Below are 56,125 nucleotides of genomic sequence, written 5' to 3' on the forward strand. Positions count from 1 at the left end.
CGTCCGCCACTAAATCCGAAGATTTCGTTCGACTTGCATGTGTTAAGCATACCGCCAGCGTTCATCCTGAGCCAGGATCAAACTCTCCGTTTTGTTGTATTTCGAGTTTGTGGCTCCGAAAAAAAATATTTCCCGGAATCCTACTTATAACTTCGATTATCTTTCTGGGAAATCCCAAAAGTAAAATCTTTTGACGAGGATTGGTTTTTTCTTAAGCTTTCAAAGTATTATATTTTTTAGGTTCAGCGGTGGTTGGCGTCTGTCGCCTTTCCACTTAACTAGAGTAACTAGTCATCCCCTAGTTTGTCAAGGGGTAAATTTATTTTTTTTCTAAATGGGCAAATCGCTTGACTGGCATTACTTTCAGGTGAATGGGTTAAGCAACGGGAGGGAGGCGAGAACGAAGTGGCTAAACCTAGCTGTGTGAATAATGGACGTTGCTTTTCTCTAAATGGGATCTGAATCCAAGTTGAGTGATTACAGCAATGATTATCGAAAAAGGCAGGAGGTAGTTTTGCTGTAGGGATTTATCCTGAATCTTTATGCCTGAACTAACTATATATATGAGCATAATTGTTGGGGAGCTTGCGATTTAAGACTCCCATCGTACAGGTGACGCTGATATCGGCATTTATACGATCGCCACCGCTACGTTCGCGGAGCGTTGGGAAGAGAAGATAGGCGTTACAGTGAGTCTAGCGCTGTAGAGGGGCTTCAAAATTTATAATGAATTTTTGAGAAAAAGCTAAAAACTAGACTAGGCAATAAATACAGATGATCCGACCGCGTAAGGTCTTTGCTCAACATTGGCTCAAAAGTGAAAAGGCGCTCAACGCAATTATTCAAGCAGCAGAGTGTACAGAAAGCGAACGCGTCTTGGAAATTGGGCCTGGAACTGGCATTCTGACTCGTCGTTTATTACCCTTAGTGCAATCTCTGGTTGCAGTTGAAATAGACCGCGATTTATGCCAACTGTTGTCAAAGCAGCTTGGTAAGACTGAAAAATTTTTACTGCTGCAAGGCGATTTTCTCACTCTCGATTTACCATCTTATCTGGGAGCCTTTCCCAATTTCCAAAAGCCAAATAAGGTAGTAGCCAATATTCCCTACAACATTACAGGGCCAATCATTGAGAAACTACTGGGTACGATCGCTAACCCCAACCCCGAACCATTTGACTCAATAGTGTTGCTGGTACAAAAAGAAGTAGCAGAAAGGTTATATGCTAAATCAGGCTCAAAAGCTTTTGGGGCGTTGAGTGTGCGCGTACAGTATTTGGCTGAGTGTGAGTTAATCTGCACAGTTCCAGCGGCTGCATTCCATCCACCGCCAAAAGTCGATTCAGCAGTGGTGCGATTGCGCCCCCGAAAAATAGAGATACCAGCACTTAATCCCCGACAGTTAGAGAATTTCTTAAAGTTGGGGTTTGGTGCCAAGCGCAAAATGTTACGAAATAATTTGCAATCAGTTATAGAACGCGATCGCTTGAGCCACTTACTGGAACAATTAAAAATAAATCCCCAAGCCAGAGCCGAAGACCTCAGCGTTCAGCAATGGGTAATTCTAGCAAATGAACTGGGAGTAGGGAGTAGGGAGTGAACAAGGGAATAGGTACAGGTTACAGGGTACAGATTATTCCCCATTCCCATTCCCCATTGCCCCTAATCCCCAGAGGGGGCCCCGAGTTCCCCATTCTCCATTCCCCATTCTCAGAAAATGCATTCCTACAGCCTAATTGCCCCTGCTAAAATCAACTTGTATCTGGAAATCATTGGTAACCGCCCTGACGGCTATCATGAGTTAGCCATGATACTTCAAAGTATCGGACTTGCAGACCAAATTGATGTGCGTTCCATCAGCACTGACAGCATCCGTGTTCACTGCAACCACCCACAAGTACCGACAGATAAAAGTAATCTGGCATACCGCGCGGCAGAATTAATGGTAAGGCTATTTCCCGAAGCCTTTGCTAAATATGGAGGCGTGGAGATTACCATCAACAAGCAGATTCCTGTCGCTGCTGGGTTAGCTGGGGGTTCGACGAATGCAGCAGCTGTTTTGATCGGGATAGATTTACTGTGGAAGTTGGGGCTAACTCAGTCAGAATTAGAGGAGTTGGGAAGCACACTCGGTTCTGATGTACCATTTTGTGTGGCGGGTGGAACTGCGATCGCAACAGGTAGAGGTGAACAACTTTCTCCACTGCCAAGTTTGGATAGTGTACATATAGTGTTGGGAAAATATCGCAGCCTGGAAGTTTCCACAGCTTGGGCATACAAAACCTATCGACAGCAGTTTGGTCATTCTTATATTAGAGATAGCGACAACTTGGTAGCGCGTGCTAATGCAGTTCATTCGGGAGCAATAGTCAAAGCTATCCTGGATAAAGATACGGGAGAAATTGCCCAAAAACTGCACAATGATTTAGAGCGGGTAGTATTGCCAGCCTATCCGCAAGTTTTGCAACTGCGAGAAGTGTTTGCAAATCAGGAAGGCGTTTTAGGAACAATGATGTCCGGTTCTGGCCCAACAGTATTTGCTCTTTTTGAGTCTCAACAACAGGCCGAACAAGTTAAGCTGCAAGTCAGGGAAGCAATTGTTGATGAAGACTTAGAATTGTTTGTGACTCGGACAATTACACATGGGATTCAGGTGGCATCTTCAGTTTAAATAAATGTTTATTGTTAATCGAGTATGGGGAGTAAGGTGATGAGTTTTAAGTTGGATAGTTCAAATCGTTAGAAAAACGCAAAAATGCAATTTGAATGACGATTAGCAGAGGACAAGAATCATTCCTAATACTCCAATCCCAAATCTAAAATCGTTCGACTGAGCGCTCACAACGAAGTCTAAAATCTAAAATATGATGAATGACCAAAATCTAACGCCGCAAACAGATGCTAAACAACAGGTTACAGCAAATCCGTTACGCTGTTTTAGTGGGGCGGTGATTTCGGGAGGAATGGGATTTGCAGTGTATTCGCTGATGATTGCGATCGCGACAAATTTTGCTGCTAAACCGATCCATTCAATTAATCCATTGGTAGTGAAGATTTCTTCTGCTGTCCGCACTCTGATTGTTGGTGTATTTGCTTTAGGTAGCGGGATTTTTGGTATAGTGACAATTGGTTTGTTGGCTTTGGGAGTGCAATTATTAGTGCAGCAATTGAGCAAGCAAAAAAGTAGTGAAAACTAGTAATTTGCTTTAAATCAGTAACCTAAAAGCACCACGATTTGGATTACCATAGATAGGGAGCGACTTGTTATCAGACATCGCTCCTTGAATAGCAGATGTTGTAATTTCGGTGTATAGTATAGCCCTCGACTTTAACAGATTTCGGGTTGACACTTTATAAACTGGCTCAATATTCACAAATTTATGCGGAATTGATACCAGCAACACTGAAATTAATAGCAGCAACATCATTTATAAGCAAAATTTATGAACACAACCAAGAGATATTTTTTACCCCTTCTTTTTGTGACAATGGTTGTCAGCCTCGGCAGTTGTAGTTCTAACCCCAGCACCAGTAATATTGACAGCGGAACGCCATCCCCTATCACAGCACCGACGAATAGGGTATCGTCTCAGACTCCCAGCCCAATTCCTAGCGTAGCTCAGTTGAGAGAAAAATCTCCTAATCAAGAATCTTCTAAGGAAAATACGCCTTCCTCATCAACTTCTAAAGCTGCCACTAGCAAAACTACTAACGTCACACTATACACAAGTGATACTCAATGTCAAAAACTAATTCCCGAAAAGGTTTCAGTCCCAGCTGAGGAACCAGTGACAAATGTAGTGAGTAAAATCTTAGAAAAACGAGATACAAGCGACTTTAGCTTGTCTGGATATCGTGTCAACATCAAAAATGGCATTGCTACAGTTGATTTACGAATATCTCCTGAGTCAAAGCGGCAAATAGGTTCTCTTTCTAGTTGTGAACAGTTTGCTCTATTTGGCAGTCTCCGCAAAACCCTAACAAGTAATGCTCAATGGAATATTAAAGAGGTTCGCTTCACCGAGCGAGGTGAGGACATTGTTCTTTAGTTAAATATAGTAATAAGTGCCGTCAGCAGCTAGCTAAAAAGATTTCCCAATCTGAACAGCCACAGGACTCATGCATCAGCAGTTGCCAAAATAGTGTATGTTCTAGCCAATTGAAAACAGCTGCAAATAGTGGTATATTTTATTTTAGTACTAAGTTTATGCAGCAATTCGCGGGTGTAATTCAGTGGTAGAATGTCACCTTCCCATGGTGAACGTCGTGGGTTCGAGTCCCATCTCCCGCTTTAAAATCTGTAATTTTTCACTATTAAGGGGAATATCACCCAATTGTTGGGCGACTGCTTGGGCTTGTTGTGAAGTCATTTTCTAAAATCTGTAATCTTTACCCAGTAGTGCGATCGCTATTTTCCTTAAATAGCAAAAACCCTGACAAAATCCTTACTATGTCAGAGTTTTAGGTATTTGAAATGCTGTGACAATATTTTGTTAAATTGACAAATAATTAGTTAACATACAATTCATCCTTTATACTTCACAGAGGATTCTACTTACCCGCCTAAAGTCCGCGTATAAATTACCCGACTTTGAGAATCATAAAGGGAAAGGGACAGATTGGCATTGTCACCAATTACGGCTAGGGCTTCGCGTAAGATTTGCAAGTGATTGGTAATGTCAACAGCAGTATCCGAGTTCTCAGAATAAGGATTAGCCAAGTTTTTTTGCCTTATTTGGTCATACTCAGGGGTTAGTCGGACAATAATTCCTGCATTGTCTATGCTAAAGGTACAAATCCGAATTCCATTAGTACAAGTCTTATCCAAGTCAGTGCGGGTTTGTTGCAAACTACTAACAACTTGTAGTTTTTCTTGTGCTTGTTTGAGCGCACCTGAATAGGGTTCGATGAGAGACTGAGCCTGAGTGTAGTACAAGCTATCTTGGGGAACTTTTTTAGCAGTTTGCAAAGCCTGATCCCAATATATCGCCGCTGCTTGCCATTGGTTTTGTTGTTCATAAACTTTGGCTTGCTTGGCAGTGCTAAGGGCCTGTTGGTAGGTTTTAACAGCTAATTGTTCTTTAGTAGCGCGATCGCGTACTACTACTAACTTAGGTTTATAATCTACCAACAGCTTTTGGGCTTCTTGGTATCCAACGCTATTCCGGGGAATCGTATTCAAGGCATTAATTACCACCAACCAAGTAGACTGCACCTTTTGCCACTCATTCAAGGATTTAGCAGTAGCTTCCTGCTTCTCGGCTGCAACGGCTACAGCTTTTGCCAGTGTTAGTTTTTTCAGCCATTTTTCCTCAATAAATATCTGTTGATTTACAGCGTGCAAACGGACACGATAATTCAGTAATTTACCTTGGGCCAGCCCATAGAGTTCATTACTGGAACTTATAGTTTCTAATGGCGCTATAGCCTGTCGCCATAAGTGTTGTCTAGTTTGTAATTCCTCTAGACTAGATGCAGGAGTTTGAACTTTTTGTGTCGCCAAAGATGCCGTTTGCAAAGCCTTGACCACCTGGTTGATTTTTTCTGACCGCCCAGACAAACTTGCTTTTAGTTCTTCTGACACCTGGTAACGAGGCGACCAACTAGGAATTACATTCAGGGCTGCACTGGCTGCTGCAAGTTGCTGTTGTACAGCTACTAATTCTTTTTCAGACTTGGCGTGGCGCATCAGTTGCGGGGATTTTGTTTTTAATTGCTCGGCGTTTTGTATTTCTTTACACTCAGACATCACACAAGGGCGAGTCAATAAGTAAGCACCACCGCCTAAAATTACAATTCCCACCAACGCCGCACCCAGTAAGATAGGTTTGACTTGGAATCCTGACTTTGAAGCCGACAAATTCGGCACATCTGCAAACGGGTCAAACAGTTCTTCTTCTTCTTCTATTTCATTGATTGATGGAGAATATGTCAGAGATGATGAGGATGAGTAGGATATTGCTTCCTCATCTCCTCCTGCTTCCTCATCCCCCCCTGCTACCCATCCCCCCGTCTGCTTCAACGCCAAGAAACATTTGGTATAAGGGAGTTGTTCACCAAAAACTCTGAGGAAACATTGCACCCGCTGTTCTTTGTGGGGTGCTAGAGACTGAAGTACTTCCTCAATGACTGCAAAAATTAGTTGAGCGTCAACTATTACATCTGACGCGTGTTGCGTTAAAATCATTAGCTCGCCTTTATTGACGACGCACTTAACCTCGAAGACTTCAGCCGTTGAGACTTCTACAAGTAATTGTTCCTGCAAAGTTTTGGCTAAAAGCTGTAAATCTTCCTGCTGGACTGCTACTTTCATAGAGCTTTCCCGCTGAACTTCTATATTGTTTTGATTATCTTTAAGGGGATGAAATGAACTTTTTAGGTTTTTTGAATGCAAATGCACAGTTTAACCAACCACAGCCTGAGAATCGGAACGACCAACTTTCTAACACAAATTCTGACTTTTCACCAAAACTTAAAAAAGTAGTTATTGTTCGCAGCGCTACATTTTTACAGCCCTAGATGCAAAATTAAATAATCTGTCTTCAGATATAAATTACCAATAAAAAATGGGAATAATAGAGGATTTGAGTATTTTAACTGGATTATTTCGCGACAATTAAATTCACAATAGCTACTGCGCTGCAAAATTTTAGTTGCAGAGCAATTGTTACCAAATTATCTAGAGGTTAAGAAAACGATGCTATGTCAGAGGTTTTTGACATAAACACTAGTTATCTTCTATGCTGGGAAACTTGCTGAGGAAATTAATTACGTGTTGTGGCTCTGGCACAAACAGGTTAGGTATCGAAATTAATATGCTTGATTTGCTGAATTCGATAAAATTGATCCGTGAAAAATAAGTTTTTATAGCTGCCAAAAGGTTAATTCTGCAATAAAGGTGCTGCAAAATATTAAGACAGGACTAACCAAAAGCTGGGAAAGTGTCAATACAAGGTGTATCAATGGATTTATTAGAGTACCAAGTTAAAGAATGGTTTGCGAAGATAGGCATTCCGGTATTGCCTTCCCAACGAATTGACCATCCTACAGATTTGAAACGGTTAAAAATTCGCTTTCCAATTGTACTGAAATCTCAAGTACACGGAGCGGAACGGGCAAAAGCTGGTGGAGTCAGGTTTGCCCAAACGACTATCGATGCGATAGCAGCTGCTCAAAATATCTTTAGTTTACCAATATGGGGCGAATTGCCGGAAGTTGTGCTGGCAGAATCCCAATACGACGCCAACCAGGAATTTTATCTAGCGGTGGTTTTAGATACTGCTGTCTGCCGACCGGTACTTTTAGGTTGCAAAGAAGCAGACATCGATTGGGAATCCGCTGGGGAAAGAATGCACTACGTTGTCGTAGAACAAGAATTCTCGCCATTTTATGCCCGACGCTTGGCTTTGAAAATGGGTTTGCAAGGGACGCTGATGCAGTCGGTAAGCAGCGTTGTGGAGAAGATGTACCAGTTATTTGTCCAAAAAGACCTGGATTTAGTCGAAATTAATCCCTTGGCAGTCAGTACTACTAGTCAAGTTATGGCTCTTAATGGTAAAGTCAGGGTCAACGAACGAGCGATCAAGCGTCATCCCGATCTGTCCGAGATGGCAGCAAAAATTATCAGTCGTCATACCAGTACTGAAATCAACGGTATTTTAGGCGACTGGGATGGTGTGGAAATGCATGGAAAAATCGGTATTTTAGGTAATGGTACTGGTTCAGTGATGGCAACTTTGGATTTAGTTGCTAATGCTGGTGGCAATCCAGGTGTTTGTTTGAATCTACGTCATGCTTTCCTTACAGATACTACACCAACTACCTTCCGCGATCGCCTAGAAACAGGTTTGAAAATGCTGGAGGCTGATAAAAGCATTCAAGTAATACTAATTAACTTCCTGGGTAGCATTCCGCAAATTGAGGAAGTAGCTGAAGTTATCGCCAGAGTTGTGCAGCCAGACAACAGCGAACTTCAATCACAGGTTGTACGTTCTAATGGTAGTAAAGTTCGGCGAGAGCTTAATTTTCCATCCTTAGTTGTCCGCCTTGCTGGTTCTGAATTTAATGCTGCGAGAAAATATTTGGTAACACTAAAAACCCACAGTGATGCGCTCGTCGTGGTAGAAAATTTAGATGAGGCAGTGGCGGCAGCAGTTCTTCTTGCTAAACCAACGGTTAATAAGAAGCAGTAAAAATTGAATCAATACGACACGGTGAACTTGTCGTTTTTATGCTCAGTAGTTCAAGGAACTGGGTTGCCAAACTTACGGTAATTTTTTATGAACCTAACGCCAGAAAGTAAAGTCTTAATTCAAGGCTTTTGTGAATTTATATCAGGCACTCATGTTGCTCAAATGAAAGCTTATGGCACGAATTTAGTAGCTGGTGTCAATCCTGGATGTGGCGGACAGGAACTCTATGGACTGCCAGTATTTGACTTAGTAGAAGAGGTAATAGAAGAATTTGGGGCAATTGACACGACAATTATTTGTGTAGATCCTTATGACGTGTTAGATGCGGCATTAGAAGCGATCGCATCTCATATTAGCCAGATCATTATTATCACTGCTGGTGTGCCGCCTTTGGATATGGTGCAATTACTCCGCAAAGCCGAAGCCTGTGAAACTTTGGTAATTGGGCCAAATAGTCCGGGGATAATTGTACCAGGAAAAATTCTCTTAGGGACTCAACCCAGCGAATTTTATACACCTGGAACAGTGGGGATCGTTAGTCGTAGCAGCACCCTCACCTACGAAATCGCCTACGAATTAACAAAAGCAGGTTTAGGGCAGTCGATTAGTGTCAGTATTGGTAGTGATGCGATCGTCGGTTCCTCGTTTCTGCAATGGCTGCAAATTCTCGATGAGGATGAAACCACACAGGCGATCGTTTTAGTCGGTCAACCTGGTGGTGGTAGTGAAGAAGCAGCAGCTAGGTACATTGCTGAGGCAATTGATAAACCAGTAATTGCCTACATTGCAGGTAGACTTGCACCACCAGGAAAAACTTGGCGTCAAACCGGGACTTTAGCAACGGTTATCGGACGCGATCCTAATTTTGGCACAGCCCAAAGTAAATTAGCTGCTTTAAAAGAAGCGCAAGTTACAGTAGCTGAACGCCCTTCTCAAATTCCAGAATTATTGAGAAAAGAGATTAACTAATTACTAATTTGTAATTCGTAGTTAATAATTCAATTACGAATTACCAATTATTTTAATTACGAATTACCTTAGCGAGTATTCGTACCCATACGGGGAAGCAAGCTAGCAAGAGCGTCTGTCTGCGACACGCTGTTCGTGTTCGTAGAGAGCGTCATTACGAATTACGAATTACGAATTATTTTAATTGGTCAGTCTTGGGAACGATTTTGAGGGAACAGGTAGGCGATCGCAGCATAACCCAAAAGACTGAGTAAACTAACCAAAAAAGCAGCCAGAACAAAAGTAGACATAATGTTATACTCTATGTGTTTCCAAAATCTTGCCATCCATCAACAAACCAAGATTTGGGATACTTTCAAATTAGCAATTGGGTATGACACAGCCATGACTACCTTGTGTCAATCCCTCGGATCTCAAGGTAGTCATGGCTCAACTCAAGCTAAAGGCAGAAAAAACCGAAACGTACTGCCAATTCCCAATTCGCTTTCTATCTCAATTTGACCGCCTTGTAGTTCAATCAAACGGCGGGAAATAGTTAAACCAATACCAGTACCTCCCGAATGGCGATCGCGCGATTGGTCGGCTCGCCAGAAGCGCTCAAACACATGAGGCAAATTTTCTAGAGCGATACCAATGCCTGTATCGATAACCGCAATCCAGAGTTGAGATGCTTCAGTCCCAGCACGAATCGTAATTGAACCTTCGTTAGTATAATGTACAGCATTACCTAGCAGATTAACCAATACCTGTTCCGTGCGGTCAATATCTGCCAATACAGGAGGTAGCACAGATGGACATTGTAAGAGCAGAACTGGCCCATCTTCCAATAATTGGTCGGTAAATTTCTCCACTAATGACTCTAACAACGGACGCAAATTTACGCGTTGGATATTTATTGGTAAATAACCAGCTTCAGCCTTAGATAGTTCTTGTAAATCGTTCACCAACCGCTCTAAGCGCCTAGTTTCTTTCGCTAAACGCCGATAGATTTCAGGAGACGCTTCAATTTGCCCATCAGCCAGTTCTTCCAAATAACCGCGCACCACAGTTAATGGTGTTCGGAGTTCATGGGTCATATCTCCAATCACTTCTCGCCGCCGCGCTTCTACCCCTTCTAAACTGGCTGCCATTCGGTTGAAACTAGTACTCAATCCACTGAGTTCTGGAATGTCAGACACAGGTAGTCGTGCATCCATCTGACCAGCAGCAAATTTTTGGGTGATTTGTTCCATCTCGGTCAACCGCTGCATAATCCGTCTGGACACCCAGTAACTCAATCCTCCGGCGGCGGTGGTGCCGACTAATACTGACCAAATAGTGCTTCGCTGCCAAGCAAGTTCAAACCCTGTAACCAATTCAGCACGGACATCGATTAAGTCGAACCCCTGATTTTCTAATCGTTCTAAATGTAAGACAAACAAGCGCGGGGAAGAGATTTTGCTGATGCTCACCAGACTGGCTACCCCCACGAGCATTACTACTAAATGGGAGAAAAATAGCCGCCCTCTCAGCCCCATCTTCATAAAATTTACGCTACCAGAGGATCTTCAAATTTATAGCCGACGCCAACAACAGTTCTAATAAAAGTAGGATTTGCCGGATCGGGTTCAATCTTTTTTCGCAACCGAGCTACATGAGTATCCACGACTCGTTCATCGCCAAAAAAATTATCTCCCCAAAGTTTATCAATTAGTTGGGTGCGGTTCCAAACTCGACCAGGATTGCTGACAAAGGTGGTTAGCAAGTTAAATTCTAGGGTAGTTAAGTCCAAAATTTCAACTTCTTGAGAATTCATCTGGCGACTGGCAGTGCGCTGGTCTACATCGACAATAAAGTGTTGGGTACGATTGATTTGATGTTGTCCCCCTTGGCGGAGACTACGCCGTAATAGTGCCCGTACTCTAGCTACCAACTCTCTGGGGCTAAAGGGTTTGACCATATAATCATCAGCACCAGTAGATAGACCAATGACGCGATCTATTTCCTCACCCTTAGCCGTGAGCATCAAAATGTAAGGATCTTTTGCACCTGGTTTCTGGCGAATTCGGGCACAAACTTCCAACCCATCCAAACCAGGAATCATTAAATCTAGAATGATTAAATCCGGTGGTTGCTCCTGAAACATCCGCAAAGCATTCATACCATCGCGGCTAGTGCGACAAAAAAATCCTTCTTTTTCTAAAGAGAGTTCGATTAAATGAGCAATTTCTGGTTCATCTTCAACTATTAAAATATCCATCTGAATATAGGGTCGAGCAAAATGGGCAGAGCGGGGTCAGGGAGACACGGGTAAATGGAGATACGGAGATATTTTTCACCGCATCCCCGTGTCTCCTATGCTCCGTATCTTCTTAATTAGAGGTTTAAATTTGATGACGTGCGATAACTATAGCCAAGATGAGAATCTTTTTGAATGTGTGCTTTAATACTATCGAGGTCAATGAAGCAGTCAGCAACATCAATCAAACTTTCACTAGTCGTTGTTTGCAGACTGACTACTTCCACCCGAACCCCCATTCTGCTGACAGCGTTGACAGCATAAGCTAAATCTCCATCGCCACTGACTAAAACCGCTGTATCATAGTAAGGAGCTAAAGTTATCATGTCTACAGCAATTTCTACGTTCAGATTTGATTTTTTGAAATTCTCTGCTGACACAACGAGATCCTTTGCCACTACACGATAGCCATTACGACGCATCCACAATAGAAAACCCTGTTGCTTTTCATTACTGATATCAACCCCAGTATAGAAGAAAGCACGCAACAGTCTGGAACCGCTAGTTAAATGACAAAGCAATTTAACGTAGTCAATTTCTATGCCGAGTTGTAAAGCTGTATGGAACAGACTTAAGCCATCAATAAAAATAGCAACTCGACCACGATTTAAGTTATTGAAAATCAAACTATCAGGTACAGGATCTCGCATCTTGGTATCTTTACCTTTGACAGGAGTATCGCTCAAATTTTGGCCTTGCCAATGTGGTTTAGCTTTGAGTACTTTAGACTCCTTAAATTCATTTCTTTGTTTGCTAAAATTAGTTATAATCATTGATACCTCTGATTTTAAAGCTGAGAAAGTTTTGGGTAAATTGTCTATAGTATAGTCTGTGCTGATTTATAACCTAGCAGGTAATGGCTTAAGTCACTATATGCAGATAAAGTTAACTGGTGCTAAACAACAGTCAAAGTAAACAGCCCCAGGGTTTTCACTGTTGTTAGGGTTGGTTTAAGGAGATATTGCCTCTGTCCACAGATATGTTAATCTTTACTCACCGAGACAGCAAGAGTTTGGAGAAAATAAATCTTTTTGTAAGGGTAGGGACTGTTTTTTTAAGTCTGTATTGCACTCAACCCAGAAGCGCTATATCTATAATTCGGTAGGTATGAACTATAAAACCTGTAATAGGGGCAACCCAACAGAAGCAAGTTCCGCAGAAGAATCCCACGGCTTTTAGGGTGAATGAGCATAGCAATAATTACACAGCCGTGGGAGTGTCAAGGAGTTAGAAGCACTAATAATGTAATAATGCGATCCGATCGCCTCAAAAGGTAAGTTGTATTAATTTATGTAAGAGCCAAATGAGAAGGACAGAGAGATTCGTTGCTCTCTTGTCCCTCTGTCTCCTTAACGCACCCCAGCAGTTTCTAAAGACAAATCTTGAAACATCGCTGTGCTGAGGTAACGTTCGCCAAAGGAAGGCTGAATCATCACAATTAAACGTCCGGCATTTTCTGGACGTTTACCTACTTGAATTGCAGCACACAAAGCTGCACCAGAGGATATCCCAGACAATAAGCCTTCTTCTTTTGCCAAACGTCGCCCATAAGCGATCGCTTGTTCATCACTGACTCTAATTACTTCATCAACCAATTCTAGGCGAAGAACATCTGGGATAAATCCAGCCCCAATACCTTGAATTTTATGTGGCCCGGCTTCACCGCCAGAGAGGACTGGGCTGTTGCTGGGTTCAACTGCGATCGCCTTAAAAGTCGGCTTGCGCTGTTTAAGTACTTCTGCAATCCCAGTAATCGTTCCACCAGTACCTACTCCAGCAATGACGATATCTACTTCTTGGTCTGTATCTGCCCAAATTTCTTCTGCGGTGGTTTCTTGGTGAACTTTAGGATTGGCAGGGTTGCGGAACTGTTGCAGCATAAAAGCATTAGGAGTATTAGCCACAATTTCTTCGGCTTTGCGAATTGCTCCCCGCATACCCTCAGCGCCTGGTGTCAACTCCAAAGCTGCACCATAAGCTCTAAGCATAGCCCGTCGTTCTTGGCTCATTGTCTCTGGCATGGTCAAAATCAAACGGTAGCCACGCGCGGCTGCTACCATCGCTAGAGCAATTCCCGTATTACCTGAAGTAGGCTCAACTAAAATGGTCTTTCCAGGAAAAATTGAGCCGGCGGCTTCTGCCGAGAGTACCATACTTAAACCAATGCGGTCTTTTACCGAAGCCGCTGGGTTCATCCCTTCTAATTTGACAACTATCCTTGCTACTACTCCCTCAGCTTGAGGAATCTTGTTCAGTTGAACTAAAGGAGTTCGTCCAATTAGTTCTGTTATGTCTTGAGCAATCCGCATTATTTAACTCCTAAAATCCTAAATCTCAGTACCGAGTATTTACTTATAACAATAAGCTTTGATGTATTGATTTTGCAGTTTAATTTCAATGAGTGCATATATTATGTATTCTAACTAAACCACAAAATATGAAAGCTTAGGAAGAACTTTTATTAGATGTTCCCATTGATTTTTACTTCAGCAAAAGGCTAGCTTCCCATCCTTTTATTTTAGCATTTGGAATTGCTGACTATTGTCTGTTCGGTTAAGATTCCATTTATATAATTCTGTATATCTGAATATTTTTTACCATTATTTTCTGTTTTTTACGAAAATATAATTTACTTTCAAAACATTTAATTGCTTTTCGTAATTTGTTAGTCTATCTTTATCAAGAGACATTGATATTGTCTTTTGAGTGCAGAATTTTTCCGCCCAAAATCGCATGAAAAACAATCTAGAAGCATTGCCTAGACTGCTTTTAGATTGAGTGCAAAAACACCAGAACCCCATCTCAAAAATACTAGAACCCCATCTGAAAAACACTAGCACCCATACCCCAATGAATTTTTACAAGACTTATCAGGTGTGGATTACAGGCTTTGAGTACTATTCTAATGAATTTAATAATCTTAACAGGGCTGGGGTAAACTGTTTTGTGGAGAGCGGCTGATATAAATCGTATAGGATTTACGCAGAGATTCCCCTCTACCCCCCAACATTCCTGAGCGAAAGCTTAGTGAACTAGGGGGGACTTCTTAATCTCTCTTTTGAGAGTAGGATGAAACCATGTTCTTGGAATCTGAGTGCGTTGTTTCTGACTGAATAATCCTATGTTTTGTGAAAAGGTTGGTAACTTTTCAGTAGTCAGTAGTCAGTGGTGATTAGAAAAGTAACTGACAACTAACGATTGTGAAAATTACCGATTACACATATTTTAATATCAAAACTGTTTGAGAGGTAGAAATAGATTACTACTTTAGATAAACAGCAAAAGATATTTTCTTACTGGGTACATACTACCTAGCAAGGGAGAGCCAAGATGAAAGCCAAACTTTTAAATGTTCTCACAGTTTGCGTAGTTACTTTAGCAGTGCTTTCTCCAGAACTAGTAGTATTTGGCATCGTTTGGGAGCGACATCTGGAGTTAGTAAAATCTCAGAATTTAGCTTGCGAAGTTAACAACACGACTACAGATGCTCCCGCCTTGGCTCCCCAGACAGAGGGTACACATTCCCCTCAGACTAGCATTCAATCCTCTGATCGTAATGTGGTTCATCAAATGCTGACTGTTGCTGAACAATATAAATTTGCTACTATCCTGCAATGGTTCTTCTTGTTAACCCCGATTTGTGTTGGGTTAGGGATTCTCTTTTACGACAGATATCTTGTTCATCGCGCCGCTGTTTTAAAAGAACAAGTTGAAATGTTGGAAAGACTGTGGCAGCAAAGTATCGAACAGTAACTTATTCACAATTTACTCACTCCAATCAACAAAATTACCATGACAGAACAACGCGAACAACTGTATTTTAATCTGATTGATGAGTTACTCAAATGTCCTAATGGTCAAGAACCAGAAATTTTGGAATCTAAGCCCGAATTGATTGATTCTGGTTTAGTACAAACAATGTTACAAGTAGCAACTATGTTTGCTCATGAAGGCAATCAAGATGGTGCCCAATTTTTGTTTTTTGTGGCGCGTGAGCTAGCTAAAGAATTAGGTTTATACCCAGAAGTTCCCAATACTGAAGTTGCAAATCCTGAAGCTGCAAATAAGGAGTAAAAATGCTTTTGACTTCAACGGATGCGGGACAAATAGCTTTAGAACTGCTGATGGCAGATTGGAATATTTCAGAAGAAAATAGAGAGTGGTTCACAATCTTTAACTCTCGTCTGATTGGCGAGAGTTGGTACACTGTGGAACTAGGTGTACAAGGATTTCCCGATAGATGGTTTATTCAAGTATATGACAATGGAGTGTGTGATCCCAACTATACATTTATTTCACCAATCCTTGGTTCTGAAAGATTTACAGACTTTATGAATGTGCCGGATATCATCGCAGAGGTTTTAGTTTGTGAACGCAATGCTCGGTAATAATAATTAAAAGTTCAAAAATTAGAATTCAATGTTGAAATGTAAAAGTTAAATGCATTCTATTTGAATTCATAATTTTTAACATCATAGTATTTGGGAGCATCTCACCTTTACAAATATACTTGGTGATTAGAAATCGCGGCTTTCCCCAGGGGAATCTACCTGGACGGACTCCAGAAATTTGAAACCCACGGAGGTAGGTTTTATCTGTATAGCGGCGAATTCTATTCGCGAAGGTATTAAAATCAATACTTTGATATTTCATTCAAGATAAAGATGCTTTACGCAAATCTGAGGTGATACCAAATAAGGTACATCTCTTTTTTTTCTAATATTTAATATTTTATTTAAGCCTTCTAAGTTATTTTGTCATATTTAACTGACAAAATTATGTTATATTAAATAGCGTGATAAACGCTACAGAAATATCAGTTCCAATGATTGCTGAAGATATCTTAGCCAAAGAATTCACAAGAGTCGTCAACCATTACTACCCGCAAGTTGGGGAATTGCTGGATGGGTGTTATGTGAAAGTCATAACCTGTTTTTGGGGACGACCTGCTAGACGTTTGCAATATATAGGAATTTATTGCTCTGACGAAATGATTTCCTGTGTGCAAGCTCAAAAAGAAATACTCAGAGAAGTAGCAGATAACATGGGTCTGATCCAGGTTGTCTGCATGAATGCCAAGCGATTGTCACGAGATCCGATGTCGAAGGTTAAAGAGAACAACCCACGCCTATGGTTGGAGTTGCAGTTGGTTGCAAGTTAGTGATTAATCGCATTAATTGAGAAAGCAAAATGTGTTTGTTGTCAGGACTAAAGTGCTTAAATATTTGAGGACTTTAGTCCTGACTACAAACCTATCAAATGCAATAGACCACTAGAATAACGAGCAGCGACGGTGAGTACAAAGTATCAACACAAGTAATGAAAACTGGAATTTTCTGCAATTACGATAATTTTCACCAAGATGCTCGTCGTGCCATCTTTGAGCAAGTCGCGCTAGTAAAACAGGCTGAAAGCTTAGGTTTTGAGTCAGCCTGGGTGAGTGAGCACCATTTTAGTGAATCCAATCTCAGCCCGTCCATGTTGGTGTTAATGGCACACCTGGCGGGATTGACTTCAACTATCCAATTAGGGACGGCGGCGGTGTTACTGCCATTCCATAACCCGGTTAGGGTAGCGGAAGATATTGCCACCTTGGATAACCTGTGCAATGGGCGATTATTATTTGGAGTTGCCAAAGGCGGCCCCTTTCCTCAACAAAACAAGCATTTTGCGACATTACCAAGTGAATCCCGTCCCAAGATGCTAGAGGCGATCGCATTGATTATGAAGCTGTTATATGAAACTGATGTATCATTTAATGGGCAATATTTTCAATGCGATCGCCTGACAATTTATCCAAAACCATTGCAGAGTAAAATACCAGTGTATGTTGCTACTGGTGGTGATGATGGTATCGAGTTTGCTGCAAAACATTCCTTCAGCTTGATGGGTGGGCCGCCATTTTCCCTAGAGAGATTGAAGGATACTGTTGCCAAATATCGAGCCTTAAATTCTAGTGGTGCGGAAAACTTCGTGCTAGCACGCTTCTTTTTTGTTGGCAAAACATTTGATGAGGCTGTGAGTGAAGCGTTACCTTTCGTTCGCCAATTTAGCCAGAAAATGAAAGCTAATTCGGCTGAAGTATTGCAAAATAGTGCGAATCCCAACCAAAAACCATTTGATCGCACAAATATTTGTTTCGATGAAGATTATTTAATTGAGAACTCAATTATCGGTGATGTGGAGACTTGTCGAGACAAAATCAAGAAATTTCAGGACGAATTAAATTTAGGGACGCTAGCACTCAAACCCTCGTCTGCGGATCTGCAAAAAAACCTGGACAGTTTGACGCGCTACAACCAAGAGGTGCGAAATTATGTCTTCTAAACTATACTTGCTTCCTCCCGATGATTTACCTCCAACTGAGGTAACGAAACAGGATGGAATGCTGCAAATGGAGCTAGAACAGTCTACTGGCAGATGCTTTTATCTAGCTTGCGATCGCATTACGCGAGTACTGTTATCTAATTGTCAGTGGTATCTCACAACAAATGCTAGCATCCTCACATTAATTATTGACTGCCCTGACTTAGTATCTTACTGGCATATCGTCAGCAATATCCCCTAGTTGGGTAATAGGTTAGAGCGGTTTACTAGTAATGGCAAAATCCGCGTTTATCCGCCATTTGGCAAGGGGATGCCGTTTGAAATCAGCGTAAATGAAATATCAGCTTATCGAGATTGGCTTTGAGGTAAATAGAAACTGGGAATCACACAGAATATAGTTTATTCATCCTTATTGCTGTCTTACACCCTGTACTTTTAAAATGCAGGGTGTTGCAATTTTAGAATACTTACAATATGATCTATTTTTTATAGTATTTCAGATAACTCAGAGTGTATGCGCTGGCAACCTATAGAGAATTTACCGCAAGATTGGCAAAAATTGGCTAGTTCAGAGCTACCACCATTAGTTACTGTCTGGAATGAACAAGCTGACCGCCTTCGTAACTCTGGTGCATTCAAGATTTTTATGGAAAAGATGCGCCGGGAGATAGCAATTGAAACCGGAATTATAGAGCGACTTTACACAATTCCCCAAGGTATTACCCAATCACTCATTGAGCAGGGTATCAATGAGGCACTAATTCCACATGGAGTTACAGGCCGGCCTATTAAGCAAGTCATAGCTTTGATTCAAGATCAAGAAATGGCTATTGAGGCATTGTTTGATTTTGTGGGTGGTCAACGTTCTCTGACACCGTTTTATGTCAAGGAACTGCATCAGCTGCTTACGAGAAATCAGACTAGTACAGAAGCGTTAGTTCCATCCACAGGAAAAATTATTAGTGTTCCTCTGATCCAAGGTGATTGGAAGAAGCAGCCTAATAATCCATTGACAGCAGACGGTTCTATTTATGAGTACTGTCCACCAGAACAGGTAGCATCTGAGATGGATAATCTCATTCAATGGCATCATCAGCATCAAGAAAACCAAGTTGTACCAGAAGTGGAAGCTGCATGGCTGCACCATCGATTTACTCAAATTCATCCCTTTCAAGATGGGAATGGGCGAGTTGTTCGCTGTCTTGCTAGCCTGATTTTTATTCAGGCTAGATGGTTCCCTCTTGTACTTACCCGTGATGATCGTTCAGCTTATATTGCATCTTTAGAACAAGCGGATAAAGGTGAATTGTCTGGCTTGATTCGTTTGTTTGCTAAAAGCCAGAAACAGTCATTTATCCGCAGTCTTGGCTTGTCAGAACAAATCCTGTCAGAAACAAGGCAGACTCGTACTATTCTCGCATCTGTTACTGATAAGCTTAAACAGCGTCAGTTAGCATCAATTCAAGAACGATGTCAAGAAGCTGAGAAATTTGCCGAAACTTTGTTTGAGATAGCATTGAATCGTTTGCAAAATCTTTCTGAAGAAATCAAGCTATCTGTACAAAACTTGGTACGAGATGCTCAAGTTTTTACAGTATCAGCTTCAGCAGGGGATGAGCGTTCATATTATCATCGTTATCAAATTGTGGAGACAGCAAAACAGCAAGGTTACTTTGCTAATCTCCGAAGCTATCACAGTTGGGTGCAATTGATTATTAGAGTAGAGACACCTACAGTTATTTTGCTTTCATTTCATGTTCTGGGACAGGAAAATTTAGGCTTACTTGTATGTTCTGTATGTGCCTATCACAGAGATGATACAGAAGAAGGTGATCGGAATATTAGTGATATTCAACCCTTAATGGAATCACCATTCCAATTTTCTTATGCAGATGAAGAAGATAACTTGGTGAAGCGCTTCAATGAGTGGCTAGAAGAAGCTATTATTACAGGACTAGAATACTGGAATAGAAGTCTCTAATGCTCATGCAGTTAGCCACGCATACCACTTATCTAATCCTGCACCAGTAGTTACAGAAACCTGAAAAATCTGAATTTGAGGATTTACTTGTTTAGCATATTCAATGCACTTTTGTACATCAAATTGTACATAAGGTAGCAAATCCATTTTAGTGAGAATCATGATGTCACTAGCACGGAATATATGCGGGTATTTTATCGGCTTATCTTCTCCCTCCGTAACAGAGAGAATCACGATTTTTGCATTTTCTCCCAAATCAAATAAGGCTGGACAAACTAAATTTCCGACATTTTCAATCATCACAACTGAGTTCAGTGGTGGATTCAGTTGTTGTAAACCCCTGTCTATCATTGATGCATCTAAATGACAGCCTGTTCCGGTGTTTATTTGGATGACTTTAGAGCCTGTTTCTTGAATTTTTTTGGCATCGTTAGCAGTTTCTTGGTCGCCTTCAATGACACTAATAGATAATTGATGCTTTAAATCATTTATTGTGCGAGTTAAAAGAGTTGTTTTTCCTGCACCGGGAGAACTCATTAAATTTAAGCTGAGAATATTTCGACCTTTAAACCATCCTCGATTTTGGGCAGCTATTAAATTATTTTTTGCTAAAATATCCTGTTCTAAGGATATCGTTGTATTGTGTATTTTGGCATGAACTTGAGATGCTTCTAGATGAGTGTCGTGACTGTGGGAATGAGTGATGACCGTACCATCAGGTAAAGTATGATGATGGTTATGTTTAGCTTCACCTGTTTCCATATTAGTAATTTTAGTTTCGCCATCATCAGAACAACCGCAGGTTACACACATAATTCCTCTATTTCTATTTCTTTAATTTTAAGTTCTTCACCAGTAATTAAATCTAATTGCACGCTACCACAGTTACAGATACCAAATGGTTTATCTAGAGAAATTTCTGCACCACATTGACGACATTTTGCTAAACATGGAATTTCTAAAATTTCTAATGTTGCTCCTTCTAAAAGTGTATTTTGAGTGCAAATATCAAAACAAAATCGGATAGCATCGGGCATAATGGCTGAAAGTTTGCCAATTTCTAATAAAACTCGCTGCACTTTTGCACCTTTGGCGTGTTCAGTTACAATTGCCACAATATTTTGGGTAATTCCAAGTTCGTGCATACTATAAAATTTATTATAGATTAACAAATTCGTGGCAATTGGTCGCCTACTAGCATATCAACAATTCTTTCAGCACCAAAAACTGTTTTTAACAATACAATACCTGGAGGTGAGGTAATAACTTCGCCAATAATACAAGCATCTTTACCTGCTGGGTGTAATTTCATCGCTGACAATATTTTATCAGCATTCTCTTTTGGGGCCACCACAACTAACTTACCTTCATTAGCTAAATATAATGGGTCTAAACCAAGAATTTCGCAAACTCCATTGACTTCTTCACGTACTGGAATAGATTCTTCAAAGAGACGGATTCCTACATTGGAACTGAGGGCAAATTCATTGAGTACTGTAGCTAAACCACCGCGTGTAGCATCTCGCATAGCATGAACTTGTGGACATACTTGAAGAATAGTTTCTACTAAACTATGCAACGGCTGACAGTCACTTTCAATATTAGTCTCTAAGGCTAATTCCCCACGGGCAATTAAAATCGCTGCCCCATGATTGCCTATTTCACCATTAATTATTACTGCATCTCCAGGTTTAATATTGTGGGCGGAAATGTTAACTCCTCGTGGGATGATACCAATACCAGCAGTATTAATAAAGAGTTTATCGGCAGCACCGCGATGTACAACTTTTGTGTCACCAGTGACAATTTGAACACCAGCTTTTTTGGCGGCTGCTTTCATACTGGCTGCGACACGTCGTAAGGTTTCTACTGGTAATCCTTCTTCTAAAATTACGCTACAAGTTAGATATAAAGGTTTAGCACCACTGACAGCTAAATCATTAACTGTGCCGTTGACGGCTAATTCTCCTATATCACTACCGGGAAAAAATAAGGGGTCTACAACGTATGAATCTGTGGTAAAAGCTAGTCTGTCTCCTTGTTGGAGGAGAGGGGCTAAATTGAAGCTGGCTTGGTCTTCTAGTTGGGAGAGAATTGGGTTATCAAAATTGCTGACAAAGATATCATCTATTAAATCACGCATGGCTTTACCACCGCTACCATGTGCGAGAGTTATATGAGTGTCTTGCACTTTACTTTGGCGACGGCGGATTTGTTCGATTTTTTGGAATAGAGGATTTTGTATTGGATTTGTCGGGGAAATATTCATATTAAAGTTTTTTTAACGCAAAGGAACGCAGAGGGAAGCGCAGAGGTACGCGGAGTATTATTAGTCTGAGGAGAAGCCGCAGGCGGGGAGAGGTTCTTGAGTTATTTTTGGTTTTTGGGCGATTGTTCTTTTGGCAATGGTGGAGAGTCGCCCATATTTGTAATAGGCTGCACAAGCACCTTCGGAAGATACCATACAAGTACCGATTGGTGTTTCTGGTGTGCAAGCTGTACCGAATACTTTGCACTCCCAAGGCTTTAAGACTCCTTTGAGAATTTCTCCACATTTACAAGCTTTATGGTCGGCTATTTTCAGATTAGGAATGGTAAATTGAAGTTCGGCATCAAATTGAGCATATTCAGGTTTAATTTGTAATCCTGAATAGGGAATGTCACCTAAGCCACGCCAATCAAAACTATCTCGCACGGCGAAAACTTTATTTATGGCTTGGAGGGCTACTGTGTTCCCGCTTTTTTGGACAATTCGGTTATATTGATTTTCAACTTCACAACGATTTTCTACTAGCTGTTGCAATAGCATCCAAATTGATTGGAGAATATCTAAGGGTTCAAATCCTGAAACGACTATTGGCTTATTATATTGTTGGGAAATAAATTCATAAGGGTCGGTACCAATTACCATGCTCACATGGCCAGGCCCAACAAATCCATCTAGTTGTAAGTCGGGATTATCTAATAATGCTTTGAGGGCGGGAATCACGAGGACGTGATTGGAAAACATACTGAAGTTATGAATTTTTTCGGCTGCTGCTTGCAGGATGGTGAAGGCGGTGCTGGGGGCTGTGGTTTCAAAGCCTAATGCGAAGAAGACTACTTGTTTGTCGGGGTTATCTTTGGCAATTTGCAGGCTGTCTAGAGGAGAGTACACCATACGGATGTCTGCACCTTGTGCCCTAGCTTGCAGTAAAGTGGTTTTGGAACCGGGAACTCGCATTGCGTCGCCAAAGGTGGCAAAAATGACGTTATGATTTTGGGAGATTGCGATCGCATCATCTAATCTCCCTTTTGGCATAACGCATACTGGACAACCAGGCCCATGAATTAGTTCAATGGCTTTGGGTAAAATTTCCTCGATACCATATTTAAATATGGAATGGGTATGTCCGCCGCATACTTCCATGATTTTGATGGGTTTTTCTAGCCGATGGCATAATTTGGCGATTTCACGGCATAAGGCTTCAGCTTTTTCCGGTTCGCGGAATTCGTCAACATATTTCATGGCAAGTGAAGAGTAGTGAGTTTTATGTATCTGTTAATTTTGCTTTTGTGGTAAGGATTTTGTTTAACGAACCGCATACTCCTACGGAGAAGCAAGCTATACGCAGCGTCTGTCTGCGACACGCTGTTCACGAACGCAGAAAAGGGCGCAAATAAAGACAGAAAGAAGTTTAAAACTTCTTTCTTTGGATGAGAAAAAAGTCCATTATTTAAGTACTAATCCCTGCTTGTGCTGCTGCTAATTCTTGGAAGAGTTGTAATGTTTCCGCTGCTTCTTGTTCATTAATTCGATTCATGGCAAAGCCAACATGTACTAGTACCCAATCACCAATACAAGCTTCGGGGGGATGTTGTTCATCTACGATACAAGCAATATTCACTTGGCGCTTCACACCACCAATATTAACGATGGCTAATTTATGGTTAACGTTGGTAATTTCTATAATTTGTCCGGGGATTCCTAAGCACATTATTTTTTGAAGATAAACGTAGACGCGAAAGCGGCTTGCCGCAGGCTACCACTGAGGCGCAGAGAACGCAGAGAGAATTATTTCTGAGAACAAGTTTGCCAAATATCAACACTCCTCTATTAATTGTGCGGCTGCAATAACTGCTTGTCCTAAAGATAACCCGCCGTCATTTGCTGGAACTAAGCTATGAGTGAGTACTTTTATTCCCAATGTTTGTAATCCTTTGGTAACTTGCTCTAACAATATACAATTTTGAAATACTCCTCCTGTTAGGGCTACCTGATTAATCAGATTTTCTTGACAAAGATGCTTAACCATTTCCAAAATTGCATTCGCTAAACCTTTGTGAAATTTGGCAGCCATAACTGGTTGGGGAATCTGCTGCTGTAAGTCATCGAGCAAGGCTTGCCACATTGGACGGGGGTCTATACAATAAATACTATCTGAAATGCTAAAACTAAAAGGATATATTAGCGTTTCTTTATGATTATTTAAGCTGCTAACATCTACTATAGCTTCCATTGCGATCGCAGCTTGTCCTTCATAGCTACATTCTTCAGGGCAAATACCGATAGCCGCCGCCACTGCATCGAACAATCGCCCCACTGAGGAAGCTGAAGGAGAATTAATCCCTTTCTCTATAAGTTGATTGAGTAGCTTGAGGGGCTTGTTTTTCAAAAGCTTAAATATTTCTAATTCAGTATACTTTTGTTCGCAATCATCCCAAAGTTTAGCAGCTATTAATTGGGTATAAGTATTACGCCAAGGCTGATAAATTGCTTGTTTACCACCAAGCATTACTACTGATTTAAATGTTCCTAGTCGTTTAAATTTACGATAATCTGCTAAAATAAATTCTCCACCCCAGAGTGTACCATCGTCACCGTAACCTAAACCATCTAAAGCAATACCTAATACTGGAGGTGAATCTAAAGGAATACCATTTTCTGCCATGCAAGCGGCGATATGGGCGTGATGATGTTGAATTGGGTAAACTTTGATTTGATTTTTGGAAGCGAGTTCTTTACCAAGTTTGCTTGAGAGATACTCAGGATGTTTATCAATGGCGATTACTTCTGGTTGATGTTCAAATAAATTTAAGTATAAATTCAAAGTCTCTTGGTAAGCATTAAAAGCCGCAGCATTTTCTAAATCTCCCAGATGTTGAGAGAGAATTGCTTTTCCTTCACGCAATAGGCAAAAGGTATTTTTTAACTCACTGCCCATTGCTAAAATTTGCGGTACATTGTGAAATCCCGATGGTAAACTAATTGATGCTGGTGCATATCCTCTGGCGCGGCGAATTATTTGAACTTTATCGCTGATAACTTTCACCACTGAATCGTCTACCCGATTAATAATTTCTCGATTGTGAAAGATAAAATAATCAGCGATTGTCCCTAATTTTTCTCTTGCTTCGTCATTATCAATACATTGTGGTTCATCAGCAAGATTGCCACTTGTTAAAACAATTGGGCGATTCATCCGCCGCAAAATTAAATGATGTAAAGGCGTATAAGGTAGCATGAAGCCCAGGGTATTTTGCCCTGATGCTATCGATGGTGCTACTACTTTTTTACCTGATGTCTGTAATAAAACAATTGGTGCAGCAGAACTTGTCAATAAATTTTTTTCTTTGGCGTTGACAATACAATATTCTTCAATTACCTCAATATCTCGCGCCATTAAAGCAAAGGGTTTATGATAGCGCTTTTTACGCTGACGCAGTTTTTGTACAGCAGTTTCCTGTGTTGCATCGCAAGCTAGATGAATGCCACCTAACCCCTTAATTCCCACAATCTCACTCTTTTGCAACAGAGTACAAACGGCATCAACATCATCCAACATAGAGAACATAGAAGCAGTAACCGTTTTCCCATCAGCGCGTTCTAACCAAGCTGTGGGGCCGCAAGCATGACAAGCGACAGGTTGGGCGTGAAACCGGCGGTTTTCGACATCGTGGTATTCCTTTCGGCATTCTGAACACATAACAAACGCAGACATACTGGTATTACATCTGTCGTAAGGAATGGCACGAATAATACTCAAGCGCGGGCCGCAATGAGTGCAGTTAGTGAATGGGTAACGATAAAAGCGGCTAAAGGGGTCGAATATTTCTTGTTGACACTGTGGACAAGTTGCTGAATCAGGGGTAATTTCTGTTTTAATGGCACTATTAACACTACTAGAAATCACAAAATTATCAAATTTCAATTCACCTTCATAAATAGTTCTTGTTAGTTGATTAATTCTTGCCAACGGTGGACATTCTGTTTGCAATCTGGCAACAAATTCTGTTAATGCTTCCTCACTACCAGATACTCTAATTAATACACCTTGACCATCATTACAAACATCTCCATGCAAACCGCAGGCTTTAGCCAGCCGATATACAGTAGGACGAAATCCTACTCCTTGAACAGTACCGCTAACTCTAATTTCTTCAGTCGGCATAGTTAAACTGCCACAACAAAATTCGGTTATTTCCAGAATCAGCTATCACTGCTGTATTACCACAAATTTTTATTCCGTAACACCAATTTAAGGTATCTCGTTTAGGTAGTCCGAAATTACGATTTTCACCTTTGCTTTGAAAATTTATTTGTCCTGCTAACCCATCTGCCACTAAACCTTGCAGTGATAAAATTGATTCTAGCTTTCTCCATCCTAACAACCGAGAATTAGCAGTATCTGCAACTACTAACCAATCTCCAGCCACCCCCACACCATAAGGCATACTCAAACTACTAGCACTAGGATAATAAACTCCTTGATTCATTTCCACAAAATCAAAGCTTTTTTGTCCTAAAACCACTGCACAAGGGGCATTATTTTCTGTTGGTATTCCCTGCCAAATCATCACTCGGTGATTACCTGCATCGCTGACAACCAAATTGTCTCCCCAAAAGGTGATATCGTGACACCAACGCATACTTGCTGCCGTTGGAGAAGCACCGCCGTTTTCATTGCGAGATATCATATCCGGTTGTCCCAAAACTACATCAGCAGCTTGACCATTTTCTGTTGGTAATTGATGCCAAATTAATACCCTTCGATTACCTGTATCGGCAATCAATAGTCGTCCTTGATGATAGAAAACACCATAAGGCCAGTGCATTGTACTTGCGGATGCTTGTTGACTTCCCCGATTTGATTCATTATCGGTAAAATTCGCTTGTCCTAACACCAAATCTGCTGGAACATTGTTATTTTCTGGTAAGTTTTTCCAAATTAAAACTCGATGATTCCAAGCATCTGCTACCGCTAACCCTTCGCCACAAGCACAAATTCCAGTTGGTACACTTAAGGTTGCACTTCCCGGTGTACTTTTAGCATTTTGTCCCTCATGATAAAAGTCAGGTTGTCCAATTACCCAATCGGCAGGTTGACTATCGCTTGTGGGTAATTTCTTCCATCCTAATAATCGATGATGTCCTGTATCTGACACCCATAAGGGGCCAGCTTTTGATAATAAACAAGCAGCGCGAGGCCCAAACATTGTTGTGGCACTGGCTGCTACAGGTATCACTAATTGTTGTGGTTCAATAATGTTGCCTAAAATTACCTCTGCACCATGAGGTGATAGAGGTAAATATTGAGAAATTTCTGTTGCTTCTGGCGGTAATTGTGATATGGGATTAATTATGATTGGGATATCCATGAACCGCAGATAGACGCTGATAATTATTTAAAAACATTAATGCTGATGAGCATGTAACAACAGCAACAATTTGACATTATGTTTTTTTCCAATTGTTAAAACCTTTAATAAACTTCCGTATTAATCAATCTTAAAAAAATCTAGCTAAACTTTAGTAACTTTTACTACACAGCAATATTTGGCATGAGTGCGCGATGTACTGAAAAAAGAAAGTCAAAAGGTATTTTGAGTAAATCAAATGTCATTTTGCTTGCGGAAAACACTAAAATGAGTAAGTCAAAGGTCATTTGACTTGCGGAAAACACCAAAATGGGTAAGTTAAATGCCATTTTGAGTAAGTCAAAGGTCATTTTGCTTTCTTAAAACCCTAAAATGAACAACTGAATTACACAAATCAGCAAAGATTCTGGTATATTGACAAAACATTTAGGCATTTTGCTTACACAAAAGACTAAAGTGAATCTGTAAACTACTGATATGAAAAAGCAAAATAGCTGTGATTTCCTAATCGCTAAATATATTTCCTGATATGTTACCTTCGCATCATCATTAGACCTCTTGCATGAATCACAAATAAGAACCCCACCCCACCAAAGCTATGTTTTGTCTCCCCTCCCCTTGGTAAGGAGAGGGGATTAAGGCGAGGGGTGGTAGGAACTTTTGCAAGATATCTATTGTTGCAGTTTCACAAAAACCTTATCGTCTTTAATCTTTACTGGATACGACTGAAGTGAAACATCAGGTGCTGTTAAGCATTCACCTGTCTCTAACTTGTACTTAAATCCGTGGGAAGGGCAGGTAAGAATACCATTTTCAACTATACCCTTATCTAGGGAAGATCCTAGATGAATGCAAGCATTACGGTAAGATTTTACTGTATTACCTTGACGATGTAAAATCAGTGAATTACCAGCAAGTTGTACTGCCAATACACTAAATTCAGGAACTTGATCAATCGTCGCCACTTTTATCCAAGTAGAAGTTATTTTTGAAGAAAATGGACTGATTAAACCAGAATTTGCATTGTTAACAGTAGGGTTGCTATTGACCGCAACTACTTTGGTAATTTCTGGACAATGGTTTTTAATTGCTTGTTCTACTCCCTGAGATAAAGTCAAAGTAGAAGCTGGACAACTGCTGCAAGTTCCTATTAATCTGACTTCTACTGTATCCGGGGGCTTAATTGCTACTAGTTCTACATCCCCATTATGACTTTTTAAGCCTGGGCGAACTTCTGCAAGGGCTGTTTCAATTCGCTGTGCTAATTGTGGTTTTGGTGGTTTTACTAGTTCGTGATAAAGCAGCACTGCGTATACTACTTCATCAGTAACAGCATGACGCAAAGCTGACATTGATTCTTGCTTGAGGCTTTTAATTAAACTAGTCAATGCTGCTTTGTGCAAAGCTTCGATTGATCTTTTTAGACCTACTACTACACACCGTTGGCTTTCATCCCACTCGGATATAATTGCCTCAAAGCGGTTAATTTCCTGAACTAATTCTTCAAGGTTGGGCATGGGGAATTGGGCATTGGTTACTTATAAGTTACACAACTCACTTCATTTTGAAATCTTTGAGCAGAAACGGCATAATCAAGCCTGTCACTAAGCTAGATAATGTTATTGGTAAGTAAAAGGGAATGTCGATTTGTGCAAATAACACTAGCAATAACGAACCTACAGCAGTAGCTATAGCAGTTCGCTGAACAAAATACATCGGGTCGCGCAGTAATTTTCCTTTTAAAAATAACTTGGCAGAAAACCACCCAATTTCTAACATATTTCCTCCTAATAATGTGTCAATAAATTAAGTATGGCAAATCCTAATAGGATGGCAGGAATTACACCAGCCGGAGCAAATAATGCACCAAGCATTGCTGAAAACTGATAGCCTATATCTTTTCCAGCTAACAGCATTCCACCAATAGCACCGCCAACCATGGACAAGACTGTTGCTATGACTATCCACACTAATCCTGTTACTATGTTCAAGTCACCATCTGCTAAACTTGTGAGAAAATCTCTCACAGAAGGGTTTGTTAAAATATCTCTCATGCTGTTTTGTTCTCCTGATAATGAGGGGAGGATGGATGAGGGAGAATAACCAATGTCCTATTCCCTATTCCCTATTTCTGCTTCAATATCTTGTAGGACTTGGGCTACTATCTCTGCTTGTTGCATTTGTTGATTTTGGGTAAATATTTCTAAAGCGTGTTGATAGTAAACACGTGCTTGTAAGAGATTATTTGGATTGCCATTTTCTGGTTTTTCTGAGTCGTCGGGTAAGTTGAATAAGGCGTTGGCTTTGTTGGAAATTGTGTTAGCGTACTCTAGGGGTGTATCTTTGAGATTACGCACTTTTAGCGCTTCATCATAAGCTGCGATCGCCCGTAAGTTATTTTCCACAGGATGGGAACTCACTAAATATTGCAAAGCGTTACCTAAGTTGTTTTGCAACATCGCATATTCTCTAGGATGATCGATCAAATTAATATGTTTTAGTGCTACCTCAAATGATTGCACAGCTAACCCTTGACGCAAGTATTCCCGTTCTGATGCCAGGGGCATAGAAAGGTAAGCGATCGCAATATTGTTATATAAAATTGCGTATTCTTGGGGGTAATCCTCCCAAGTAAACACCCGCAAAGCCTCATGATAAGCTTGGATGCTGTCAGTTATCCGTGCCAAATTGAATGGTACAAGCGACTGCAACACCAGCCCAAAATTCATCTGCGTCTCTGCTACTTCCTCAGGCGTTGCTAATTGCTGTAAGATCGGTAGCGCTTCTTCATAACCTGCTTTCGCTTGCAGCAGCAGTTGGTACTCAGCATCCGGGATTGCCTGTAACGTCCCTGCCATGCCCACTTGCGCCCTGGCTTTCAGTAGGGGATACTCCTCACCACACATCTCGTAGGCCCGATAATATAAGCCAACTGCATTTCGCAAGTCTTGGGCGGCTTTGGGCTTTTTTTGAAAACCCTGTGCTATCTCGATCAGCATTTGGATTTTTTCCTCTGCTGTGGCTGACTCCGATGCAACAGCTGCTAACGCAGCTTTCACCGCTGAATCTGTAATGCTGGGGGTCATAACTCTGCCGTACTCTAGCCAATTGGGAATTGAGTCTGTTAACACCCATGAATGATCGAAACACGCGATCGCATCTCATCACGGGCCATACTGATTTACGCAGGCTTCGAGTCCTTTAGGCGGAATTCCCCTTTTCTTTTCTGAAACTAGGGATTAGTCTCTGGTGACTGGGGAAAAGTTTTCCAAATGCCCAATGCCCAGTACCCAATCCCCAATCCCTAAAATATAAAACACCCTATTTCTAAAATTCTAGGGGGAAATTGCTAATATTAATGTCAGCTTTAAACACCTAATATTTTTAAAACATTTTTTGTATCATCACCTAACACAATCCCAAGATTGTTTATTGAATTGTTGACATACATAATATTTAGTGTATTCCAAGTATTCACCACGGGATCTTTGATTTTTTAAATGTGTTACAGATATAACAGACATAATCGGTTAAAATAATCTTGATGGGATTTCAGCTATTGTTAATGATTAATTCTTTTTTAATGAAAGTGAATTAAAGAAAAAAATATCTTAAAATTGAAAAATAAATATTGATAAACAGGTGAGATTTTACAAGCATTATCACCTACATCATGCATGGTAAACAATAGAAAAATGCATAGCCGATGACTAACGTACTATGGCTACAGGGTGGTGCTTGTTCAGGCAACACAATGTCATTTCTCAACGCTGAAGAACCCACAGTCTGCGATTTAATTGCCGACTTTGGCATCAACTTACTTTGGCATCCCTCCTTGGGACTGGAACTAGGCAACAATTTGCAAACACTACTGCGGGATTGTATTTCTGGCACAATTCCCCTAGATATCTTGGTATTTGAAGGCAGTGTTGTCAATGCTCCCAACGGCACAGGCGAATGGAATCGGTTTGCCGATCGCGCCATGAAAGATTGGTTAGCAGACCTGGCCAAAGTTGCTAAATTTATCGTCGCCGTGGGAGATTGTGCCACATGGGGAGGAATTCCTGCCATGTCACCCAACCCCAGCGAATCGGAAGGTTTGCAATTTCTCAAACGTCAAGAAGGCGGCTTTTTAGGTAAAGACTTCGTATCGCAAGCCGGATTACCTGTAATTAATATACCTGGATGTCCCGCGCATCCCGACTGGATAACGCAGATATTAGTAGCGATCGCTACTGGACGCATAGCAGACATTGCTTTCGACGAACTAAATCGTCCCCAAACCTTCTTCAACACCTATACCCAAACAGGTTGTACCCGTAACGTTCACTTTGCCTACAAAGCCTCAACCGCCGAATTTGGTCAGCGCAAAGGTTGCTTATTCTACGACTTGGGTTGTCGCGGCCCCATGACTCATTCCTCTTGCAACCGCATCTTATGGAACCGCGTTTCTTCTAAAACTCGCGCTGGAATGCCTTGTTTAGGTTGTACAGAACCAGAATTTCCTTTCTTTGACCTCAAACCGGGAACCGTATTCAAAACCCAAACAGTCATGGGAGTTCCCAAGGAATTACCGCCAGGGGTGAACAAAAAAGACTACGCCTTACTCACAATGGTCGCCAAGGATGCAGCACCACCTTGGGCAGAAGAAGACTTTTTTACAGTTTAGTTATTGGGCATTGGTCAAAAACAAATGACCAATGACCAATGACTAATGACAACTGACAAATAAAAAATGACCAATGACAAAGGACAAATGACAAATGACAATTCAATCATTAGATATATCGCCCGTTGGTAGAGTTGAAGGCGATTTAGATGTCAGAGTTGATATCGAGAATGGGCGCGTGGTCAACGCCTGGACACACGCCGAACTTTTCCGAGGATTTGAAGTAATCTTACGCGGTAAAGACCCCCAAGCCGGATTAATTGTCACGCCTCGCATTTGCGGCATTTGCGGCGGTTCTCATCTAACTTGTGCATCTTGGGCATTAGATACAGCTTGGGAAACAGAAGTTCCTCGCAATGCAATTTTGGCGAGAAATCTCGGTCAAATTGTCGAAACAATCCAAAGTATACCCCGCTATTTTTATGGTTTGTTTGCCATTGATTTAACCAATAAAAAATACCGCCATAGTCGCTTTTATGACGAAGCTGTTAAACGCTTTGCTGCGTTCACAGGCAAATCTTATGAACTAGGCATCACAATTTCCGCTAAACCTGTAGAAATTTATGCCCTATTGGGCGGACAATGGCCCCACAGCAGTTATATGGTGCCTGGTGGTGTGATGTGCGCCCCTACATTAACGGACATTACCCGCGCTTGGGCGCTTCTCGAATACTTCCGCACCAATTGGTTAGAACCAGTGTGGTTGGGTTGTTCTTTAGAACGCTACGAACAAATCCAAACTTATGATGATTTTAGGAATTGGTTAGATGAAGACCGAAATCATCGAGATTCCGACTTAGGTTTTTATTGGCGCATGGGTTTAGATATCGGTCTAGATAGATATGGTGCTGGTGTTGGTAAATATGTCACTTGGGGATATTTAGCCCATGAAGATAAATACCAAAAGCCGACTATTGAAGGACGAAATGCGGCGATGATCATGAAAGGTGGAGTGTATGACAGCTTCGCAGACACTCACACCTTAATGGATCAGTCATTTACCCGCGAGAATACAACTCACTCCTGGTACGATGAGGGAACGGCAGACATTCACCCTAGCGATCGCACCACTAAACCCACTGCAATCAATACCAAAGACTTCGATAACGCCTACTCTTGGTCGAGTGCAGTCCTTCACAAAGACTTCGGACGTTTGGAAACTGGTCCCTTAGCGCGTCAGTTAGTTGCAGGTGGTAAACATGGCGAATCTTGGCAGCACTACGACGGCTTGATCCTTGATGTCTTCAAAAAGATGGGTGGTGCTAGTATTCATGTGCGTCAGCTAGCACGAGTTCACGAACTTGTCAAGTTATATCGTCAAGCTGAACACTGTTTACGCGAATTTAAGTTAAACGACCCCTGGTATATCAAACCTACAGAAAAAGATGGACGCGGTTGGGGTGCAACGGAAGCAGCGCGGGGTTCCTTATCTCACTGGGTAGAAGTGGAGGGCGGTAAAATTAAGAATTACCAAGTGATTGCTCCAGGTACTTGGAATATCGGGCCTCGTGACGGTGAAGGTATTCGCGGTCCTATTGAAGAAGCTTTAATTGGGACACCCATTTACGATTCTAGCGACCCGGTGGAAGTTGGGCATGTGGCGCGATCGTTTGATTCATGTTTGGTGTGTACAGTTCACGCCCATGATGCTAAAACTGGTGAAGAGTTGGCGCGTTTTCGGACTGCTTAATTCTCAAATATTAGATCGTCTAGCACAATGCATATTGAGTTACACTGGCTCTACAAGTAATTGCAATTTTGCTAGACATACTTTGTATGGCTGAAATTATTGAGATACCTGTTGAACTGACTCACTTTCAACTTCCTGAAGCTGTCCAAGAGCGTCTGCAATTTCTGCTAGATCGCCAAGATGTAGGCGAAGTGCTTACCCTTGCAGAACGACGAGAAGCTGAAGGGCTGGTTGAGTTGGCAGAATTTTTATCTCTGCTGCATTTGCGTTCGCAGCGTGTGATGCAGCAGCGATAAATGGTAACGATTTCAGTTGCTTTACGTCGATTAGTCATCCAAAGAGCAGCTGATCGCTGTGAATATTGCAGTTTATCCCAAGCAGGTCAAGCAGCTACATTTCATATCGATCACATCACTCCTGTGGTAGCAGGTGGTACAACAACAGCAAGTAATTTGGCACTTGCTTGCGTGTCCTGTTCACTCCGTAAGGCTGCCCGACAAATGGTTGAAGATCCAGAAACAGGAGAAAAAGTACCAATTTTCCACCCTCGTCAACAAGTATGGAAAGAACACTTTCAGTGGAATGGTGTAGAAGTTGTTGGATTAACAGCTACAGGACGAGCAACCATTAATGCACTCAACATGAATCGTGCGATTATGCTAGCGATTCGGGCAGAAGAAGAATTCCTGGGTCGTCATCCACCACCTTAATAAGCGACTGGTGTTAGCGACGTTAACTGCTTATACCACCAACAAGAGCGATAGCCCTTGCCGACAACCAGATTAAACTTAGTTTACAGACTATGACTTGATTAAATTACCCCTTAAAAGCAATATTAAAAAACAGATTTATCAACGCCTTACCAAAAAATAGCCAATTTAACCAAAATACAATGTGAATAATTGCTATTACCCAAAATACAACTTGATAAGAAACTTTGCTACTTTTGTGACGTAGCTTCTGTTGAGCAACAAATGCACCTAACCAACCACCCATAAATTCGCACAGATGCAAAGTATTTTCTTGCCTTCTCCATCGTCCTTGTTGTGCGCGAGACTTATCATCGGCATATAGCCTAAAAGTAATGAAACTCATGACAGGATAAAGAATTAGCGGAATTGGGTTGCCAGTTGTTAGTGCAAGATGGATTGAACCCAACCCAGGTAGTAAAGATAGAAGTAATGTCTTTAATGCTAATGATAAAGATTTGTCTACACTTCTGGATATAGACTTCTTTGGTGCAGTAGAAGATGAGGACTTTGATGTAACTCCTTCGATAGAGGCATTACAAGCGCGTAGTTTGCCATCTTTACTAGCTGTTAGTTGATAACAAATGAAATCACCAACTTGGGGACGACGGTTAACGTCTTTGAATCCTGTAATGTGTAAAAAGACTTCTTGACTACCATCATCGGGTTGTATGAAACCAAAGCCGCGATCGTCCTTCCATCTGATTAGTTGCCCTTTGTGTAAAGTAGGTTTCATGAACAAATCATATATTTATACCTGCTTTATAGTGTGCCCTTGTTTACACAAATATACAACACCAAAAATGCGCTCGCCCCACCAACTTTTTTAATTTTGTAAAAATGTGGTGATAACCAATGGACTATACCCAATGCCTGATATTTAAAGCTCGTAGCGTAACACACTAAAACTTATAGAAATAGTGGGTTAGGCTTACCTTAATTCACTTCAACAAAACAGAAATTTACAAGGTAAGCTTGTGTCTGATTTAGCGCTACACGAATATCTCCCTCGCGTTCCCGATGCAGGATTGCAAGAATACATAGAATGGTGTGTTTTAGAACAGGCAAAAGCCGCAGAATGTAACTTTACTCCAGATACAAGTAAGTTAGATAATTTGCCACCAGAAGACTACGTTCCTAAACTTGTCGAGCAGTTCATGAAAGTTAAACCAGACCCAATTAGAGCCGGTTTGGTAGCTGCGATCGCAGGTAAAGAAGCAGACAAACATGCTTTATCTGGTTTAGCGATCGCTGCCGATTTTGTATCCCTTTATGTCAAGTACTTAATCCCTAAAGAGGGAAGTACTACAGAAGAGGCTGAAGAACTCTTGACTAAAGCATCACAACATCAGTCTGAGAAACTTACTGAAATTGCCAAGAAACATGGTGTAGAGTTCTAGTTTCCTGCTGATAACTTACTTATTCAGAGGCTTTGTCTGTATTATTAGTCAAAGCCTCTGGTGTAACCCTATATTTTGCAGACCCCAACCACGTACAGGATCAATCTCGTTTTTTAAGATATCTTCATCCCGTTCTGAAATATTAGTTTCAGCAGATGCTCATAATCCCATAATAGACACCAGAAAATAATATTATACTTTTACTATCACCTTAAGCCTTAAAGTATGCTTCACTGCATTTATAGATGCAGCACGAATTATTATTTTATAATTTAGGAAACATATTATTAGTTTATAGTTATATGGACAGAATCGTAGTTAACTCTCACATTCATTTCGGTAAACCTTGTGTCGCAGGTACACGCATCACTGTACAAAGCATTCTTGAACTGCTCAATGACGGACTTTCATTTGAAGAAATTATCCGAGACTACTATCTAGACCTACAAATTGAGGATATTCGTGCCTGCTTACGATACGCGATCGCGCTAGTGGCAGCTGAAGATATTCGCCTAGTATCTATTTGAGCATGAGATTCTTACTGGATCAAGATGTGTATACTGTGACAGCAAGATTTCTAGTTGATGCCGGACATGACGTAGTTCTTGTTGCTCAGATTGGTCTTTCGCAAGCTAGTGATGAAGAAATTCTTAAAATAGCACAGGAACAGAACCGTATTCTCATCACGCGAGATAGAGACTACGGAAATCTTGTTTTTGTTAAAGCAATGGGATCTGGAGTCATTTATCTCCGAATCCTACCTACAACTGTGAATAAAGTTCATAACGAACTGGTACGAGTTATAGAAACTTACTCGCAAGTCGAATTGGTAGGCGCATTTGTAGTTGTACAACCAGATGGACACAGGTTTAGAAAAGTATCTTTGTAAAAGTTTAAAGTGTATGTTAGTTTTAGCGGGGTAAATCTAATATTTACAATGATGTTGGGTCTTATGCTTCGACCCAACCTACAAAACTAATTCCCGTTAATTGTTAAATTGCCATCGCTCCATAGACAAATTTATAGTTACACCCCACGTAGAGTAATACCAGTTAATTGCTGGAAACCAAATAATAGAAAATTAAAAACTAGATAGGATAGAAACATTACAATTCCTTCGTTTAAACCTTTTTCAATCCATTTAGGTGAGTTATCTGACAGATATTGGCGCAGAAAAAACAGAATGGGAATAAGTGGAACACTGAGCCAGCCAAGCAGACCACCTATTAAAGGAGTTAGGATGGTTAGAAGGCTTCCTCCCAAAAAGATAAATAACCAGTTTAAAAATTTTATAGTGCCTATTATACTTCCAAGAATTAGAGCAACAGTACAGCCTAGAGCAGCACCTATGATTCCCCAAATAATTACATAAATAACTACTGTATTTGGTTCTGTCACTCCAGCATAATTAGAGGATAAATCTAATAAAGTTCTTATGATACCCAAACCAATCCCTAAACACAATCCCCAGAAAGTTCCTTTTACCAATCCATCCCAAAAAAGCATAGTGTTAATCCTTGAAATCTTAAACATCTGTAAGCTGAATACATTATTCCCAATTCAGGCAGATATCTAACAAATTAGCTTAAACAATTAAACCTTATCCCATGCTCACTATTATCGGTTGCGGCAATCTAAATCGTAATGACGACGCAGTAGGTGTAATCATCGCCCAACGCTTACAAAAATATCTAGCTGAAAACCCTCATCCTCATGTGCGAGTATATGACTGTGGCACCGCAGGGATGGAAGTAATGTTTCAAGCTAGAGGTAGTAAACAATTAATAATTATTGATGCAAGTTCAACTGGTTCTGAACCGGGTGCTGTGTTTAAAGTTCCAGGAAAAGAACTGGAAGCTTTACCAGAACCTAGTTATAACTTGCACGATTTTCGTTGGGATAATGCTTTAGCCGCCGGACGAAAAATCTTTCACAATGACTTTCCCCAAGATGTAACAGTTTATTTAATTGAGGCGGCAAATCTTGGTTTTGGACTAGAGTTAAGTCCTGCTATCAAACATTCTGCTGATTTAGTTTTTGAAGAAGTAGCTGCACTTATCAGCCAGAATATTAACTTTTAATTAACAATCCCAAATCCAAAATCTAAAGTTGAATCATGCCCAATCCCGATAAACAGAAAGTTCATCTACCCTCATTTCAAAAGGTACGCCTTGACTTTCTGGCGGACAAACACGGATTTTCGCACTGTTAACAATTCCATGTAGCAATGTCCCCATTGGCACCATTTTTTGCAAAATACGCCAATTAGTAACTTGATCGGGACATTCAATTACCAATGTTAGAGCATTAGCATGGGTTGTAACATACCACCGACAATTAGATAGAAGATTTTGAATTGTGCGATCGCACGATTCATAAAAGTATCTGCTAATAGAATCCTCTAGTTGTTGCCGCAGTATAATATCCGCAGATGTCGGTTGGATAGGATGTGAGTCATCACCATTTAAGTAATACATCTTTCTAGCCATCTCTCTTTAGCTTCCTACTTATATTCCAATCACCATTCCATAAAGTACATCTTTATCTGTTTCTAATAATTCCTGGGTTTCTTCATCATAATAAGCACCAATTCCACTACACTGAATTCCCAAATAATTACTAGTTAAATAAAGTCTCTGTCCAAGAAAACCAGCTATTTGCATAGCAGTTTGATAATTTAAATAATCTGACACAAAAAATAAAGTTACAGCGCTATCTCTAGCAATAGCCTGATTAATACATAAGTAACCTGTCTTTTCACTAAAATTACCCGTCTTAACCAGATACGTACCTTTATATAAGCCAGGTGTCATTCCCTTTACTCGATGCACCACTAAGTAAATTTCTATTTCCTCATAATTTTCTGTCGGTATTGACTGCTGAAGTTGTTGCACTACATATAAATAATCTTCTTGAGAAATAGACTCTTTCCGGAAACGTCTAATAGAACGTCTATCCCAAATAGTTTGATAAAATTTATCTTTGTCAAAGTCAAATTGAGGATACTCTAATTTCTGCTGGCGACTCTTTTGTAGAGTAGTTGCTTGATAGGCATCCTCAATAAATTGATTAGATTCAAAATAATCAGTACCAGAGACAAAAGGAACTTTCAGCCTTAAGTGTCTGATTTTCTTATCTTGTATTTCTCCTGACACCGCACAAGCAGTAATAAACTCTTTATTCTCGAATCCCAAATCAGAATTGAGGGCAAGTTTATCAAAATCGAAAATTAGTTGTATATCTCGGTTGTGGAGAAAACCTGAAGCTGCAACTGCACCTAAATGGTGTCCGCTATCTAATAAGCAATATCTCATGCTTCTATCTTGATATTTCCAGCTAGACCTATAATAAACACAACTGATTAAAAATATGAATCCGTTGATACTTTTACCCGGTATAATATAACTCTCTAACCCATCATCAATTAATTCATAAATGAGTGTTAGACAATTATTCTCAACTTCTAGATGGTATATACCATCTATTATTCCTTCAATACCGCGCATCTGTACGTAGACTTCCGTAGGATACAGAGCGCCTGCTGATGGATTCACCCGCAGTTTATAAGGGCCATCTTTATATACTTTTTCTAGGGTTATCGCACTGGTTAACGAAATAAAAGAATGAACAGGATTATTGAGATTTAATTTCACTCTCCGATAAAATTTGGGATAAACTTTAAATGGAGATGGCTGTGTTGAAGCATCTACATAATTTGGATCAACTTGTACCGATAAGTAAGAATGCTTGGTAGCTTCATGATAGGCTTTGCCGGATATCTGACTTGGTGGCATTTTTAAGTATCCTTAAAACTTCGACATTGCTCGCAAAATCTATCGCTTGATAATCGTCTAAGTTTTTTAAATATAAATTAGGATGATGCTGTAAAAGTAACTTGACGACTTCTGTCTTTCCGGCTGATGCTGCATACATTAAAACAGTTGCACCATTATCATTTTGGTTGTCAATGTTAATGTTGACAGTAAGCAGCAAATTAATTAAATCGTAGTGATTACCAAAACAAGCAAACCACAAAGCATTGTTGTTATCGCTATTTCGAGCATTGATATCCACGCCTGCATCAATGAGTTCTTTGACGACTCCATAAACTCCTTCTCTTGTAGCTTTCATCAAAGCTGTATCGCCATTTTCACCCGGCTGATTTAAATCCCCAGTTTTATAGCCTTTTGCTATTAGCCATTGGGTTGTTGATTCACTCAAATTTTGACTGTTGGTTTGATTCATAACTACTGCTTGGTTAACTTTTTTACTAATATAAATTTGCTTGGCAAATAGAATGGTGAGCAATGCCCACCATTTTTGCAGAAATATTATCTAAATCCTTTTAACTTACATATATGCTATCAAATTTATAAGTTTAAATTATGAATTATTTATAAATAACACCAAATATTTTCCTTAAAAAAGCTTGAAAAGTAATGGGAAAGCAGTAATTTTTACAGTTTTCTTTTATAAGATAGATTAATAGCAGATATTAAGGTAGATTTAGATTCCCGACTTCTTGAAGAAGTCGGGAATCTGGGCAGTAAGTACGTATACTTTTAAATTTACTGACAATGATAAGAATATAAGATATTGTCTACATCTTCGATAGTAAGACTTTGTTTATCAGCTAAAGTTTTCAATCTATGGGTAATATCTTTAAGCTGGGATAAATTAAAAGAAAGTCCTAATTCATTCGCTCGGTGATTAACCGCCTGTTTTCCAGCCAATTTATGATTGATTAAAATTGAGCGCGTTACACCAAAACTTCGGGGATTAATAGCTTCATAAGTCTCAGAGTTATTGAGCATAGCTTTAGTATGAATTCCAGCTTTATGACTAAAAGCACTCTCACCAAAAATACAGTGGTTAAAAGGAATAGAAATCCCAACTTTTCTCGCCACTAACTCATGTAAGTAAGCAAGTTTATCCAAGCGATATTTACACTTAATCTGCTCTGGATTTGTAGCATATAACCTAGCGATAAACCCAGCGAGTGAGGTAATACCATTGCGTTCACCAATGCCCAAAACACAAGTGTCGATATGAGTTGCTCCCGCTTCAAGTGCTGTATAACTGTTAGCATTTGCACATTCTGTATCATTATGACCGTGAAACTCAATATCTAAATTGGTAAACTGGCGCAAAGTCTTTACTAATTCAAATACTTGCATCGGCGTCATAATTCCTACCGTATCGGCAATTCCTATACGTTTGACAACTCCTAATTTTTCAATCTCCGAGTAAATTGTGATTAAATCTTCTATGGAAGTACGTGACGAATCCTCAGCAGAAAACCGTAACTCAATATCGGGAGCCTGTTGATGAATAAAAGTTAAAACTTCAGATGATAAATCAAGAATTTGATTAATATTTTTACCATGACTGAATTGACGCATTAAAGAAGAACTACCGATAGTTAAATTAATCCCAGCTACGCCTGTTGCTAAAGCGACTTTAGCATCTTCTAAGTGACAGCGAATGTGAGTTAATATTTTGGATGGCAAGCCTAAGCCAGCCAATCGTTCACAGTCTCGTCTAGATTGAGGTGAAGCAATTGGTGACGTTAACTCTATATATTCCACTCCAAATACAGCAAGGGCTTCAGCGATTTCGACTTTATCATCTGAAGAAAAATTGGCTTTGACGAATTGTTCACCTTCACGGAGAGTACTTTCTACAATTGCAAATTCAGATAGCGACATTGAGCAATCCCTGTGCTAATTATTACTAAGAATATTCACTTATTAGTTTTTATATTAACAGATTTGTATAGTCGAGAAATAATTACTTTGGCTGATTCTTGGGGACTGGCTATAGTATCAATTATAAGAGAGCGATCGCTTGTATCCATCGCTTCTAAAATCTGTTTCGTAGGAACCGAATCATAGTTCTGACTCTCTTCCAGAAATATTTTTAGTTTTTCCCGCAATTCTACACCTGTAACAACTTGTTTGCTTACAAGTTCTAAGATTTCTTGTTCTTCTTTAGGAGTAAAATAAGCAGAAGCCTCTGGCACACCCAAACTAGCAAAATTTGTCAGTGCTTCTGGGATAATTTGCCTATTCTCCTCTAACTCTTGATTAGATATCCGATCAAATGGATCATGACGCTTCAAAAGTCTTTCTAAACGCACTATACTTGGTGCAGTCAACATTACAAATTTAGCATTTTTTAGAGCTTTATCTGCATAGCAAACCTCATTTTCACCACGCAAACTATCGAAAACTAACATAGAGTTTACTTGTTGTGGATTGATGTGTAGCGAAGCTAAAATATGACCCATTCCACCAGGAAAGTATTCCCGATAAAGGCGAGTATAAGCTAGGCGTTTAATCCGGCAATAGGGTTGCATGAGTTTCTCTTGCATTTTTAACATCGGCGCAATTATTAAGCGTTCGGTTAAAGCACGACGATTAGGTAAAAGTGTAAAATCTAAACCTTCTTCAGCCAAAGCTTTTATGATTGTACTTTTTCCCACGCCAGTCATACCCACTACGATTAGTAAGGGAAAAGTTGTGATTGGCAACCAGTCTTTAGGAACAGGGAATCCGACACCTATACCTGGGGTTAAGTGTTCAAAAAATAGATTTTGTCTTGTTGTATTAACTTGATGCTGCACAATCTAAACCTCTTTTTTAGTTTCGTTATTATAAGTAAATAAACATATTAATACCTCAGTGTTTGTACACACAATGTCTATATTGAGTTGATGATAATATCCATTAATATTAGTTTTTTGAAATTGTTTTATCGTGCATTTTGCAGCCCATGACCACGCATTATTGTCAGGATTATCAAATAGAGGTATGATTGTTGGGTAAATGAGAATTATTTCATAATTATTAAGATATCTTAAAAAAAGCTAGTTTTAAAATTTGCTAACTTAAAGTATAAATAGTTAAAGTTAGCAAGCAAAAATATGGAAATTAGCGCTCGTAATTCTCTTAAGGGTACTGTCAAAAAAGTTGTACATGGTTCAGTTAATAGTGAGATAACTTTAGAACTAGCACCAGGAATAGAGCTAGTGTCAATCATCACAAAATCATCAGCAGAAAAGCTAGGACTTGTAGAAGGTAAACACGCTCATGCCGTGATTAAATCATCAGATGTGATACTTGCTGTTGATTGAAAAAAAATAAGCAGGTTGGCTTACTTTAGAAGCCACTCTATTTCTAATATCAAATTGCATTCATATCTATAAATTAGTGACCTCACTCCTAGAATTAGTTATAAAATGAGTGAGGTCAAGAGTATATTATATTAATCATATTTGATTGGTGAGAATTATCCTTTAATCGTAGACGCGTAGCTGCTAGTCTACGAGAAGACCAAAGGCGAACCCGCAGGATACCACAGAGGCGCAGAGAACACAAAGAGAAGAATCAACAAAAATTTTCACAAATGATTAAGTAAAACTATACATAAAGATTAATTAATTGAATTATCAATAATATGAACATAAATGGTGCGAATATTTTCTATATCTAGTGCCAAATCTGTGTTTTCAATTTTGACGAGCAAAGAGGGTAACTTTTGTTTTAAAGTGATAGTAGTTCCTGGTTTTATTCCTATTGATATAAGTTGCTTCAAGATTGTTTCATCCTGATTTTTACAGAAGGTGACTATTCCTCGCTCTCCTATTTTCAATAATTCTAATGAACAGCCAATCACACTAAAGCGAGTAAACATTTGAATTATAAATTAGAAATTGTGAAAGGAAGAAGGAAGTATATTTTCATCCTTCATCCTTCATCTTTTATTTAGTCGCCAAAGGCAGCAACCAAAGTAATAGTTTAGACGAGATACGCTTCTTGATGAGTCTTAATTGTGCAATTAGAACGAGGATAAGTTACACAAAGTAGAGCGTATCCTTTAGAAACCTGATCGTCATCTAAAAAGTTTTGATCGTCTTGATTAACTTCACCTTCGACAACTTTACCAACACAGCTAGAGCAAGAACCTGCGTGACAAGAAAAGGGCAATTCAATACCATTTTCTTCTGCTGCTTCCAAGATTGTTATCTCTTCGTCAACTTCAATTGTGGTGTCGATGTCTTCTTTTTTGTTGATTAATCTAACTTGGTAGGTAGCCATTTTCCGATTCTCCTCAAACGTTATACAGTTGGTCTAATTTCCGAAGTTTTTGAGCAACCTATCTTACTCTTTGCTTTCCTTCTTGTTACGGAGAAGCTACGCTTTAGCTAGTTTCTCTACAAGGTTAAGGATGCAATGCGAACGAGAAGCTACCTCAAGGCAAAGCGATAAGCCTGCGGCATGGCTTCTCTACGAGACGCTCTGCGAACGCTTACCGCATTTATAGAAAGCCTCTATAATCAGACTTGGCGCTAACGGAATGATGTTAGCTGCAAGGTACACCAGTAGGCGTACCGTCGTCTGTTTTGAAGGACTTTCCACAACCGCAGGTATCAGTTGCATTGGGGTTGATGAATTTAAAACCGCTTTCCATCACTCCCTCAACGAAGTCAACGATAACTCCGTCTAATAACGGCGCACTTTTAGCATCAACGTAAACCAGCACTTTGCCTTGCTGACTTACTAAATCATCTGGTTGAGGTTTGCTGGTGATATCGATCGCATATTCATAGCCACTGCAACCACCATCTTTTACAGAGATGCGGACACCTTTAGTTACGCCATCAGTGTCGGGTGCGGAACCTTTGAGGAATGCCCGCAGATGAAATTCTGCTTTTTCTGATAAAATAACGGCCATCAGTTCTCCTGATTTGTAGCGATTAGTTGTTCTGATTTCAGGTGTGGATTGTCAGTTGTCAGTTGTCTTTTGCTAATGACCAATGACTAATGACTATTTTGTGTAATACCTGTGGCTTCCATCGAATTAGATTGCGCGTGTCTCCAAGGCGCACTATTACCGCATACTGGACAAGAGCGATCGCGGTGAGAACGGCGTTTAGCAAATTCCATCCGATTCAAGTCCATTGTCAGCAATTGCGATAATAGAGGCTGACTAAATCCGGTGATCAGCTTGATCGCCTCCAGTGCTGTTAGACAAGCTAGTGTTCCAGAAACAGCGCCTAGAACTGAAAAGCCGCGCTGATCCCAATCAGGCTTTTCGGGAAACAGACAAGACAAACAAGGAGTCACACCAGGAATAATCGTCGTTAGGTAAGCCTCCATCCCATTCATTGCAGCTTCTACCATTGGCTTACGCGATCGCACACAGGCTTCATTTAACAAATTGCGCTCTGTAAAATTGTGGGCACAATCAAGAGCCATATCAGCAGACTGCACTAATGAATCTACATTTTCCGGGGTGATGTAATCATGAACAGTTTCCACTTGGACATCAGGATTAATCGCGTCCAGAGTTTCTTTAGCTTTGAATACCCTTGGCTTACCAACCCAATCATCGGTCATGAGAACCTGACGATTCATATCATCTAGCCGCAAGTCACCACCCCGGACTAAGATTAGCCGCCCAACGCCTGCTACTGCTAAGTAAAGCGCCGCCGTACCGCCTAATCCCCCCACACCTGTAACCAGAACTGTCGCTGACTTCAGGCGCTTCTGTGCTGTTTCGCCAAAATTCGGAAGCATCATTTGGCGACGATAGCGTTCTAATTCGGTAGGCGTTAGGTTAACCAATTTATACCTCCTAATCAGAAGTGATTTCTGTCAGTGTGACTACATTTTTCGGCTTGTCGTTAAACACTTTGAACAGCTTTTGTTCGTGAGGTGTTGATTCGATAAATACCTGATAAGCTTTTTGCAAAGCTAAAGAATATTGATTTAATTTCTCTTCTTGACTCAAGTCAGGAGAATTATCATCAATTTCTTTGATGTATTGAGAAAACTTTTTCAGAATATGTAGACGATTTACATTTACAACTTTTAGATCGTAGGACAGGTTAAAGAATTTAAAAAATTCTTCCGCATCTACGAGCTGCTTGAATTCATCAATTGTTCCAGTCATTTCGCATTCTCCAATTGTTTCAGATGTTGCTTAAGTTCATCTAACTGGCGATAGATTTCATAAGTTGCGGCTGCAACATCCATAAGTTGTTTGTAATCTGTTGGCAGTCCTTCGGCTAAATCATGCAGATCCATTTTCATTTGACCCGCTTTGCTGTTAAGCCGTCTGATTTGTCCCTGTACTTCCTCAATACTCGTTTCTTCTGCTTGCACAATCAGCCACTCCACATTGAATTTTGGATTTTAGATTTTAAATTTTGGATTGGATGATATTGCTTTAATCAAATGGTAATGAAATTAGTGATTAAGACTTGAATCCAAAATCCCAAATCCAAAATCTAAAATTGCTACACGTTGCCAACTTCAGGAAAGCGCTTCGCCAAATCAATGCCTTTTTTGACGTAGTTTTCGCCCTCTTCTGCTAATTTATCCAGGGAGTCAAAGCCAAAGCGTTGAGCATCTCGCAAGGTTTTCACAGCTAGCAAGAGACGGCCAGAAAAAACTAGCGCCCAGCCAAATCCTTCATGGCTCAAATCAACCACAACCTGGGATATTAAACCTGTTTCCTGTTCAATCCCAGCAGCTACGGCTCGAAAAAATGCCATAATCCGAGCTTGAGTGATCGGATCAACTTCGCCCTCAACGGAAATTTCCCGTTTCTTTTGTTTGGTGACAATAAAGGGTTTGAGAATCAACTCATCCGACCAAGTACGATAAACTCCATAACTGTCTTGACCACGGATTTGTTTAATTAATACCTTAAGAAAAGGTGAGTTCAAGACTTCAGTTGTGGCGGTTCCATTAACACTATTATTTGTGGTCATACTGTTGCTTCATTTTCAACTTCATCTGCAAAGTTTGTGGGCTTTTGCTGTAAAGCTTTACGCAACCAAGGTGGAGGATTACCTTTGAGGGTTTTCACAAGCTTATTTAGCACTTCACTAATTTCTTCTTCTTCCGATCGCGCCTTGACTGGGGTGACACCTTTCTTGATTAACCGAGCGGCGGCGCTACCACCAATTGCTATTACATAAATAATTGTGCAGCCCTCTATAGCCGCAAGTTTTGGTGCAAGTCTACTCTCATTACTCTCTTCTTGAAGCTGGTCATCAAATTTAAGAGTCTCTAGGAATCTATATCCTTCATCCGAGACTTCATAAACATCAATTTCATCTGCCGCTCCAAAATGAGCATTAATATGAACTCGATCACTCGTCGTGAAGGCGATTTTCATTGTAATTCTCCTCTCTCAAGTTTTGAATTTTGAAGCAATGCGGTTCAGTTAGTGATATTTAGCTCTGGAAGATCCCCCCAACCCCCCTTAAAAAGGGGGGCTAATTTAAGATTTGCTCAATCCTCTCCTTTTTAAGGAGGGTTAGGGAGGATCGACTTTTAACTGAACTGTTTTGAATTTTCAAGTGTGAATTCAAAACTCAGCGCTCACAATTCCGAACTCTTGGAACTGCTTAACTCTGGCTTCTTCTTGCTCTAAAAACAGGTTGCCGATGCCAAACACAAGTTCCATCGTGCCTCGATAGCCAACTTTGGTAAATTGACCATTACCTAAACGGTCATAAATGGGCAATCCTAGACGATAAAGAGGAATCGAAAGCCGTTTAGCGATCGCACCGACATTCGAGTTACCAATCAGCAAATCAGAACCACCTGCTAGACTCTCAAAGTCCTCCAAATCGCCGATTGTGACGTTTTTAACCGGGAGTTTTTCTAAGAGGTGCGATCGCGTGGTTGTCACCGCCCCATGAATTTGCGCTCCCATCGATTGCAAAAAATGCACTGTTGACCACAGCAAATCTGGTTCCAGCGCTAGGGAAACTCGTTTTGCACCAAAGTAAAAGTGGGTGTCCAGCATCGCATCTTGCAACTGACGACGTTGGCGGCGGTATTTTTCGGGTACACTGTTACCGCTCAGAATCGCCAATGCTTGGATAAATTCATCTACTGGTTCTAATCCCGTCAGTTCGCCAAACACCTCATAAGGTGTGTCAAAGCGTTCTTCCAGAATCTTTGCAGCCCCCCGCATACTTTCACCCAATGCCAGGGTAAAAGCAGAACTACCTACTTCTCGTAGCTGTTTTAGGGTAGTCCCACTGACTGTAACCGCACTATAACCATCCTCTAAGTGACCATCTAGAGAAGCGCCAAGGTCAGGTACAAAGATCGGTACTAATCCAAAGGATGTGACTATCTCCTTGATTTCCTGTACATCCCCAGGTGTGAAGGCAGAACCCGCCAAAACGGTGACTTGTTCAGTTCTGGTTCCACCTGCGCGAGGAATTTCCTTAACTATGCTTTCCACAGCAACGGCAAAACCATCTTGCAACGCACCTTTAAAATCTGGAGTGGGTGCAAAAACGATCGCCAAATCATTCAATTCGGGGTGGCGATCGCGGATTTCCTTAAGAAAACCCTCGATGTCATCTCCTCTAGTTTCGGTCAACCCAGTACTACATAAACCAATAATTTCTGGATTAGCCTTTTCTACTAGAGTGAGAATTGCTTGTTCCACATTCTCTTCACCACCCAAAATAGTGGTGACTTCCGTCATCGCTGTGGTAGCAAGGGGAATCGCTTCCCGGAAATGCCGTACTAAGACAACTTTGGCGAAAGCAGTACAACCTTGAGAACCGTGGAATAAAGGCATCGTCCCTTTCAATCCCAAAAAGGCTAAGGTTGCACCCAAAGCTTGACTTTGCTTAAGGGGATTAACAGTCAGTGCTTTGTTAGAAATGGTAACGATTGCCATTAGAATACCTCCTCATTCCACAGAGCGGACTTTCTCGTTCCCTGGCTCCGCCGGGGAATGCTGACAGTGAGGCTCTGCCTCATCTGCTCTAAAAGGAAGGCAGAGCCTTCAGGAATGCGTTCCCAGCCGGAGTCTGGGAACGAGGGACAGTTGCGATCGCCATTAAACTGCTTCCTCGTCCCAAGGAGCGGGTTTACGTATTTGTTCCCAAATCGGGCTATACAGGGCTTCGTATAGTTCCCGCGCCATCTCGATCATTCCCACATAACCTGCATAAGGATGGTGGCGTTCTTGGTTAATATCAAGAAAAGGAATTCTAGCTTTCAAAGCGGTGTATTGGTTACGTCCACCAGCAATCAGCATATCTGCGCCAGTGTCTTTAACCACTTGTAGCAATTCCTTAGCGTTGCCCTTCTCCAACATAATGCCATCGTTGCCGAGCAACTTCTTGATTTTGGCTTTATCTTCCTCAGTACTTTTGCGAGTACTGGTAGCAACAACTTCAATGCCCAAGTCCCTAGCAGCCGAGATAATTGACCAACTCTTGACACCACCAGTATACAAAACAACTCGCTTACCTTTGAGTCGAGCGCGATAAGGAGCTAGTGCCAAATCTAAAGCAGCCGTTTCTTCTGCAATTAGCTTTTCTGTCCGCTCCTGTAAATCAGGATCACCTAATTTAGCAGCGATATTTCGCAGACAACGATTCATATCATCGATGCCGTAGAAAGACTCTTCAATGTAGGGGATGTTGTAACGCTCCTCCATCTTTCTCGCCATGTTGACTAGCGCTCGTGAGCAGATCATCACGTTGAGCTTGGCGCGGTGGGCATAGCGAATTTCATTGTAGCGAGCATCGCCCGTAATTTTAGACAAAATACGGATGCCTAACTTTTCTAACAGTGGTGTTACTCCCCACATTTCCCCGGCGATGTTGTATTCACCGATTAAGTTAATATCATAGGGCGTTGTATGTTCCGGTTCTGCTGTGCCGACAACATATTCCAACAAAGCTTCACCACCAAAACGGTTGCCCAGATTTTTACTGCCAATGAATCCTGGGGCAATGACGGGAACAACAGGAATACCGATTTTCTCAGCCGCAGCTTTGCAGACAGCATCCATATCATCGCCAATTAAGGCTGTAACGCAAGTGGCATAGACAAATACTGCTGCTGGTTGGTAGCGCTCTTTGAGTTCCAGAATCGCTTTGTAGAGTTTCTTTTCGCCACCGAAGATGACATCATTTTCACCCAAGTCAGTCGTAAAGCCCATCTTGTAGAGTTGAGGGCCAGAGGAGAGACTACCACGACTGCCCCAGGAATTACCAGCACAGGCTATAGGCCCGTGGACTAGATGCGCTGCATCTGCGATCGGCACTAAAGAAATCATTGCACCATCAAAGGCACAGCCCCCTTGAGCCGCGCCAGGTTGTGCCTGTTGAGCGCATGATTTATTTTTCTTTTCCGTTTGTTTGTGCTGATTATGCTCGCATCCTGTCTCAGTCAGCAGTTCGTTGATTTTGCCTTGGGTGCTTTTCATCTCTCTTCTCGTACTTAATTGTTAATTGTCATTTGTCCTTTGTCATTTGTCCTTTGAATAACTAATGACCAATGACTAACAAATGTATTTTGTGACATCTTCTCCACATACATCGGCAAGGTAAGATAGAGCGCGGAAACGCAATCCTACAAATTCGTCATATAAAGGATTGAGTTTACATAGTGGTGGGATATCAATAGACTTCCCAAATAATTTAATTTGTCGCTCAAAGGGACAACAACAAGGAATTGTTTGGCAAATTAGATGAGCGATGCGATTATTTTTAACCTGAATTTCATCCACTACACGGCGCAACGGATTAAGAAGATTGTGGAACCACCCTGGTTTTTTCTGGTTAGGTGGATGGTAATTAGGATGAGGATGAGTGTGAGTGTGTTCGTGAGTGTGATTGATGGTTTCCATTTATACATACCTTGGGTAAATGCTAGAAAGAAAAAGGGAAGTTGGGGATTGGGGATTGGGGATTGGGTTTGGATATTTCCCTACTCCCCACTCCCGTACAGACGCGATTAATCTCGTCTCTACCTACTCCCCTTCTTTACCCTTTAGTTAACACGTTGTGTTTCTACGCAATTTCTAACGAATCAAGTCGTAAGAAATATCTGTCTTAGAAGGAATGTTGGTGTTGCGATCGATTTCTTCAAACAGGGTATTTACAACCCAGTTGAGCAAGTTGATCACACCTTGATAACCAATGGTGGAGTAGCGGTGTAAGTGGTGACGATCTATGATCGGATAGCCAATTCTCACTAAGGGAGTCTTAGTATCGCGCCACAGGTACTTACCGTAGCTGTTACCGATGAGCAAGTCTACGGGTTCGGTGAACATCAAAGAACGCAGGTGCCACAGGTCTTTACCAGGCCAAACAGTTGCATTGCTACCAAAGGGGCTAGAAGCAAGCAGTTCTTTCATTTCTGCTTCAAATACTTCGTTGCTGTTGTGAACCAAGATATGCACAGGTTCAGCACCCATTTCTAGCATAAAGCCAACTACGCTGTATACTAAATCTGGTTCGCCGTAGATAGCGAAGCGCTTGCCGTGAATCCATGAGTGGGAGTCAGTCATGGCATCAACTGCCTGACCGCGTTCAATTTCCAATTGTTCGGGAATAGGTATACCACTCAGTTGGCTGAGTTTCATCAAGAACTCATCAGTACCCTTAATACCCCAAGGACGGGAAACTGAGGTTGGTTGCTTCCACTCTTTTTCAATGTACTCGCGGGTTTTGAGGGTTGAGTGTGCTTGCAGAGCGATCGTAGCTTTCCCATTAATTGAATCTTCTGCATCTTCTAGCTTTGTACCACCTGGGTACATATTGAACTCACCTGTGTTTGGTGAATCGAGGTAGTCGCTGTTGTCGGCTAGAATTGTGTAGTCAAAGCCGAACAAAGAAGCAATCCGCTTGATTTCGCGGTTGTTGCCTACGTAGGTGTCAAAACCTGGGATGAAGTTGATTTTACCATTGCTGGTTTCTTTCTTATGTCCTGCTGTCAGGTTAGAAAGAATTCCCTTCATCATGTTGTCGTAACCAGTGATGTGGGAGCCGACAAAGCTAGGGGTGTGAGCGTAGGGTACTGGGAAATCTTGAGGAACTGAACCAGCTTCCTTGGCGTTGTTGATGAAAGACTGCAAGTCATCACCAATTACTTCTGCCATACAGGTGGTGCAGACAGCGATCATCTTGGGCTTGTAGAGTTGGTAAGAGTTCGCCAAGCCGTCAATCATGTTTTGCAGACCACCAAACACGGCTGCATCTTCAGTCATTGAAGAAGATACACCAGAGAATGGTTCTTTGTAGTGGCGGGTTAAGTGCGTGCGGAAGTAAGCAACGCAACCTTGAGAACCTTGAACAAAAGGTAGAGTGCCTTCAAAACCAACAGCAGCAAAGATTGCTCCTAGTGGTTGACAACCTTTAGCAGGGTTAACGGTTAAAGCTTCACGAGCGAAGTTCTTTTCACGATAATCCCAACTCTTTGTCCATTCTGCAACCCGTTGTACTTCTTCGGCTTCGTGACCGTTTTCAAACTGCTTTTTGTTTTCAAATAGCTGTTGGTACTCAGGTTGGTGGAATAACTCGACGTGATCTTGAATTTTTTCGGGATTCTGAGGCATTTTTGGATCTCCAAGCTTACTGAATTCTTTACTGATTGAGGAATGAGGATTTGAGGTGGGAATGGGAATATGATTCAAAATTCAAAATGCAAAAATCAAAAGAAATTTTTAATTTTTCAGTTTTGAATTTTGGATTCCCAACTCCCCCCTGGGGTTTTAGCCCCAGGTTATCCTTACTTATCTCTCTTTCCCATTTCCCTAAACGGCAGCCTTAGCCTTAGCTTCAGCCTTCTTAGCGTTAGCTTTTTCATTCCAAGGAGCGCCAATTAATCCCCAGGTTGGGCTGTTGAGTGCCAAGTCCATATCTCGTGCGAAGATGGCGAAGCCGTCATAACCGTGATAAGGACCGGAGTAATCCTTTTTGTGGTTTAATTATTTTCACCAGCCTAATGTTTGCAGTAAGCAATGTGAGCGATAAACATTGTTCGCTGATAGCACATTTATTTTTAGACTAAATATAGGCTAAAAACACAGCATAATTAGGTTCAGGACTCATATCATGTCCGCCAGATTACCCATAATAAAAGAACCCCACCCCCAACCCCTCCCCGCTTACAGGGAGGGGAGACAAAGCATAAGTTTGGCTCTTTGGGGAACTTCTGGTTTAATAAGCAATCAAGCGGACATGATATCACGCATCATCTAAATGTTGTCCTGAGCCAAGGCGATTAAAAAATCGCCCGTTTTTTTGCTCATCTCTGCAAGCACAGCAGCAAAAAGAACACATGAGAACGAAAGTACTACTAGAATTAGAGAAAGTTAATCTGCGTTTGAAGTCTGCGAAGGCAAAAGTGACAATTAGAGAATCGAATGGAAGTCTGCAATTACGGGCGACGTTACCAATTAAACCGGGAGACAAAGATAGTAATGGTACTGGGAGAAAGCAATACAATATCAGTTTGAATATTCCCTCTAACTTAGATGGACTCAAGACGGCTGAGGAAGAAGCATACGAATTAGGGAAGTTAATCGCGCGTAAAACCTTTGAATGGAATGATAAATATTTAGGAAATGAGGCAATTAAAAAAGAATTTAAAACTATCGGAGAATTACTTGAACAATTTGAAGAAGAGTATTTTAAAACTCACAAACGCACAACTAAAAGCGAACATACTTTTTTTTATTATTTTTCTCGAACTAAGAGATTTACTAATGCCAAAGATTTAGCGATCGCACAAAATCTAATCAGTTCAATTGAACAAATCGATAAGGAATGGGCTAAGTATAATGCAACTAGAGCTATATCGGCATTTTGCTTGACATTTAACATCGAAATTGACTTATCTAAATACTCCAAAATGCCTGAGAGTAATTCTCGAAATATACCGACAGATGTAGAAATATCTGAGGGAATTCTCAAGTTTGAAGATTACCAACATAACAGAGGTAATCAAGTTAATCAAAGTGTTCAAGATAGCTGGCAACTTTGGCGATGGACGTATGGAATGTTAGCCGTTTTTGGTTTACGCCCACGGGAAATTTTTATTAATCCTGATATTGCTTGGTGGTTGAGTCAAGAGAATGCAGATTTGACATGGAAAGTCCATAAAGATTGTAAGACTGGAGAGAGAGAAGCATTACCATTATATCGGCAATGGATTGAGGATTTTGATTTGAGAAATCCTAAATATTTAGAGATGTTGGGGAGTGCGATCGCTAAAAAAGATAACACTAATCATGCAGAGATTACGGCGTTAACACAGCGAGTTAGTTGGTGGTTTCGTAAGATAGGATTGGATTTTAAACCGTATGATTTACGTCACGCTTGGGCAATTCGGGCGCATATTTTGGGAATCCCAATTAAAGCGGCGGCGGATAATTTAGGGCATAGTGTGCAAGTTCATACGCAAACTTATCAGCGTTGGTTCTCGCTGGATATGCGGAAGTTAGCGATTAATCAGGCTTTGAGTAAGAGAAATGAAGTTGAGTTGATTAGAGAGGAGAATGCTAAGTTGAGGATGGAGAATGAGAAATTGAGGTTGGAGATTGAGAAATTGAGGATGGAAATAGTTTATAAGCGGAGTTAAGTTTGCCCATAAGTAATACCACTTTCAGATAATTTGGTATAATTTATGGAGAAAAAATTATTAAGATAAAAGAAAATAAAAAATTATGGCGCTAGTAACTCTCCAACAGATAATTAAGCAGCTTGAGACACTTGAAATAGAAGAACTTCAGCAGCTTAATCAGACTATTCAAAAGTATCTTGCTGAGAAAAAAGAAACAGTCAAGCAAGCAGCATTCCACCAAGCTCTAATTGATTCTGGCTTAGTAAAACACATTAAACATCCTGCTTATGAACCAATAACCGAGCGACGACTAATTCAGATCGAGGGAAAGCCTATTTCTGAAACTATCATTGAGGAACGTCGTTAGATGGCAATCTACTTCATAGACAGTAGCGCATTGGTCAAGCGTTATATTAGTGAAACTGGATCAGCTTGGGTTTTGGAGCTATTTAATCCGACTCTCAACAATGAGGTATTTATTGCTGCAATAACCAGTGTCGAAATTATAGCGGCAATTACCAGGCGATCGCGCGGTGGAAATATTAGCATTACAGATGACTTATAATATATCTAGAATTCCTCCTATTAAGTGTTTACACCGTTGTTATTCAAAAACCTATTGATATTATTATGACATATAGTAAATTCAATTAGTATACTATTAATTTATGAATAATAAGCTGATTTACCACACTGAGGCAAGTATAAATGGTGGAATTTCACCTTTTGATGAAGCAATTCGTGAAGTTAGTAATAGTAAAGAACTACTGATAGCTTGTCCCTATATTGATATTAGTTATGTTAAACCCTTATTAGGCGACCAAGTAAACTGGCGTATTATTTCTGATGTAGAAGCTTGGCTTATTGCTTTTCAAGGTAAAGCAAGAGAAGAAATCATTGATTTCATCATTGAAAACACATCCAAAATTCATGATTATAGGAATTTACATGCAAAAGTTGTTCTTGGCGATCATTTATGCTTAATAGGTTCTGCAAATTTGACCAGAATGGGTATTACTCAGAGAGCAGAGATGTCAATTTTGCTAAATGAAAGTAATGAAATTAATGAAATTAGAGAATGGTTTGATATCTCATGGTCAAGCAGTAGTGAGGTTGATATCACCAAATTAAAAGACTATGCTCAGAGAATTATTAAAACGACACCTACACTTGAAGATCAAAAGAGTTGTTTAAATTCAGATGCTCCAATTATTAAATCAAAGATGATCGCTCAACCTGAAAAATCTGAAAACAAAGCCAGTAAATCAAACGCCAAAAAAGATAATGAACCTTGGAATGGTTGTGATTTTTATGTAAGTATTGGTGAAGGTAAACATCGAAACTGGGAAGACTGCCGAAAATATGGTTTTATTTCTAGTGGTAGTGAGAAAAAATATAACAAAGGTATAATAAAGTTGCTTCCTGGGTCGCGTGTATTCGTCCACATACCCAAACCCAGAACTGGTTATGCCAAAACTGGTTATGGTTATGTCGGTGTTGGTCTAGTAAAAGATTCTGCTGTACCTTTAAAAGACTTCAAGTTATTATTAGCCAACGGGCAACAAGTACCAATCCTAGATGTACCACTTTTTGCCCCAGAAATGGATGAATATGTAGATGACCTTGATAAATCCGAGTACCTTGTCCGTGTTGAATGGATTAAAGCAGTGCCTAGAAGTCAAGCACACTGGGAAAAAGGTTTTTTTTCATACAAGAATATAAAATGTAAAATGGAAAGTCCGATAGCTCGTTTGACAATAGAAAAGTTATCTCAGCATTTCGGATTAAACGATTAACTGTCATTTAATAATCGCGTTGTAGTGCGATCG

The 56,125-nt window shown here is 40.6% G+C and carries 60 protein-coding genes, 1 tRNA gene, 1 rRNA gene and 3 pseudogenes; 27 read left to right on the top strand and 38 right to left on the bottom strand.

Annotated features, from left to right (window positions below; genetic code table 11):
• Positions 1 to 93 (bottom strand): 16S ribosomal RNA (locus V7K62_RS03270); the annotation flags it as partial.
• A gap of 681 nt (positions 94 to 774) precedes the next feature.
• Between V7K62_RS03270 and rsmA the strand changes: the two genes are divergently transcribed.
• The 5 genes from rsmA (at position 775) to V7K62_RS03295 (ending at position 4,290) form a co-directional block, all read left to right on the top strand.
• Complete coding sequence (gene rsmA / locus V7K62_RS03275; protein WP_334861657.1) at positions 775 to 1,599, top strand: 16S rRNA (adenine(1518)-N(6)/adenine(1519)-N(6))-dimethyltransferase RsmA; 825 nt, start codon at positions 775 to 777, stop codon at positions 1,597 to 1,599.
• A gap of 117 nt (positions 1,600 to 1,716) precedes the next feature.
• Positions 1,717 to 2,670, top strand: coding sequence for a 4-(cytidine 5'-diphospho)-2-C-methyl-D-erythritol kinase (gene ispE, locus V7K62_RS03280; RefSeq protein WP_334861659.1), 954 nt, complete (start codon positions 1,717 to 1,719; stop codon positions 2,668 to 2,670).
• A 196-nt stretch (positions 2,671 to 2,866) separates the two neighbouring features.
• Positions 2,867 to 3,196: a DUF3082 domain-containing protein gene (locus V7K62_RS03285; RefSeq protein WP_334861782.1), complete on the top strand. Its 330-nt coding sequence runs from the start codon at positions 2,867 to 2,869 to the stop codon at positions 3,194 to 3,196.
• A 246-nt stretch (positions 3,197 to 3,442) separates the two neighbouring features.
• Complete coding sequence (locus V7K62_RS03290; RefSeq protein ID WP_334861661.1) at positions 3,443 to 4,048, top strand: sporulation/spore germination protein; 606 nt, start codon at positions 3,443 to 3,445, stop codon at positions 4,046 to 4,048.
• A 170-nt stretch (positions 4,049 to 4,218) separates the two neighbouring features.
• Positions 4,219 to 4,290 (top strand) — tRNA-Gly (locus tag V7K62_RS03295).
• A gap of 264 nt (positions 4,291 to 4,554) precedes the next feature.
• Here the strand turns inward: V7K62_RS03295 and V7K62_RS03300 are convergent.
• The gene (locus V7K62_RS03300; protein ID WP_334861663.1) at positions 4,555 to 6,312 is read right to left on the bottom strand and encodes a hypothetical protein; all 1,758 of its coding nucleotides are present in this window, start codon (positions 6,310 to 6,312) and stop codon (positions 4,555 to 4,557) included.
• A 649-nt stretch (positions 6,313 to 6,961) separates the two neighbouring features.
• On the opposite strand from V7K62_RS03300, the gene V7K62_RS03305 reads away from it, so the two are divergent.
• Together V7K62_RS03305 and V7K62_RS03310 are read left to right on the top strand one after the other, a co-directional pair.
• Positions 6,962 to 8,191, top strand: a complete 1,230-nt coding sequence (locus V7K62_RS03305; RefSeq protein ID WP_334861665.1) for a succinate--CoA ligase subunit beta — start codon at positions 6,962 to 6,964, stop codon at positions 8,189 to 8,191.
• 87 nt (positions 8,192 to 8,278) lie between these two features.
• Entirely contained in the window at positions 8,279 to 9,160 is an 882-nt protein-coding gene (locus V7K62_RS03310; RefSeq protein WP_334861667.1) for a succinate--CoA ligase subunit alpha, read from the top strand.
• 434 nt (positions 9,161 to 9,594) lie between these two features.
• Here V7K62_RS03310 and V7K62_RS03315 read toward each other — a convergent pair whose 3' ends face one another.
• The 4 genes from V7K62_RS03315 to cysK all read right to left on the bottom strand — a co-directional run bounded on the left by V7K62_RS03315 (position 9,595) and on the right by cysK (position 13,747).
• Positions 9,595 to 10,683 carry a sensor histidine kinase gene (locus V7K62_RS03315; protein WP_334861669.1) on the bottom strand — a complete coding sequence of 363 codons (1,089 nt, stop codon included), beginning with the start codon at positions 10,681 to 10,683 and terminating at the stop codon, positions 9,595 to 9,597.
• A 5-nt stretch (positions 10,684 to 10,688) separates the two neighbouring features.
• Positions 10,689 to 11,399 (bottom strand): response regulator transcription factor, encoded by a 711-nt coding sequence (locus V7K62_RS03320; protein WP_334861671.1) that lies wholly within the window; start codon positions 11,397 to 11,399, stop codon positions 10,689 to 10,691.
• 116 nt (positions 11,400 to 11,515) lie between these two features.
• Positions 11,516 to 12,211, bottom strand: coding sequence for a LabA-like NYN domain-containing protein (locus tag V7K62_RS03325; protein ID WP_334861673.1), 696 nt, complete (start codon positions 12,209 to 12,211; stop codon positions 11,516 to 11,518).
• Positions 12,212 to 12,787: 576 nt separating this feature from the next.
• A complete protein-coding gene (gene cysK / locus V7K62_RS03330; protein WP_334861675.1) occupies positions 12,788 to 13,747 on the bottom strand; it encodes a cysteine synthase A in 960 nt (319 codons plus the stop codon).
• A gap of 1,021 nt (positions 13,748 to 14,768) precedes the next feature.
• Here cysK and V7K62_RS03335 point away from each other — a divergent pair.
• From V7K62_RS03335 to V7K62_RS03365, 7 genes and pseudogenes are all read left to right on the top strand, one after another.
• Complete coding sequence (locus tag V7K62_RS03335; protein ID WP_334861677.1) at positions 14,769 to 15,191, top strand: hypothetical protein; 423 nt, start codon at positions 14,769 to 14,771, stop codon at positions 15,189 to 15,191.
• 39 nt (positions 15,192 to 15,230) lie between these two features.
• Positions 15,231 to 15,512 carry a hypothetical protein gene (locus V7K62_RS03340; protein ID WP_292759915.1) on the top strand — a complete coding sequence of 94 codons (282 nt, stop codon included), beginning with the start codon at positions 15,231 to 15,233 and terminating at the stop codon, positions 15,510 to 15,512.
• 2 nt (positions 15,513 to 15,514) lie between these two features.
• Positions 15,515 to 15,826: a hypothetical protein gene (locus V7K62_RS03345; RefSeq protein WP_334861679.1), complete on the top strand. Its 312-nt coding sequence runs from the start codon at positions 15,515 to 15,517 to the stop codon at positions 15,824 to 15,826.
• 437 nt (positions 15,827 to 16,263) lie between these two features.
• A complete protein-coding gene (locus V7K62_RS03350) occupies positions 16,264 to 16,599 on the top strand; it encodes a hypothetical protein (RefSeq protein WP_334861681.1) in 336 nt (111 codons plus the stop codon).
• 158 nt (positions 16,600 to 16,757) lie between these two features.
• Complete coding sequence (locus V7K62_RS03355; protein ID WP_334861683.1) at positions 16,758 to 17,765, top strand: LLM class flavin-dependent oxidoreductase; 1,008 nt, start codon at positions 16,758 to 16,760, stop codon at positions 17,763 to 17,765.
• Positions 17,755 to 18,129 (top strand): annotated as a pseudogene (locus V7K62_RS03360) (hypothetical protein). The gene V7K62_RS03355 and the pseudogene V7K62_RS03360 overlap by 11 nt, the downstream one beginning before the upstream one ends.
• A 150-nt stretch (positions 18,130 to 18,279) precedes the next feature.
• Positions 18,280 to 19,746, top strand: a complete 1,467-nt coding sequence (locus tag V7K62_RS03365) for a Fic family protein (protein ID WP_334861685.1) — start codon at positions 18,280 to 18,282, stop codon at positions 19,744 to 19,746.
• Positions 19,747 to 19,749: 3 nt separating this feature from the next.
• Here the strand turns inward: V7K62_RS03365 and hypB are convergent, their stop codons facing one another.
• The 12 genes from hypB to V7K62_RS03425 all read right to left on the bottom strand — a co-directional run bounded on the left by hypB (position 19,750) and on the right by V7K62_RS03425 (position 30,470).
• Positions 19,750 to 20,559, bottom strand: coding sequence for a hydrogenase nickel incorporation protein HypB (gene hypB / locus V7K62_RS03370; protein WP_334861687.1), 810 nt, complete (start codon positions 20,557 to 20,559; stop codon positions 19,750 to 19,752).
• Positions 20,550 to 20,891 carry a hydrogenase maturation nickel metallochaperone HypA gene (gene hypA, locus V7K62_RS03375; protein ID WP_334861689.1) on the bottom strand — a complete coding sequence of 114 codons (342 nt, stop codon included), beginning with the start codon at positions 20,889 to 20,891 and terminating at the stop codon, positions 20,550 to 20,552. The genes hypB and hypA overlap by 10 nt, the downstream gene beginning before the upstream one ends.
• Before the next feature lie 20 nt (positions 20,892 to 20,911).
• Positions 20,912 to 22,015 carry a hydrogenase expression/formation protein HypE gene (gene hypE / locus V7K62_RS03380; protein ID WP_334861691.1) on the bottom strand — a complete coding sequence of 368 codons (1,104 nt, stop codon included), beginning with the start codon at positions 22,013 to 22,015 and terminating at the stop codon, positions 20,912 to 20,914.
• A 60-nt stretch (positions 22,016 to 22,075) separates the two neighbouring features.
• Positions 22,076 to 23,254 (bottom strand): hydrogenase formation protein HypD, encoded by a 1,179-nt coding sequence (gene hypD / locus V7K62_RS03385; RefSeq protein ID WP_334861693.1) that lies wholly within the window; start codon positions 23,252 to 23,254, stop codon positions 22,076 to 22,078.
• Positions 23,255 to 23,462: 208 nt separating this feature from the next.
• The gene (locus V7K62_RS03390; RefSeq protein ID WP_334861695.1) at positions 23,463 to 23,723 is read right to left on the bottom strand and encodes a HypC/HybG/HupF family hydrogenase formation chaperone; all 261 of its coding nucleotides are present in this window, start codon (positions 23,721 to 23,723) and stop codon (positions 23,463 to 23,465) included.
• 105 nt (positions 23,724 to 23,828) lie between these two features.
• Positions 23,829 to 26,177 carry a carbamoyltransferase HypF gene (gene hypF / locus V7K62_RS03395; RefSeq protein ID WP_334861697.1) on the bottom strand — a complete coding sequence of 783 codons (2,349 nt, stop codon included), beginning with the start codon at positions 26,175 to 26,177 and terminating at the stop codon, positions 23,829 to 23,831.
• On the bottom strand, positions 26,167 to 27,384 hold the full coding sequence (locus V7K62_RS03400) for a hypothetical protein (protein ID WP_334861699.1): 1,218 nt from the start codon (positions 27,382 to 27,384) through the stop codon (positions 26,167 to 26,169). Before V7K62_RS03400 ends, hypF begins: the two co-directional genes overlap by 11 nt.
• 164 nt (positions 27,385 to 27,548) lie before the next feature.
• Positions 27,549 to 27,734, bottom strand: coding sequence for a hypothetical protein (locus tag V7K62_RS03405; RefSeq protein WP_334861701.1), 186 nt, complete (start codon positions 27,732 to 27,734; stop codon positions 27,549 to 27,551).
• 321 nt (positions 27,735 to 28,055) lie between these two features.
• The gene (locus V7K62_RS03410) at positions 28,056 to 28,901 is read right to left on the bottom strand and encodes a NifU family protein (RefSeq protein ID WP_334861703.1); all 846 of its coding nucleotides are present in this window, start codon (positions 28,899 to 28,901) and stop codon (positions 28,056 to 28,058) included.
• A gap of 37 nt (positions 28,902 to 28,938) precedes the next feature.
• Positions 28,939 to 29,163, bottom strand: a complete 225-nt coding sequence (locus tag V7K62_RS03415; protein ID WP_334843426.1) for a hypothetical protein — start codon at positions 29,161 to 29,163, stop codon at positions 28,939 to 28,941.
• Positions 29,164 to 29,171: 8 nt separating this feature from the next.
• Complete coding sequence (locus V7K62_RS03420; protein ID WP_334861705.1) at positions 29,172 to 29,438, bottom strand: hypothetical protein; 267 nt, start codon at positions 29,436 to 29,438, stop codon at positions 29,172 to 29,174.
• 57 nt (positions 29,439 to 29,495) lie between these two features.
• Positions 29,496 to 30,470, bottom strand: coding sequence for a hypothetical protein (locus tag V7K62_RS03425; protein WP_334861784.1), 975 nt, complete (start codon positions 30,468 to 30,470; stop codon positions 29,496 to 29,498).
• A gap of 620 nt (positions 30,471 to 31,090) precedes the next feature.
• On the opposite strand from V7K62_RS03425, the gene V7K62_RS03430 reads away from it, so the two are divergent.
• The 4 genes from V7K62_RS03430 to V7K62_RS03445 all read left to right on the top strand — a co-directional run bounded on the left by V7K62_RS03430 (position 31,091) and on the right by V7K62_RS03445 (position 34,453).
• The gene (locus tag V7K62_RS03430; protein ID WP_100900552.1) at positions 31,091 to 32,053 is read left to right on the top strand and encodes a hydrogenase small subunit; all 963 of its coding nucleotides are present in this window, start codon (positions 31,091 to 31,093) and stop codon (positions 32,051 to 32,053) included.
• Between the two features lie 94 nt (positions 32,054 to 32,147).
• Entirely contained in the window at positions 32,148 to 33,743 is a 1,596-nt protein-coding gene (locus V7K62_RS03435) for a nickel-dependent hydrogenase large subunit (RefSeq protein ID WP_334861708.1), read from the top strand.
• Positions 33,744 to 33,829: 86 nt separating this feature from the next.
• Entirely contained in the window at positions 33,830 to 34,039 is a 210-nt protein-coding gene (locus V7K62_RS03440) for a hypothetical protein (RefSeq protein WP_334861710.1), read from the top strand.
• Complete coding sequence (locus V7K62_RS03445) at positions 34,040 to 34,453, top strand: HNH endonuclease (RefSeq protein WP_334861712.1); 414 nt, start codon at positions 34,040 to 34,042, stop codon at positions 34,451 to 34,453.
• Positions 34,454 to 34,559: 106 nt separating this feature from the next.
• On the opposite strand, the gene V7K62_RS03450 is transcribed toward V7K62_RS03445, so the two are convergent.
• Positions 34,560 to 35,228: a cold shock and DUF1294 domain-containing protein gene (locus V7K62_RS03450; protein WP_334861714.1), complete on the bottom strand. Its 669-nt coding sequence runs from the start codon at positions 35,226 to 35,228 to the stop codon at positions 34,560 to 34,562.
• Positions 35,229 to 35,469: 241 nt separating this feature from the next.
• On the opposite strand from V7K62_RS03450, the gene V7K62_RS03455 reads away from it, so the two are divergent.
• The 3 genes from V7K62_RS03455 to V7K62_RS03465 all read left to right on the top strand — a co-directional run bounded on the left by V7K62_RS03455 (position 35,470) and on the right by V7K62_RS03465 (position 36,781).
• Entirely contained in the window at positions 35,470 to 35,892 is a 423-nt protein-coding gene (locus V7K62_RS03455; protein ID WP_334861716.1) for a hypothetical protein, read from the top strand.
• A gap of 302 nt (positions 35,893 to 36,194) precedes the next feature.
• Positions 36,195 to 36,419: a DUF433 domain-containing protein gene (locus V7K62_RS03460; RefSeq protein ID WP_334861718.1), complete on the top strand. Its 225-nt coding sequence runs from the start codon at positions 36,195 to 36,197 to the stop codon at positions 36,417 to 36,419.
• Between the two features lie 2 nt (positions 36,420 to 36,421).
• Positions 36,422 to 36,781, top strand: a complete 360-nt coding sequence (locus V7K62_RS03465) for a DUF5615 family PIN-like protein (protein WP_334861720.1) — start codon at positions 36,422 to 36,424, stop codon at positions 36,779 to 36,781.
• A gap of 137 nt (positions 36,782 to 36,918) precedes the next feature.
• Here V7K62_RS03465 and V7K62_RS03470 read toward each other — a convergent pair whose 3' ends face one another.
• Positions 36,919 to 37,425 carry a hypothetical protein gene (locus V7K62_RS03470; RefSeq protein ID WP_334861722.1) on the bottom strand — a complete coding sequence of 169 codons (507 nt, stop codon included), beginning with the start codon at positions 37,423 to 37,425 and terminating at the stop codon, positions 36,919 to 36,921.
• 74 nt (positions 37,426 to 37,499) lie between these two features.
• Here V7K62_RS03470 and V7K62_RS03475 point away from each other — a divergent pair, with 74 nt between their 5' ends.
• Complete coding sequence (locus tag V7K62_RS03475) at positions 37,500 to 37,973, top strand: hydrogenase maturation protease (RefSeq protein WP_334861724.1); 474 nt, start codon at positions 37,500 to 37,502, stop codon at positions 37,971 to 37,973.
• Positions 37,974 to 38,006: 33 nt separating this feature from the next.
• Here V7K62_RS03475 and V7K62_RS03480 read toward each other — a convergent pair whose 3' ends face one another.
• The 5 genes from V7K62_RS03480 to V7K62_RS03500 all read right to left on the bottom strand — a co-directional run bounded on the left by V7K62_RS03480 (position 38,007) and on the right by V7K62_RS03500 (position 42,517).
• Complete coding sequence (locus tag V7K62_RS03480; protein WP_334861725.1) at positions 38,007 to 38,381, bottom strand: hypothetical protein; 375 nt, start codon at positions 38,379 to 38,381, stop codon at positions 38,007 to 38,009.
• A gap of 18 nt (positions 38,382 to 38,399) precedes the next feature.
• Complete coding sequence (locus tag V7K62_RS03485) at positions 38,400 to 39,686, bottom strand: SagB/ThcOx family dehydrogenase (RefSeq protein ID WP_334861727.1); 1,287 nt, start codon at positions 39,684 to 39,686, stop codon at positions 38,400 to 38,402.
• A complete protein-coding gene (locus V7K62_RS03490; RefSeq protein ID WP_334861729.1) occupies positions 39,649 to 40,137 on the bottom strand; it encodes an ankyrin repeat domain-containing protein in 489 nt (162 codons plus the stop codon). Before V7K62_RS03490 ends, V7K62_RS03485 begins: the two co-directional genes overlap by 38 nt.
• A 323-nt stretch (positions 40,138 to 40,460) precedes the next feature.
• On the bottom strand, positions 40,461 to 41,600 hold the full coding sequence (gene lysS, locus V7K62_RS03495) for a homocitrate synthase (protein WP_334861731.1): 1,140 nt from the start codon (positions 41,598 to 41,600) through the stop codon (positions 40,461 to 40,463).
• A gap of 35 nt (positions 41,601 to 41,635) precedes the next feature.
• On the bottom strand, positions 41,636 to 42,517 hold the full coding sequence (locus V7K62_RS03500; RefSeq protein ID WP_334861733.1) for an AAA family ATPase: 882 nt from the start codon (positions 42,515 to 42,517) through the stop codon (positions 41,636 to 41,638).
• A 300-nt stretch (positions 42,518 to 42,817) separates the two neighbouring features.
• Here V7K62_RS03500 and V7K62_RS03505 point away from each other — a divergent pair, with 300 nt between their 5' ends.
• Positions 42,818 to 43,027, top strand: a complete 210-nt coding sequence (locus V7K62_RS03505) for a TOBE domain-containing protein (RefSeq protein WP_334861735.1) — start codon at positions 42,818 to 42,820, stop codon at positions 43,025 to 43,027.
• Positions 43,028 to 43,326: 299 nt separating this feature from the next.
• Here the strand turns inward: V7K62_RS03505 and V7K62_RS03510 are convergent, their stop codons facing one another.
• The 13 genes and pseudogenes from V7K62_RS03510 to V7K62_RS31450 all read right to left on the bottom strand — a co-directional run.
• The gene (locus tag V7K62_RS03510; protein WP_334861737.1) at positions 43,327 to 43,587 is read right to left on the bottom strand and encodes a FeoA family protein; all 261 of its coding nucleotides are present in this window, start codon (positions 43,585 to 43,587) and stop codon (positions 43,327 to 43,329) included.
• A 104-nt stretch (positions 43,588 to 43,691) separates the two neighbouring features.
• A complete protein-coding gene (locus V7K62_RS03515) occupies positions 43,692 to 43,991 on the bottom strand; it encodes a 2Fe-2S iron-sulfur cluster-binding protein (RefSeq protein WP_334861739.1) in 300 nt (99 codons plus the stop codon).
• A gap of 265 nt (positions 43,992 to 44,256) precedes the next feature.
• Complete coding sequence (locus tag V7K62_RS03520) at positions 44,257 to 44,628, bottom strand: HesB/IscA family protein (protein ID WP_334861741.1); 372 nt, start codon at positions 44,626 to 44,628, stop codon at positions 44,257 to 44,259.
• 86 nt (positions 44,629 to 44,714) lie between these two features.
• Positions 44,715 to 45,521 carry a HesA/MoeB/ThiF family protein gene (locus V7K62_RS03525; protein ID WP_334861743.1) on the bottom strand — a complete coding sequence of 269 codons (807 nt, stop codon included), beginning with the start codon at positions 45,519 to 45,521 and terminating at the stop codon, positions 44,715 to 44,717.
• A gap of 10 nt (positions 45,522 to 45,531) precedes the next feature.
• The gene (gene nifW / locus V7K62_RS03530; RefSeq protein ID WP_334861745.1) at positions 45,532 to 45,849 is read right to left on the bottom strand and encodes a nitrogenase-stabilizing/protective protein NifW; all 318 of its coding nucleotides are present in this window, start codon (positions 45,847 to 45,849) and stop codon (positions 45,532 to 45,534) included.
• Positions 45,846 to 46,061, bottom strand: a complete 216-nt coding sequence (locus tag V7K62_RS03535; protein ID WP_334861785.1) for a CCE_0567 family metalloprotein — start codon at positions 46,059 to 46,061, stop codon at positions 45,846 to 45,848. Before V7K62_RS03535 ends, nifW begins: the two co-directional genes overlap by 4 nt.
• A 134-nt stretch (positions 46,062 to 46,195) precedes the next feature.
• Entirely contained in the window at positions 46,196 to 46,672 is a 477-nt protein-coding gene (locus V7K62_RS03540) for a NifX-associated nitrogen fixation protein (RefSeq protein ID WP_334861747.1), read from the bottom strand.
• Entirely contained in the window at positions 46,669 to 47,082 is a 414-nt protein-coding gene (gene nifX / locus V7K62_RS03545; RefSeq protein ID WP_334861749.1) for a nitrogen fixation protein NifX, read from the bottom strand. Before nifX ends, V7K62_RS03540 begins: the two co-directional genes overlap by 4 nt.
• Before the next feature lie 192 nt (positions 47,083 to 47,274).
• Positions 47,275 to 48,612 (bottom strand): nitrogenase iron-molybdenum cofactor biosynthesis protein NifN, encoded by a 1,338-nt coding sequence (gene nifN, locus V7K62_RS03550; RefSeq protein WP_334861751.1) that lies wholly within the window; start codon positions 48,610 to 48,612, stop codon positions 47,275 to 47,277.
• A gap of 162 nt (positions 48,613 to 48,774) precedes the next feature.
• Positions 48,775 to 50,154: a nitrogenase iron-molybdenum cofactor biosynthesis protein NifE gene (nifE, locus tag V7K62_RS03555; RefSeq protein ID WP_334861753.1), complete on the bottom strand. Its 1,380-nt coding sequence runs from the start codon at positions 50,152 to 50,154 to the stop codon at positions 48,775 to 48,777.
• Positions 50,155 to 50,229: 75 nt separating this feature from the next.
• Positions 50,230 to 50,577, bottom strand: coding sequence for a Mo-dependent nitrogenase C-terminal domain-containing protein (locus tag V7K62_RS03560; protein ID WP_334798825.1), 348 nt, complete (start codon positions 50,575 to 50,577; stop codon positions 50,230 to 50,232).
• A 174-nt stretch (positions 50,578 to 50,751) separates the two neighbouring features.
• Positions 50,752 to 52,287: a nitrogenase molybdenum-iron protein subunit beta gene (gene nifK / locus V7K62_RS03565; protein ID WP_334861755.1), complete on the bottom strand. Its 1,536-nt coding sequence runs from the start codon at positions 52,285 to 52,287 to the stop codon at positions 50,752 to 50,754.
• A 198-nt stretch (positions 52,288 to 52,485) separates the two neighbouring features.
• Positions 52,486 to 52,653, bottom strand: a pseudogene (locus V7K62_RS31450) (nitrogenase molybdenum-iron protein alpha chain); the annotation flags it as partial.
• Positions 52,654 to 52,970: 317 nt separating this feature from the next.
• On the opposite strand from V7K62_RS31450, the pseudogene V7K62_RS03575 reads away from it, so the two are divergent.
• From V7K62_RS03575 to V7K62_RS03590, 4 genes and pseudogenes are all read left to right on the top strand, one after another.
• Positions 52,971 to 54,314, top strand: a pseudogene (locus V7K62_RS03575) (site-specific integrase); the annotation flags it as partial.
• 85 nt (positions 54,315 to 54,399) lie between these two features.
• Positions 54,400 to 54,663 carry a hypothetical protein gene (locus tag V7K62_RS03580; protein ID WP_334861759.1) on the top strand — a complete coding sequence of 88 codons (264 nt, stop codon included), beginning with the start codon at positions 54,400 to 54,402 and terminating at the stop codon, positions 54,661 to 54,663.
• The gene (locus V7K62_RS03585; protein ID WP_334861761.1) at positions 54,664 to 54,861 is read left to right on the top strand and encodes a type II toxin-antitoxin system VapC family toxin; all 198 of its coding nucleotides are present in this window, start codon (positions 54,664 to 54,666) and stop codon (positions 54,859 to 54,861) included.
• 103 nt (positions 54,862 to 54,964) lie between these two features.
• Entirely contained in the window at positions 54,965 to 56,092 is a 1,128-nt protein-coding gene (locus V7K62_RS03590; RefSeq protein ID WP_334861763.1) for a phospholipase D-like domain-containing protein, read from the top strand.
• Positions 56,093 to 56,125 lie beyond the last annotated feature (33 nt).

The sequence above is a fragment of the Nostoc sp. genome (assembly GCF_036917935.1).
Lineage (GTDB): Bacteria > Cyanobacteriota > Cyanobacteriia > Cyanobacteriales > Nostocaceae > Nostoc.

What these genes read in the sequence shown, in the direction of transcription:
- V7K62_RS03355 (WP_334861683.1), top strand. Translation starts at nt 16,758, where the DNA reads ATGAAAACTGGAATTTTCTGCAATTACGATAATTTTCACCAAGATGCT.
- V7K62_RS03465 (WP_334861720.1), top strand. Translation starts at nt 36,422, where the DNA reads ATGAGATTCTTACTGGATCAAGATGTGTATACTGTGACAGCAAGATTT.
- V7K62_RS03410 (WP_334861703.1), bottom strand. Translation starts at nt 28,901, where the DNA reads ATGCCCAACCTTGAAGAATTAGTTCAGGAAATTAACCGCTTTGAGGCA.
- V7K62_RS03540 (WP_334861747.1), bottom strand. Translation starts at nt 46,672, where the DNA reads ATGACCACAAATAATAGTGTTAATGGAACCGCCACAACTGAAGTCTTG.
- V7K62_RS03585 (WP_334861761.1), top strand. Translation starts at nt 54,664, where the DNA reads ATGGCAATCTACTTCATAGACAGTAGCGCATTGGTCAAGCGTTATATT.
- V7K62_RS03405 (WP_334861701.1), bottom strand. Translation starts at nt 27,734, where the DNA reads ATGACCTTTGACTTACTCAAAATGGCATTTAACTTACCCATTTTGGTG.
- nifX (WP_334861749.1), bottom strand. Translation starts at nt 47,082, where the DNA reads ATGAAAATCGCCTTCACGACGAGTGATCGAGTTCATATTAATGCTCAT.
- V7K62_RS03445 (WP_334861712.1), top strand. Translation starts at nt 34,040, where the DNA reads ATGGTAACGATTTCAGTTGCTTTACGTCGATTAGTCATCCAAAGAGCA.
- hypE (WP_334861691.1), bottom strand. Translation starts at nt 22,015, where the DNA reads ATGAATATTTCCCCGACAAATCCAATACAAAATCCTCTATTCCAAAAA.
- V7K62_RS03580 (WP_334861759.1), top strand. Translation starts at nt 54,400, where the DNA reads ATGGCGCTAGTAACTCTCCAACAGATAATTAAGCAGCTTGAGACACTT.
- V7K62_RS03400 (WP_334861699.1), bottom strand. Translation starts at nt 27,384, where the DNA reads ATGGATATCCCAATCATAATTAATCCCATATCACAATTACCGCCAGAA.
- nifK (WP_334861755.1), bottom strand. Translation starts at nt 52,287, where the DNA reads ATGCCTCAGAATCCCGAAAAAATTCAAGATCACGTCGAGTTATTCCAC.
- V7K62_RS03485 (WP_334861727.1), bottom strand. Translation starts at nt 39,686, where the DNA reads ATGCCACCAAGTCAGATATCCGGCAAAGCCTATCATGAAGCTACCAAG.
- V7K62_RS03475 (WP_334861724.1), top strand. Translation starts at nt 37,500, where the DNA reads ATGCTCACTATTATCGGTTGCGGCAATCTAAATCGTAATGACGACGCA.
- V7K62_RS03335 (WP_334861677.1), top strand. Translation starts at nt 14,769, where the DNA reads ATGAAAGCCAAACTTTTAAATGTTCTCACAGTTTGCGTAGTTACTTTA.
- nifN (WP_334861751.1), bottom strand. Translation starts at nt 48,612, where the DNA reads ATGGCAATCGTTACCATTTCTAACAAAGCACTGACTGTTAATCCCCTT.
- V7K62_RS03470 (WP_334861722.1), bottom strand. Translation starts at nt 37,425, where the DNA reads ATGTTTAAGATTTCAAGGATTAACACTATGCTTTTTTGGGATGGATTG.
- V7K62_RS03290 (WP_334861661.1), top strand. Translation starts at nt 3,443, where the DNA reads ATGAACACAACCAAGAGATATTTTTTACCCCTTCTTTTTGTGACAATG.
- hypF (WP_334861697.1), bottom strand. Translation starts at nt 26,177, where the DNA reads ATGCCGACTGAAGAAATTAGAGTTAGCGGTACTGTTCAAGGAGTAGGA.
- V7K62_RS03480 (WP_334861725.1), bottom strand. Translation starts at nt 38,381, where the DNA reads ATGGCTAGAAAGATGTATTACTTAAATGGTGATGACTCACATCCTATC.
- V7K62_RS03430 (WP_100900552.1), top strand. Translation starts at nt 31,091, where the DNA reads ATGACTAACGTACTATGGCTACAGGGTGGTGCTTGTTCAGGCAACACA.
- V7K62_RS03425 (WP_334861784.1), bottom strand. Translation starts at nt 30,470, where the DNA reads ATGACCCCCAGCATTACAGATTCAGCGGTGAAAGCTGCGTTAGCAGCT.
- V7K62_RS03415 (WP_334843426.1), bottom strand. Translation starts at nt 29,163, where the DNA reads ATGTTAGAAATTGGGTGGTTTTCTGCCAAGTTATTTTTAAAAGGAAAA.
- rsmA (WP_334861657.1), top strand. Translation starts at nt 775, where the DNA reads ATGATCCGACCGCGTAAGGTCTTTGCTCAACATTGGCTCAAAAGTGAA.
- V7K62_RS03365 (WP_334861685.1), top strand. Translation starts at nt 18,280, where the DNA reads ATGCGCTGGCAACCTATAGAGAATTTACCGCAAGATTGGCAAAAATTG.
- ispE (WP_334861659.1), top strand. Translation starts at nt 1,717, where the DNA reads ATGCATTCCTACAGCCTAATTGCCCCTGCTAAAATCAACTTGTATCTG.
- V7K62_RS03590 (WP_334861763.1), top strand. Translation starts at nt 54,965, where the DNA reads ATGAATAATAAGCTGATTTACCACACTGAGGCAAGTATAAATGGTGGA.
- V7K62_RS03305 (WP_334861665.1), top strand. Translation starts at nt 6,962, where the DNA reads ATGGATTTATTAGAGTACCAAGTTAAAGAATGGTTTGCGAAGATAGGC.
- V7K62_RS03515 (WP_334861739.1), bottom strand. Translation starts at nt 43,991, where the DNA reads ATGGCTACCTACCAAGTTAGATTAATCAACAAAAAAGAAGACATCGAC.
- hypB (WP_334861687.1), bottom strand. Translation starts at nt 20,559, where the DNA reads ATGTGTGTAACCTGCGGTTGTTCTGATGATGGCGAAACTAAAATTACT.
- V7K62_RS03345 (WP_334861679.1), top strand. Translation starts at nt 15,515, where the DNA reads ATGCTTTTGACTTCAACGGATGCGGGACAAATAGCTTTAGAACTGCTG.
- hypD (WP_334861693.1), bottom strand. Translation starts at nt 23,254, where the DNA reads ATGAAATATGTTGACGAATTCCGCGAACCGGAAAAAGCTGAAGCCTTA.
- V7K62_RS03440 (WP_334861710.1), top strand. Translation starts at nt 33,830, where the DNA reads ATGGCTGAAATTATTGAGATACCTGTTGAACTGACTCACTTTCAACTT.
- V7K62_RS03315 (WP_334861669.1), bottom strand. Translation starts at nt 10,683, where the DNA reads ATGAAGATGGGGCTGAGAGGGCGGCTATTTTTCTCCCATTTAGTAGTA.
- cysK (WP_334861675.1), bottom strand. Translation starts at nt 13,747, where the DNA reads ATGCGGATTGCTCAAGACATAACAGAACTAATTGGACGAACTCCTTTA.
- V7K62_RS03460 (WP_334861718.1), top strand. Translation starts at nt 36,195, where the DNA reads ATGGACAGAATCGTAGTTAACTCTCACATTCATTTCGGTAAACCTTGT.
- V7K62_RS03450 (WP_334861714.1), bottom strand. Translation starts at nt 35,228, where the DNA reads ATGAAACCTACTTTACACAAAGGGCAACTAATCAGATGGAAGGACGAT.
- V7K62_RS03510 (WP_334861737.1), bottom strand. Translation starts at nt 43,587, where the DNA reads ATGTTTACTCGCTTTAGTGTGATTGGCTGTTCATTAGAATTATTGAAA.
- V7K62_RS03285 (WP_334861782.1), top strand. Translation starts at nt 2,867, where the DNA reads ATGAATGACCAAAATCTAACGCCGCAAACAGATGCTAAACAACAGGTT.
- V7K62_RS03350 (WP_334861681.1), top strand. Translation starts at nt 16,264, where the DNA reads ATGATTGCTGAAGATATCTTAGCCAAAGAATTCACAAGAGTCGTCAAC.
- V7K62_RS03560 (WP_334798825.1), bottom strand. Translation starts at nt 50,577, where the DNA reads ATGGAAACCATCAATCACACTCACGAACACACTCACACTCATCCTCAT.
- V7K62_RS03300 (WP_334861663.1), bottom strand. Translation starts at nt 6,312, where the DNA reads ATGAAAGTAGCAGTCCAGCAGGAAGATTTACAGCTTTTAGCCAAAACT.
- V7K62_RS03340 (WP_292759915.1), top strand. Translation starts at nt 15,231, where the DNA reads ATGACAGAACAACGCGAACAACTGTATTTTAATCTGATTGATGAGTTA.
- V7K62_RS03420 (WP_334861705.1), bottom strand. Translation starts at nt 29,438, where the DNA reads ATGAGAGATATTTTAACAAACCCTTCTGTGAGAGATTTTCTCACAAGT.
- V7K62_RS03490 (WP_334861729.1), bottom strand. Translation starts at nt 40,137, where the DNA reads ATGAATCAAACCAACAGTCAAAATTTGAGTGAATCAACAACCCAATGG.
- V7K62_RS03325 (WP_334861673.1), bottom strand. Translation starts at nt 12,211, where the DNA reads ATGATTATAACTAATTTTAGCAAACAAAGAAATGAATTTAAGGAGTCT.
- V7K62_RS03435 (WP_334861708.1), top strand. Translation starts at nt 32,148, where the DNA reads ATGACAATTCAATCATTAGATATATCGCCCGTTGGTAGAGTTGAAGGC.
- V7K62_RS03390 (WP_334861695.1), bottom strand. Translation starts at nt 23,723, where the DNA reads ATGTGCTTAGGAATCCCCGGACAAATTATAGAAATTACCAACGTTAAC.
- V7K62_RS03520 (WP_334861741.1), bottom strand. Translation starts at nt 44,628, where the DNA reads ATGGCCGTTATTTTATCAGAAAAAGCAGAATTTCATCTGCGGGCATTC.
- nifW (WP_334861745.1), bottom strand. Translation starts at nt 45,849, where the DNA reads ATGACTGGAACAATTGATGAATTCAAGCAGCTCGTAGATGCGGAAGAA.
- lysS (WP_334861731.1), bottom strand. Translation starts at nt 41,600, where the DNA reads ATGTCGCTATCTGAATTTGCAATTGTAGAAAGTACTCTCCGTGAAGGT.
- hypA (WP_334861689.1), bottom strand. Translation starts at nt 20,891, where the DNA reads ATGCACGAACTTGGAATTACCCAAAATATTGTGGCAATTGTAACTGAA.
- V7K62_RS03310 (WP_334861667.1), top strand. Translation starts at nt 8,279, where the DNA reads ATGAACCTAACGCCAGAAAGTAAAGTCTTAATTCAAGGCTTTTGTGAA.
- V7K62_RS03320 (WP_334861671.1), bottom strand. Translation starts at nt 11,399, where the DNA reads ATGGATATTTTAATAGTTGAAGATGAACCAGAAATTGCTCATTTAATC.
- V7K62_RS03505 (WP_334861735.1), top strand. Translation starts at nt 42,818, where the DNA reads ATGGAAATTAGCGCTCGTAATTCTCTTAAGGGTACTGTCAAAAAAGTT.
- nifE (WP_334861753.1), bottom strand. Translation starts at nt 50,154, where the DNA reads ATGAAAAGCACCCAAGGCAAAATCAACGAACTGCTGACTGAGACAGGA.